This is a genomic window from Paenibacillus sp. LK1, assembly GCF_002750415.1.
Classification (GTDB): domain Bacteria; phylum Bacillota; class Bacilli; order Paenibacillales; family Paenibacillaceae; genus Paenibacillus; species Paenibacillus taichungensis.
In genome coordinates this window covers 57,672-101,651 of the sequence record NZ_PEII01000018.1, presented here as the reverse complement: position 1 = coordinate 101,651, position 43,980 = coordinate 57,672, and the positions used below count along the sequence as shown (strand labels likewise).

Genomic DNA, 43,980 nt, shown 5'->3' with positions numbered 1-43,980 from the left:
TGTTTTGGGAAAAATGGGGTTTTGTAACATCAAAAATCAACGTCTTGAAGTCAATCTAACATCATAAGATATTCCGCACCGATAGTTTTGGAGTGTCTTGTTGAGCTTTATAAAAAGGAGGAGAAAAATAATATGATGGAATTATTCAAAAAAATGATTGGTGATAAAAAAGAGTACAAAATGATGATGGCACGTGTGGAGTCACTGCCAGAGGACTATCAGTTCGTATATAAGAAAATTCAAAACTATATGTGGAATTTCGCGACGGGTAACGGGATGGATATGCTTCACATTCAGTATGAGTTAATCGAGTTGTTCGAAGCCGGTGCCGCGGAAGGCAGACAAGTGCTGGAAATAACCGGGGACGATGTGGCGTCTTTTGCCGACGAACTAGTCGCAAACGCTAAAACCTATGTCGCCAAGTATCGTGAAGATTTGAATCAGAGTATCAAGAACCGTTTGGAAAAAAAATAAATTCAATAGAGTATATTGACTGATTAGCTGGTTACAAATGTAAATTGCTGCCTCGCTATTCANTTCAATAGAGTATATTGACTGATTAGCTGGTTACAAATGTAAATTGCTGCCTCGCTATTCAGTTAAATTTTTATCCGGTACTAAGTCATACATGATATCAGTCAGACTGAATAGCGTAAGAAGTAATGTAGTCAATCTAGCTCTGCAAGGTGCTTGACCATAATTTTTGGTTTTCTCAAGCATCCTTGCTGCGCATTTTATAAGGAGGAAGAAGCATGATTGATGCAGCGATATCTGTAAAAGGGTTAAAAAAATCCTTTAATGACAAGGAAGTATTAAAGGGAGTGGATTTTGAAGTGANAGTTAAATTTTTATCCGGTACTAAGTCATACATGATATCAGTCAGACTGAATAGCGTAAGAAGTAATGTAGTCAATCTAGCTCTGCAAGGTGCTTGACCATAATTTTTGGTTTTCTCAAGCATCCTTGCTGCGCATTTTATAAGGAGGAAGAAGCATGATTGATGCAGCGATATCTGTAAAAGGGTTAAAAAAATCCTTTAATGACAAGGAAGTATTAAAGGGAGTGGATTTTGAAGTGAGGCGTGGCGAAATTTTCGCACTTCTGGGTGCCAATGGTGCCGGCAAGACAACGACAGTCAACATCCTCTCTACACTAATAAAGCCCGATGGCGGGGNAAAATTAATGTAGTCAATCTAGCTCCGTAAGGTGCTTGACCATAATTTCCGGTTTTCTCAAGTATCCTTGCTACGCATTTTATAAGGAGGAAGAAGAATGAGTGATGCAGTGATATCTGTAAAAGGGTTAAAAAAATCATTTAATAACAAGGAAGTATTACAGGGGGTGAATTTTGAGGTGCGGCGTGGCGAAATTTTCGCACTTCTGGGTGCCAATGGAGCCGGCAAGACAACGACGGTGAATATCCTCTCTACCCTAATAAAGCCCGATGGCGGGAAAGTAGGGATTTGCGGCTTTGACGTCCAGCGTCAACCGGATCATGTGAGACAGAACATTAGCTTGACAGGGCAGTTCGCAGCTTTAGATAGCATACTCACCGGACGTGAAAACCTGATGATGATCGCCAAGATACGGGGTGTCTCCAATCCAGCTCAAGTCGTCGACAATCTACTTGCAAGATTCAGCCTGACCGATGCAGCCAACCGTCGGGTAGACAAATATTCCGGCGGGATGAAGCGCCGGCTTGACATTGCCATGAGTCTGATTGGGACACCAGCTGTCATTTTTCTCGATGAACCAACGACAGGGCTTGATCCCGAAGCGCGGATTGAAGTATGGAATACTGTCAAGGAGCTTGCCGGCGGCGGCACGACCATCTTGCTGACAACCCAGTATTTAGAGGAAGCAGAACAACTGGCCGACCGTATCGCTATCCTGCATGGCGGAATAATCATCACTACCGGTACCCTTACTGAACTCAAAGAGATGTTCCCGCCAGCGAAAGTGGAGTACATCAAGAAGCAGCCGACATTGGAGGAAATTTTCCTCGCAATCATCAATAAAAAGGAGGAGATGTAAATGAAAAACATAACAGGGGTGTTACTAGAACGTTTAATGCGAAACATCATGCGTAGTCCGGATACAATTATCACCGTTGCGCTTACGCCGATTATGATGATGCTTCTGTTTGTCTACGTATTTGGGGGCGCCATAGAGACTGGCGCTGACAATTACGTCAATTATTTATTGCCTGGAATCTTGTTGATGGCTATTGCATCCGGCGTCGCTTATACTTCCTTGCGGCTGTTTACGGATGTAAAGAGCGGATTGATGGCACGTTTCATCACCATGCCAATCAAACGCTCGTCGGTATTGTGGGCTCACGTGTTGACCTCGCTTATTTCTAATACACTTACTGTGGTGATAGTTATCCTTGTCGCGCTCTTGATGGGCTTCCGCTCCAGCGCTAGTATCCTGGATTGGCTCGCGGTAACTGGGATACTAGCGCTGTTTACGCTGGCCCTGACTTGGCTGGCGGTCATTCCCGGATTGACAGCAGGGTCTATGGAAGGGGCGACAGCCTATTCATATCCGCTGATTTTCCTGCCGTTTATCAGTTCGGCCTTTGTCCCCACTGAAACCATGCCTAAAATTGTCCGTGCGTTCGCTGAAAACCAACCAGTGACTTCAATCGTGAATGCGATTCGTGCCATCTTGTATGAAGGGTCTGTTGGTAATGATATCTGGATCGCACTTGCCTGGTGTGTCGGTATCATGTTCATCGCTTTCTTCTTCGCTAGTAAAGCATTTAAACGCCAGTTAGGGAAAAGTTGAAGGTTGATACGACCCTGGTCAAGAGCACTTCACAAGTCAGAAGATCCATCAAATCTCATTGACTACTCAAATTTGGGTCATTCTTGATTGAAGGTGAAGCCTCTAATCAGGGTTGTGGGAATAGGTTGTTTTAGGGATCCCAAGAAATCGCTCTTCATAAGACAATTTTGAAACACCATTCAAAGCCGCTAAAATAGCGGCTTTTTGTTTTGTTCAAGAAACCAAGTTCTTGTTCCTAACAAGGGGGAAAACATTCTTATAATCCAATCCTTCACACTGCGCTTTTTCTCGCAAATAATGTAATGACAGATGACGGAAAGATTGACGAACAGCAGCCTTGAAACAGTTGCCATGGAGGACAAGCCTTGTGCAAGCAAGGAGAAAATGACGACAAAGGTGAAGATGTACATTTGTTGAGTTAAATATGTCGTGGTGAAGTACATGGTACCTGCGATACCAACGTCTCGGTTCCGACCTTGGAGAAGCATCCAAAGCGATATGTCAATAGCCTTTATTTTATGAAAAATAGGTTTTAGCACGGGTGAAGATAGATGTTAGTCCATGCCTGTAGCCAACTACCTACGTACACTGAGCTATGAATATAGGGAGGTGTCCTAATTGAGTTGTCCAGATGAGAAAAAAAGGTGTAATAAAAAAATTGCAACTGTACATTCTCCAAAAGGAAAAAGAAAAAATCGTAGAGTAAAAGTAATTAAAAAAATAGTACAGGTAACATGCCCTCCACCTGAAGTGAATGTAACTACGCCTAAAGTTGTTGGCCCAACAGGACCCCAAGGTACACAAGGGATCCAAGGGATCCAAGGGGTCCAAGGAAATCAGGGCGTACAAGGACTGCCCGGACCACAAGGGCCAGCTGGAGGGCCCCCAGGTCCTCAAGGACCGCAAGGGCAACCTGGTCCAGCGGGAGCAGTAGGTCCTCAAGGTGAAGCAGGTCCAGCGGGTCCGATTGGTGCACAAGGTGTTCCAGGGGAACAAGGCGTTGTGGGGCCACAAGGCCCTCAAGGTGTACCTGGTCCAGCCGGAGCCATCGGACCACAAGGATTTGTTGGACCAACTGGAGCAACGGGTACAGCAGGAGCAGCAGGTCCAGCGGGAGCAACTGGAGCAACGGGTACAGCAGGTACGGCTGGAGCAGCAGGCCCAGCAGGCCCAGCGGGAGCAACGGGTACGGCTGGAGCAGCAGGTCCAGCAGGTCCAGCGGGAACTACTGGCGCAACAGGTGCAGCGGGGGCAGCAGGCCCAGCAGGAACTACTGGAGTGACGGGGGCTACAGGCGCAGCCGGAGGTGTTCTGGGATTTGCAGATTTTTTTGCGTTGATGCCACCAGACAATGCTGCAACGGTTGCTCCGGGCACGGACGTAAGTTTTCCGCAAGATGGACCTACAAGCGGAACTACAATTACTCGTACGGGTCCAAGCACATTTAATTTGGCTGCGATCGGGACGTATCTGGTTATGTTTCAGGGAAGTATGAATGAAGCTGGGCAACTTATGATAACACTCAATGGTGCTGACCTATCCAATTCAGTAGTGGGGCGAGCAACAGGCACAAGTCAGATGCCAGGAATGGCTTTAGTACAAACGACTGTCATTAATTCAATACTGACCGTGCGAAATCCAGCCGGTAATTCCACTGCACTAACCATGACTCCTCTCGCCGGAGGAACAAGACCCGTTTCGGCACATCTGGTTATCACACAATTAGCATAGTAAATATCGTTCGCATAGATAATGAAAATTTTGCCACCTTTATTATGGTGGCTTTTCTCATGTGATAATTAAACCATGCCTGGGGTTCACGTCATATCGAACAGACCTATGAGCTCCATCTGAATGAAAAAAAGTAGACTAAACATTTATTTGCAACCCGATATCCTAATGCTAACAACGATGATTTAACAGATGATGATCCAAGAACAGCAGTCAATAAAATGTATTCAAATTTCACAGGACAAGAAAATAGTCCATTGAAGTCGCTATTATAGCGGCTTTTTTATGTTACAGGTACAAGTTCTTGTCCCGATTGCTGAAATGGTTACGAACATAGTCTGATTACCGATTAGATGATTATCTAAATAAAAAGTAAATATAGACAAAACCTCAAAAAACACCATGGTACATGACATAAGGCTGATCACTTGGTTGACTTGCCACTTAAAGATTTCGCAGTCACTTTATTATGCGTAATTATTATAGCATTCGTCCCGTTGTTTGTTGCAGTACTTTATGCTTCGTAGCAAACCGATGCTGAGCTGTCTAATACACTACCAATAAATATGCTTATTTCTTGGTGTAAAGGATCTACCAGATACGCTTCCATATCCGTTATCGATGCAAATTTTGTGATCAGCATGAGATCATAAGAAGATGAATCACGACGTATGTCCACCTTGACCTGCATATCGAGTAAGGTTGCAATATTTCCTTTCATTTTAAGGAGGACTTCTTGTGTCTCCTCGATTTTTGTATCAGAAGAGTCTTTTAGTCTTATAAGTAAATGGTTAATTATCATGAGTATTTACCCCCGTTATAATTAGAATTTATAAATAGTGGCCTTAGAAATTTCCAAGGCCTTTGAGGTTTCTTTAAAAAATGGATAGGCTGACGATCTGATCGTCAACAATAACGAAATGATAATTCAGTAATAGTGGATCGGGTAGACCAGTCTTGTCGTAGGTACCATCCAGCTTGCATGTTAGCACAATTTCTTCACCCATTTTTTTTGCTGTTGTTGGCTCTAACGTTACATTCGCCGCGAAATGGTATTGATCACTCCATTCTCTGATCGCCTGTTTTCCATTTCGCTTTTTTCCTTCATCCAACACAACGGCATTTTCGGAAAAACAATCTACAAATACTGCTGGGTCTGGTTTATTAGATGCAGTAATATATTTGCCAATTACAGACGGTAAATGATTGAGATCCATATTGTTCTCTCCTTTTATTAATGTTAGTTAGACTGTAGGAATAGTTCCCCCATCTATGACATATTCACTACCTGTAATGGATGCTGCTCGGTCTGAGACCAAAAATGCAGCCAGTTCAGCGACTTCTTCTGGAAACCCTGGTCGGCCAATTGGAATACCTCCGAGTGAATCCATAAGTTGTTCGAGTGCACTTTCTCGACTTCCTGTTTCCGTTGCGATCCGATCAATTAATGCGTCAGCTGCTTCTGTCTGAATAAACCCGGGAGACAAAGTATTTATTCGAATTCCCTGAGGAGAAAATTCATTCGATAATCCCTTGCTATAATTAGCCAGAGCGGCTTTTGCCGATGCATAAGCCAGTGTAGTTTCATATAAAGGCAAACGTCTTTGAATGGAAGTGAAATGAAGGATAACGCCTGAATTGTTTTCTAACATAAGTGGAATTAAGCCGCGATCAAGTCGAACTGCTGCGAGTAAATTCCAATTTAATGCATGAAGCCAATCCTCATCACTCAATACAAGTGCGCCTCCTGGTGGTGTGGTTGATCCACCTACGCAATGGACAATAATATCGATACCTCCAAGTTGCTCTTTTACTGCTGTAATTACTTGCTCTATACCTTCAGGTGTGGCAACATCTGCTTGAACAAATTTGACCGGATTCGGCAAGTCAATAGAGCGGGAACGGGCAGTAGTAAGTACTGTAGCTCCTCCGTTTGTAAGTCTTTTTACAACAGCTTGTCCCATTCCCTTTGTTCCTCCGGTTACAAGGACCTTCTTGCCTTCAAATTCTGATGCAGAGAACTCAAATTCTTTATGCATATCTATTCCTCCTAGTAGTAATGGTATTCAATGATTAATTTAAAAGCGCTCTGTTTCTTAGCCTTGATGTGTTATTCGAGAGGAGCTAAAACTAATACTACACTTGCCACTTCTATAACGTCCAATTTATTATAATAATGAAAATGATGAATAATATTAATGTATGGGAGGTAATTTAATGGAACTTACACAATTAGAATACTTTATGACCGTTGCACGGCTTGAACATATGACATTAGCCTCCAAAACACTTGGTATTACTCAGCCAGCGTTAAGTCATGCAATTGCCAAGCTTGAAAACGAAATAGGAGCTCCTTTATTTGAGCGAAATGGACGAAATATAAAGCTGAACCGAAACGGTACCATGTTCTCTAAATGGATTGGTAGAGCCCTACAAAATATTGAAAATGGCCTAAATGAAATCGAAGAGTGGTCTAATCCGGATACTGGTGTGATTACGTTGTCTTATCTAAACATTCTCGGTGTTGAATTGATTCCTAGCCTAATAAGGAGTTATCAATTGGAGTATCCCAAAGTGCGGTTTGAATTGACACAAGGGAACTTAGGGGATATTGATGAACACTTGGAGCAAGGATTTTCGGATATTATGATTACATCGAGGGAATCCACTTTGGATAATCATCACTGGATGACTGTTCAAAATGTTCCTTTATACATTGTTGTTCCCTCTCAACATCGTTATGCAGATTGTAGCGCTCTTAGTTTGGCAGAGCTGTCTGGCGAACCATTTATTGGATTGAAAAACAACTGCGGATTAAAGGCGACGATTATGTCCCGTTTCCAACACACCGGATTTGTTCTTGCTTCTGCTTATGAAGCGGAGGACCTGATCACTGTAGCCGGTTTTATAAAGTCGGGTCTTGGTGTATCCGTATTGCCTAAGACGTTGGGGTTGATGTTAGATGAATTGGTCTGGATCCCAATCATTGATGAAGGTTGGTACTGGGAAATCGGTTTGAAGTGGAGAGAAGATCATCATATTTCCCCAGCAGCAAAAAGATTTATTGAATATGTTGAAACTTTACATCAAGTAGAATGAATGCCGAAATTTTTAGTTTTCTAAATTACGTTCAATTTTGAGATTGAAATCATTAAAAAGAACACTTACCGCATCTATCAAGCTTTTTCCCTTGATCATCGTGAAGATGATTCCTAAAAAACTGAATTTGAGCTTAAATTGTTCTAACTCCAATCATGGCAGTGAAGAGGTTGACATAATCGCAATTTATTAAGTGATAGCCAAGAGACGAGTAAATGAACCCATTAGTGATAGAAATGTCCATAGCCATGAACATGGTCCCGTTAAATTTCGCCATCGATCACAGAAACGGTATTAGTATTGATGAGACTTCAGAGGAACAAATGAAGTCTATCCTAACCTTAATAGGGTAACATTTGTGGTGATACTAAGATCGAGTATTTGAGTTGTGAAATACAAAGGATTACCAGTTAAAAGTCGGGGTTAGTATTTAATTGTGAATCTCTCGTCGTTTTGAGATCTTATATTATCGGGGATAGAACATAGAGTGGGATGGCCAAGAGTAGATGGTGGACAACGGAATTTGTACTGTTGTCCAAAACCAATGTACCAAGAGGAAAATTTAGTTAACATACTTTCCATAATCCGGTACGGCAATTTGGTCAAATTCATTAACAAGTTTTTTCAGGCTTGTTGTTAGCACCTCACCGGACATCGGCAATCCATGGCCCGTTACAGCAAACTCGGGCTTTAAAGCCTCAATTTTAATAACAGATTGCTTTGCAGCTTCCCAATCTGTTGTTAAATAGCGAGGGGGTCCGCTTATTTCCAATTCCTGAGTAAATACTTTATACATATACTCTTGTTTTACAGTAGTAAAAGCATCGCCTGCGATTAACGCTCCGTCCCTTTCTCGAAATAACGAAACATGACCAGGAGAATGTCCTGGGGTATGAATCCATCTAAACCCTGGCATATGGGGGACAGTCCCATCAGAAGGTAACGTTTGTATGCTGCTCCCAAGGTTTATTGGTTCATTTGGAAAGGAGGTGGACATTTTAGCTACCAGACCACCTTCAACCGTAGGATCTGGTTCCGGATATGATTTCTGCCCTGTGAGGAATGGCATTTCCAATGGATGCGCATAAACCGGAACTTCCCAGTGCTTGACCAGTTCTATTAACCCGCCGACATGATCAAAGTGTCCATGGGTCAAAATGATCGCTTTGGGTCGGCTGTTCGGACCAAAACGCTCCTCGATGACCGAGATTATTTCATTTGATGACTTTGGCATTCCAGCATCAATTAAAACGAAGTCGTCAGGGTAACCAACTAAACAGATATTTACAATTTGGATAGTGTGGCAAAATAGATCAGGCAGCATTTCAATCCCTACGCCACTTCCCACTGAAGTTACGGGAATAAATTTATAATCTGTTCCATAATTCAATTCTTGTTTCATTAACCATCCTCCTTGAACTTTTGGCTGCCTTATCCCACGACATATAATTTTTCATCTTTAAAAGAGCTCTGTCACACTGACAGAGCTCTTAGTTTCCAATGATGTGAAGATCTAAAATTAGCGATCAGAGTGATCAGTTACTCTCTTACGCATGCCAGCTAGACCAAGTAATCCAAGCAAGCCAAGCCATCCCCAGTCCATACGGTTATCGTTAGCTGTTGAATTTGCTCTTACAGTGTTTGGGTTATTATTGGTGCTGTTGTAATGGTAAGTGTTGTTGTCTCGTCCATCAACCATAGCTTCATTTACATCGTGAGCTGATGCTGGAACAGCTAAAGCAGCCAATAAGAATATTGAAACCACTGCAGTAGTTAATTGTTTTTTCATAAAAGCTAGCCTCCTCGATATTGTGATGAAATTATTTTCCCCCAAAATAATTTCATTATTCCATTATGAATTTAGGATTATGTTGAATATGTTGTTATTGAATTTGGGACTATATATCCGGTGGAAAATAAATTTAAAGGAGTGTTTGTGATCGGAATATTAAGTGGAAACCCCAAAAATGAACCTATGCATTATGGTGAAATCTTCAGTGTATGGCAATGTTCAACAGTCGCGAAGGGAGCACTTTCCTTCTACCAAGCATTTCTAAATCATGCGGGAGATAAGGATTTAAAGAAAACATTAGAAGCACTGATTGATCAAGCAAAACTTGAGATAAAAGAGTGTGATACTCTGCTAACGGATAACGGAATTGCTCCAACGCCAGCTTTACCAGAAAGACCTCCAGTAAAACTTGAGGATATTCCTGTTGGTGCGAGATTTACGGATCCAGAGATAGCGGCATCAATTGCATCGGATACTTCGATGGGATTGGTTGCTTGTAGTCAAGTTATGGGGCAATCGATCAGAGAGGATATTGGTGCCTTATTTGCAAAATATCATGTTACGAAAACTGCTTTAGGCGTTCGTATTCTTCAAATGAGTAAAGAAAAAGGCTGGCTCATTCCACCGCCTCTTCAAGTGAAAAGACCCGAAGCAGTTGAGGCTTAAAACTACTGCTACTTAAGACCAAGAGGAAGAAGAAGGACAATGGTGTTGCTCTGGTATATAAAGTAGAGTGTTGGATATAAACTTATGGGGCTCCCATTTCCTAAGGCCTACCGTTTCATTGTAGGTAGGCTATCTCCTATATTTGTTTCCTTATTCGAAAGCTTCGTACAATACTATATTTACGTGATGTGGTTCAAATCAGCGTAACAAAAAGGAACCCTTAGCAAGGGTCCTTTTTGTTACGCTTCCTTACTTCTTAGTAACTTAAATCTTAGGTATTAGATCATGCAACCCTGGACTGTGCTCATTAGCAAGCTCCGGCATAAAGGGGAGTGGGAACCCCTGTGGAGGTTCCGTGACTTGTAGCCCGCCACCATGGCGACTAGGTGTTTGGCCACTGAATATTTCAGCAATGCGTGTGTTGTCCATACGGAAGTTAAATTGTGCATTGTGGAAGCCGAGGTCAACATATTTCTGACACTCTGGATATTTGTTGATATCGTAATTGGGAACAGGAAACAGATTGCCCCAGTTTACGCCTAAAGTCTCGAGCGCCTTCGCAAATGCATTTTGGTGAGCATTGTCACGAACGATCAGAAATGCGAGAGTTTCACGGGATGATTTGTATGTACTCATCTCATAGATTCTCGTTTTTTGTAGAACACCTGTTGATTCCAGTACAACATTATCGAGTAGATTACTTACTAGGTTGCCATGATCATACACATAATTCCCGAGCCATGGATTATCGGCTGCATCTACAGGTAGTGAACTTTGAGCACCCATAATGTAATGATGTGGATTGGCATGTTTGATAGCTTCGTCTAGCGGAGCCTCATCAATGCCAGCATTACCTACACCCTCTGCTCCAGCTCCTGTCAGCAATTGATTTATTGTTTGTTGCACCAGTTCAACATGGCTTAATTCCTCCATAAATACACCACGAATTAGGTCCCTATACTGCTTTGCTTTTCCACGGAAATTACTGCTCTGAAAAAATACAACGATCATGTTAATCAAATCTTCGCAGCCACATGTGATTTCAATGAGGTCATCTTTTTAGGACTCAGCTACCTAAAGAACAGCTATATTCCTATTTTCTTATTGTTTTACTTGGGAATATACAGTATTTTTTAATAGGGTATTACCTTAAATGTTTATATTACTACTTCTTTATGGATCGGTTCTAATATGCTGGAGCAGTTATGCGGTAAGGGGAGAATTCGAGTGAAAATAAGAATAAGACATAAGCTAGTGTTGTTTGTATTGATCGGTGTTCTTTTGACAAGTAGTATAAGCCTATTATACGTGCAGAATATGCATAAATTATATGAACAGCTTGTCTATGAACAAACTAGTGAGAAGCTATATTTGTATTCAGAGCGAATTGAGGACAAGCTAGCAGCCATTGATCGTATGACACAATCGATAGCAAGTGACACGGACATTCAACATGGGTTGGAGAAGATAAAGCAGAACAAGAATAGTCACGAAACCTATTTTGCGATTCGTGAAATGGAAGAGAAGCTGTTATCCTATCGTTTCTTTAATTATCCGATTCGCTCTGTAGCGATTATTGATTATTGGGGCAAGGATTACTGGCTGGGCACAACCAAGGATGAGACTGCACCAGCTTACAGTAAGCAATTTATTGCAATGGCCGCTCAGAAAGAAGGAGGAAGTCTGTGGAAGGGTGGGGAAAGAGATTCTAAGATTTTTACTTCCCTAAGGGAAATAAGAGCAGTGAATAGTATGGATTTTCCATCATTAGGGACGTTAATTGTTCGAGTGAATGCGAATGATTTGATTGAATCTATTGGCTCTAATCAGTCATCTTCCAATAATAAATTGCTCATCTATGAAGATCATACCCCAATCTATTGGAATGATGAGGAATGGAAAGATAAGCCTATGCCAAGCTCTTTAATACAGAATGAACGATCAGGTGAACGCTATGAAATGATCACGTTAAATCATCACAAGTACTTGAGTACCTTATCTACAATGAACTTTACAGGTTGGACATTAGTGAATCTTGTACCTTATGAATCATTGTTTCAGAAAGCGATTCAGATGAAGAAAACTCTATTCCTTTTATATACTCTCATTCTTGTATCTCTCGTATGGATAGGCATAATTTTTGCAAGAAGTATTACACGTCCTTTGGAGACACTGGCCTTTAGGATGAGCAAGGTAGAGCAAGGAGATTTTGCTACGTCCCGAGAAGAGCAGGTGAAGAATAAGGATGAAATTGGATGGTTAACAATCAGCTTTGACAAAATGACAGCCTCGTTAGATCGATTAATTAAGGATAACTACGTAAAACAAATTCATATAAAGGAGTCTCAATATGAGGCGCTGAAAGCGAAGCTAAATCCTCATTTTCTCTACAATACGTTAGACTCGATAAATTGGCTAGCACGCAGGCAGGGACAAGAGCGCATCTCCAGTATGGTCAAAGCGTTGGGTGATATGTTGCGAAGTACAACGAGTAAAAAGGAAATGGTTATGCTGCAGGAAGAAATTCAGCATGTCAATAACTATTTACTCATTCAGAAATATCGATTTGAAGAACGACTGCAATGTGAAATCAATATCCCGGATGAATTAAACAAAAGTTATATTCCTGCAATGATCCTTCAGCCAATTGTTGAAAATGCAATTAAGTATGGTATCGATGAATTGACAGGCGAATGTCAAATTACGATTAGCGGGGAATGCTTTGGCGAGGATTTAGATATTTGGATTGCGGATCAAGGTCCAGGGATGGATATACATTATTTAGAGCAAAACACAGAAGGAGGGATTGGACTAAGAAGCATTCATGAGCGCTTGCAATTGTTATATGGAGAGCCATATGGTATTGCAATTTTAGAAGGTATAAATCAAGGGACAATTATTCGAATTCGAATTCCTGCTTTATGGAAAGGTGAAGATAGTCATGTCTAGCTATAGAGTAATAATCGTTGATGATGAACGAATGGCGAGAGAAGGTATTGCAGAGACAATAGAGTGGACTACGCTTGGTATGGTGTTAGCAGGGACAGCTATAAACGGACAGCAAGCATTGGAGAAAATTCAAGAGCTCCAGCCTGATGTGGTGATTACGGATATTAAAATGCCAATCGTTGATGGACTTCAGTTAATCGAACAAGGGTTGAAGATTTCTCCTCGTATTGTATTTATTGTTCTATCAGGGTTTGGAGAGTTTGAGCTAGCTACGCAGGCCATGCGTTTTGGTGTAAGACGGTATCTATTAAAGCCAAGTGATGAGCATGAGATTACAGAAGCACTTCAATGGTCTAAGCAGGAGGTAGATGCTATACGCAGCAATTTTGCGGAAAATACACAGTCCAAAGTTTCAAATGCGCTTGCAAGTCAAGGTATCATTTCTTCCTCTATACCTAGTGATTTGCTCCAGTCGATTGTTGAGGCTGATGAATCCCGATTAATGAAGATATCTAGGCTATGGATCGAGCAATTATTAAGTGAGGGGTTATCATTACATGCCCTTCAAGAAAACAATAATCATGTGCTATCCTACATCGGCAATCAGTTGAAATCAGAATACGGCATTAGTACAACACTTACAGCTGTAGAGAGTCATGATATACAAGCGTTCCAGAAGGAGTTAAGCAAGCTGTATACAAGCTTTCATTATCGTAAGATTGATAAGAAGGGTATGCTGGTTATAAAAATAAAGCAATTAACCATCCAGCATATTCAGAATAGACAGCTTTCTTTGCAATGGCTAGCTCAGCATTATTTATTTCTTAACTCCGAATATTTAGGTAAGCTCTTTCGACAAGACACAGGAGAGAAGTATACCCAGTTCTTGACTTTTGTTCGCATGAAAAAGGCGAAGGAACTATTACTTTCACATCCTACAATGAAAATTTATGAAGTAGCCGAACAGTGTGGGTTTGAGCGAGATCCACAGTATTTTTCCAATGTATTTAAGAAATTTTATGGGTTTACACCTAATGAATATCGTAAACAGTATTTGGAGGACAACTAATTAGTACGGTTTTTTACAATAAAAAACTCGGATTTTTTATATTCAATTTTTAAGGAAACAATATTAATATTAAACAAAGTAAACCAATGAGAATTATTAGAAAGGCAGTTGTTAATGATGACATACTCTGATTCTTCAGATCGTTTTATACGAAATGAGCGGGAAGCGAAAATTGCAGCAAGAGCAGATCAGCTAGCAAGGATTTTTGCAGAGCGAGCTCCTAAGCATGATCTTGAAGGAACATTTCCCTTTGAGAATTTTAATGAGTTAAGAGGTAGCGGATACCTTGCTCTTACCGTACCAAAGCAATATGGAGGAGAGGAAGCATCAATTTATGAACTGGTTCTTTCTCAAGAGCGACTGGCAAGAGGAGACGGCTCCACTGCACTAGCAATCGGGTGGCATATTGGTTTATTGAAGCAGCTTCATCTATCAGGAGCAATTCCAGAAGAACTTTTTAGTGAGCTATGTCTTGAGGTTGTACAGGATGGGCTAGTATTGAATGAACTGGTAAGTGAGCGAGCAATGGGTAGTCCGACTCGTGGTGGAAGGCCTGAGACGAAAGCAGTCAAAGTTGAGGGAGGCTGGCTGATAACGGGTCAGAAATCGTACTGTACGTTAAGTCCGATTCTTAACAAGTTTATTGTTGCAGCTACGATGTCGGATACCGATACTGTAGGATCATTTATCGTAGAAGCTGGCGATGGCGTCAAAGTGCTGGAGACATGGAATACGATGGGAATGCGTTCAACAGGCAGTCATGATGTTGCCATGAATGATGTATTTGTTCCAGATCGATATCACATCCGTGGTAAAGCAAGTGACCAGCTGCGCAAGCTTGTCCCCACAGACGGTAACATGCTTCATATTCCTGCGTGTTATCTTGGAATTGCACATGGTGCCAGGGATTTCGCCCTTTCATTTGCTGCTAAGCACCAGCCTAATTCATTACAAGTTCCAATTGCAGAGCTACCTAATATTAAGCGTCTAATTGGAGAAATTGAACTTGATTTAATTACAGCAAGAACCTTCCTTTATGATACTGCAGATCGTTGGGATAAGGAAACGGCTAATCGCGAAAAACTGAAGATTGAGCTAGGTGTTGCCAAGCATCTTGCTACCAATGCAGCACTACGTGTTGTTGATCACGCGATGAGAATTGTAGGCGGGTTAAGCCTTTCTAAGGATTTCCCGCTTGAACGAATGTATCGTGATGTTCGTGCAGGGCTTCATAATCCGCCAATGGACGATGTTGTCATTACGAATCTAGCTAATCGCGCATTAGGGAAATAAGCTCTTAAAAAGAAGTAGTTAGGAGAGAAAGAGATGAAAAGAAGTGCAAAACTATCTGTTACAGCTATGTTATTAATGTCCATAATTCTTACGGCATGCGGGAAGGAAAACGTAGCAGACAACGGAAATTCAAGCAAGAGCGATGTTGTTAAAATCGAGTTTTTCCAGCAGCAGGGTGAGGAAGCCATTCAAAATGCCTATCACGAAATTATTGCTGATTTTACAAAGGAATACCCGAATATTGAGATTAATATGAATACCGTGCCTGACCCAGTTAAAGTATTAACGTCTCGGTTTGCGACAAATGATATTCCACCCCTATTTACTGATTTTCCTACACAGCTTCAATTTAAGGAAAAAGTAAAAAATGGTTATATCGAAAACTTAAGCGATCAACCCTTCATTAAAGATGTTAACGAAAAATATTTGGATATGACTGTAGCAGATGACGGTGGATACTACTCTTTGCCGTACGCTCGAAATTATATGGCAGTCTATTATAATATCAATCTATTTGAACAAAATAACGTGAAAATCCCAACCACCTATGCTGAATTTATCGAAGCATGCAAATTGTTTCAAAGCAAAGGTATTACACCGCTCTATCTTCCATTAAAGGATGTAGGTCACATCTTCCAAGCTACGAACATTGCTTTTGCACCTGGCGGTGTTGAAGAAATGGTTAAAGTGGCTAAGGGTGAAGGTCAAGTGGAAGGCAATCCAGAATTCTTGGAATTTGCCAAGAAGCTCAGAGAGTTAACGCAATATGCTAATAAGGATGCTTTTGGGGTGAGCGCTCAAATGATGCAAGAAGCATTTGCTAATGGTCAAGCCGCTATGATTATTTCTGGCTCATACGGCCGTGGGAATATTAAGGTGGCTAACCCTAATTTGAAATTCGGTGCGTTTCCACTTCCGAATGATACTGTTGATACCACGACAGCTTTATCAGGTGTCAATGCTTCTCTGTCCATCTCTGCAAAAGCTAAGCCTGAGGAAAAAGAAGCTGCGCTTACCTTCTTAAAATATATAGCTCGACCAGAGGTTGCTCAGAAGTGGTCTGATCTATCTGGCGAACCTTCCATTATTAAGGGAACAACCTATGGCGATCAATATTTACAGCCTATCCTTGATTTTATCGATAATGGTAGAGTTCATGACTGGATGTCTTCAACGCTTGAAAGTGCGATTGTAACGGAACTATATAGTACAACTCAAGGTTATCTCATTAATAACGAGACGCCTGAGCAGTACCTGAAGAACATTGATGAAACAATTAAGCTTAACGCTGTTAAGTAAATATAATAGCTTTGATCTGAGCGACAATTTGAGAATTCAAATTGTCGCTCCCTATTTACTAGCTCTACGTTACATTGAGATGAGGAAGGTGCAGCATGATAGGCAAATTTCTAGAACGCTCAACTTATTTCTTATTCACGGTTCCGGCTATCATTCTGTATACACTATTTTTCGCTTATGCAGTTATTGTAGGTATTCAATATAGCTTTACAGATTGGAATGGGATTAGTTCTAGCTATAATTATGTAGGGTTTAGCAACTATACGGAGCTTTGGAACAACCCGAATTTTAGGCAATCATTAGTAGTTACTGGAAAGTATGCAGTGATGCTTGTAGCAGGAGTAATGAGTCTGTCATTAATTCTAGCTTTGAGCTTAAACTCTCTTAAGAAGCTTCAAACCTTTACAAAGTCGATATATTTCCTACCGGCCATCATTAGTGCTGTAACCATTTCGTTAATTTGGGAACAGGTATTTGTTCGAGTCATTCCTCCGATTGGTCAGGGCTTGAATATTATGGAATTATATCAAAGTCCTTTAGCCCATCCCAAGTATGCTTTAATTGCAGTTGTGCTTGTTAACATTTGGCAGGCTGTAGCCTTGCCGACCCTTATCTTTATTGCAGGCTTACAATCGGTTCCCTCCGAGCTGTATGAAGCGGGCAGAATCGATGGGGCCAGCACTTTTAATCGTTTTCGTTATATCACATTTCCATTTCTAATTCCTACGATTACCGTAAATATGGTGCTTGCGATTAAATCGGGTATCACTTCCTTTGATTATGCCTATACCCTGACAGGTGGAGGTCCAGTGAAATCTACTAATGTTATTGGGATCATGATATACAATGATGCATTTCAGAATCTAAAGTTTGCGATGGCTAATGCGGAATCAGTTATATTGTTTATTATCATTGCAGTGTTATCCTTTATCCAAATTAAATTAACACGTAAAGGTGGTGTCCATTAAGTATGAATTTAGCGATACGAAAAGAAGGGCTTGGTTGGCGTATTCTCCGAAATATCATTTTACTTATTGGAGTCATCATTATCATGGGGCCATTATACCTTGTCATAGTTAATTCCTTTAAGACATTAGAGGAGGCAAGCAAAGGTTTTTTCAGTTTTCCCAAAGCACTTCATTTTTCTAATTACGCAGAGCTACTTTCTAAGGGGAATTACTGGAGAGTTGTATGGAATACGACCTTGATTACAACTGGATCTGTAATCATAGTTCTTATTATTAATCCTACCGTTGCTTATGCTATTGCTCGTAATCGACATAAGAAATATTATAAATTTTTATATCTCTATATCCTGTTAGGATTGTTTGTACCATTTCAAGTGATTATGCTTCCTTTAACAAAAATTATGACCAATATGAATTTATTAAATCCTTTTGGACTCATTTTATTATATGGAGCGCTCAGCTTAACAAGAGGAGTATTCCTACTCGTCAACTATATTGAAGGAATGCCAACTGAAATTGAAGAGGCGGCAAGAATTGATGGCTGCAGCACTTTTAAAATCTATTATCTTATTACTTTACGTTTAATTATGCCGATGCTAGTTACACTTGTCATTATGGATTCATTATGGTTCTGGAATGATTTTATGCTTCCACTACTAATTTTGAATAAAGCGAAGGAATTTTGGACACTGCCCTTATATCAATACAACTTCAAGACTGAATATTCCTTTAACTATACAATGGCTTTCACTTCTTATTTAATGGCGATGTTGCCTATTATTGTGGTCTATGCAGCCGGCCAGAAGTACATAATCGCCGGGCTAACAGAAGGTGCAATTAAAGGATAATGAACAAGATACTCCAAGATTGGGGGGAAGTAAATGAGAGGTTTTGTTATTGAAGAACAGATTGAACAATGGATGGAGAAGCATAAGACAGAGCTATTAGAAGACATTGCTGGATTAGTAAGTATTCCAAGTGTGGCAAGCTACGATCCATCCTCTCCTTATCCTTTTGGGGAGAAATGCGCAGAGGCTATTCAGTATATATTGGATTTAGGTCAACGATATGGTTTGCAGACGTTTAATCGGGAGTATTATTGTGCAGAATTTCGTATGGGAGATGAGACAAAGCGGTCAATAGGAATTTGGGGGCATGTCGATGTTGTTCCTGCAGGGGAGGGGTGGAGCTACCCACCTTTTTTTTGTACACAAAAGGGAGATTTTCTCATAGGCAGAGGAGTACAAGATAATAAAGGTGCAGTCATTGCTGTTCTATATGCACTTAGATTTATTCAGGAACTGGGTATCCCCCTAAACTATCAGCTTCAGCATATTATCGGTAGTGGTGAGGAAATAGGGATGTTGGATGCTACGTATTATCGTAAGCATTATCAAGCCCCTGATTTTAATATTGTGGCGGATAGCGGATTTCCGGTCTGTTATGGAGAGAAGGGAATGCTCTCTGTTACCTTATGCTGTGATATTGCTGATTCGTCAATCCTTCGCATACAGGGGGGAGTAGCTTCTAATAGTGTACCTGGTTATGCTGAGCTTATTATACGCCGTGATAAAGCAGCCGCTGCCAAATTAAGCCTTCTGCCATCTCATATTCAGTATAGTCAGACGGATGAAGAGATTAAATTATTCGCAGTTGGCAAGTCTGGGCATGCCGCGTTTCCTCAAGGCACTAGTAATGCGATAGCGATCCTTCTTGAGCCATTGCTGCGGAGTACATGGTTTGAGGAGACTACACACTACCAGCTTGAGAAAATTTATGACATTTGTAAGCATTATGATGGACGGGCATTAGGGATACATGGTGAGGATAAGCTATCTGGAGCTTTAACATGCGTCGGAACTTTATTACAAGGACGGAATGGAAGACTTGAGATAGAGTTGAATATTCGCTACCCTATTCATCATTCATCCAAGATGCTGCTGCAGCAGTTACAGGAAAGTGGTTTTACCCTGACTAATGTTCATGACAGTGAGCCGAGTTATTATAATCCTGATACGCCAGAGGTTAAGTGTCTCATGCAAGTATATCAGGGCGTAACAGGAGAGCAAGCGGAGCCATTTGTAATGGGTGGAGGTACTTATGCCAGAAAATTGCCTAATGCGGTAGGCTTTGGCCCTGGTTTGCCGACCGATGTGTCATCACTTGACTTGCCTCCTGGTCATGGTCAAATTCATGGCCCAGATGAGGTGCAGTCTATTCCTAATCTGATCACTGCATTAAAGATTTATATTGTAGCACTATTAATGCTAAATGAGCTGTAAATCTGCCTTATCGAGAAAATCCAGACAACAGTTTCTTCGCTTTAGAAGCTTCTTCGGTGTGCTGAGGGATGATCTCCGATATGTTACAAGTTTCCTTATTGCTGTGCTACAATGTACGGGGGAATGAGTGGAGGATGCCTAGATGAAGCTTGTCAAAGTGAGTATTATAACAAAAATTATTGTTAGCTTGATCGTAGCGACAACTGTTCCATTCATTATTTCAAATTATTTGTCGTATCAGATTACAGGCAATTCAATCAAACGTCAGCTAGTTGAGCTGAATCAAAATTCGATGTCAATTACGATGTCAGCATTGCAATCTTATTTCCATGAATTGTCACTACTTGGCTTGACGTACTTTTCTGATCCTGAGCTTGTTAGACTGTTGTCGGAAAAAAAACCTCAAAATCCTGCTGAAAGTGTCTATATTGAGCATAGGCTTGAAAAAATATATGCGAATTATAGCGAAATTGGTGCAGTTTCTTACAAGAGCGCGCTAACAAACAAGCAGTTTAATATTCGAAATCATTATAATGAAATAGTGATTATTCCTGACTTTAAAGATCATGAGATGTCAGATGCACATAGTGAGCTGAAGCAACCCTTTCAAGTTACACTTAATAATAGAGAGCCAAGATTGCGCGTCAATAAGCCGTTCATAGATATTTATACTCGTGAAGTAATCGGTTTGACTACCTTTGATGTTAAACCATTACAAGTCAAAAATTTTCTTACTTCCTTAACAACAAGTGAGCAAGGACCTGTATACTTATTTATCGGAAATAATCTCGAACTACTCTATACAACAGCAGATGAGATGGATTCGACCGAGCTATCACTCTCAAAAGGAGTTAAACAACCCACGCAACAGGAGACTGCACAAAAAACTAGAGAACCATGGCAGATAGAACTTTATCAAAGGCTTCATACACCCCAACTATCTACAGATAAAGGGGAGATTCAAACTACTGAAGGCAGTTATGTCTATTTTAACAAGACAGATGAAAATGGTTTAATCATGACAATAGTTAAGTTTATACCTCGCACACTTATTAATAAGGCACGTAATTCTGCACTTGGTAAAACTTTGTTAATTCAAGCAGTTTCGATTATTTTTATTTCCATATTGGCGACTTTAATCTCTTATTACATGTTGCGTAGGATTAAAATAATGTTTCAGCACATTAAGCAATTGCAAATGGGTAACTTTCAACTAAAGAGTAGGCCTGTACAGAAGACACCGGATGAGTTAGATTTGTTGGACATTAGATTGCATGAAATGGCTGGTGAGCTAGACGAGTTATGGAATAAGCAATATCGTCATCAGCTTGAGTTATCGCAAGCTCGTTTGAAAATGCTGCAAGCTCAAATCAATCCTCATTTCTTATATAACACGTTGCAATCGATTGCAACTTTAGCAATTAAATCTAAAGCTCATGACGTCAGTGATCGACTTGCTGACTTTGCAGCTATGTTTCGCTATTCTATGGATATTGAGAACGAGGAAGTTTCGCTACAAGAAGAAATCGAACATATACAGCATTACATGGTACTTCAGCAAGGTCGCTATAAGCAAAGGCTTCAATTTGAGTTAGAATATTCAGATGAAGCGAGTCGTGTTCTTGTACCCAAAATGACTTTGCAGCCGCTTGTGGAGAATAGTATTATACATGGTTTAGAACGAGGAAATGGTCAAATTCATATTGTGGTAAACATTGCTTTGACTAAGCATTCATTGTTGATAGAGGTAATTGATAACGGAAAAGGCTTTACAGATCAGCAAATTGAACAGGTCAAAGCTGGTTTCATTGAGCAAGTTGTTGTTGTATCGGAGAAGCGTGGAATTGGCTTATCCAATGTATTGAAGCGATTAATGCTTTATTATGGAAACGAATTCACTTGGTCGATTTCTAGTGAGCCCTATAAAAAAACCATAGTAGCATTATCCTTGCCAATTGAATCATCAAGAGAGGGACAAGCAGATGAAGTTATTAATCGTAGATGATGAAGAGCATGTACGTGAAGGTGTTGAGCTATCGATTGATTGGCAACATTATAAAATCAATCAAATATTTATGGCCGAAAATGGATTAGAGGCATTGGAACTTGTACGGAAGCATATTCCCGAGTTAATAATTTGCGATATGAGTATGCACCTTATGGATGGCACAGAGTTTTTAGAGAAGCTTCGGGAGGAAGGCTGGGGCTCCAAAGTTATTGTGCTAAGTGGTTATCAAAAGTTCCATTACACTAGGGCAGCTCTGCTAGCTAACGGTGTGGATTACTTACTAAAACCATTTAAAATTCGTGATCTGGAAAAAGCTATTCAAAAAGCATGCAATCAAATAAAACAAGAGCAGGAAGTAAGGCTAAAGGAACTTAGCACTAATTTTCGTTTAAATGAAGTAAATAATCTTGTTATGGAGCAGCGGTTTTCTCGCTTAATTGAGGAAGAACAGGTGTCTAAAGAAGAGCTTAATGCTTTTCTTACTACCATTGGAATCAACCCTGATTATTTTTATGTTGTTACTTTTTTGCCCAGAAATAAAGATGCAATCGTAAAGAAACATTTTGCTCGAGACGAGCAACTGTTTAATTATTCGATGAAAAATATTGTTAAAGAGCTGGTTGAATCGCTGGGTAGTTGGTATGTGCTTCAACATGAAGAATTTATCATTGTGTTTATAAGTTCAAATTATTTACTTGTAGATATAGAGGCATCAGTGAAAAAAATACAGGATGCATGGAAAAGAACTTTGCGCCTATCTTCATTTTCTGGTTTCTATAAAATGAGCCTGACAGCTAGTAGACTTCAATTCGCTTTGTTTGAGGAAAAATCGATGATTCTTAATTGCAATATTTTTGATCATATTAAGAGTGGCCGAAAGTCATCAGTCATTAACTTTTTTATAGATAAGGAACGAGTTATTTTAGAAGCAATTCTCGCAAAAAATAAGCAATATCTTCATGAATTGGTTGAGTCTTTTAAAATGGAGTTGGCTTCGTATGAGTTTGTAAGCATAAGAGAGCTTCAGCACTATACCGTAGAAATCAACCTTCTGCTCGTGCGAATTTATAGTCAAATTAACAGTGATAACTTTCATGAGACAATGCCGCTTTGGATATCACAACTGGAAGAATGGACTTCAAAACTCAAACAAATTTTTAGTGATATGCTAGAGTCAATCAACTACAGTAGGCTGGAAATAACTCATGTTCAGTCTATCGCTACGGTAAGAAATTACATTAATGATCATATGAAGGAAGAGGTAACATTATCGGGTTTGGCAGAGATATTTCATTTTTCACCGCAATATCTGGCGAAAAAGTTTAAAGAAGAGTATGGCACAACGATTATGAATTATCTTACTCAATTAAGAATAGAAAAAGCATACTCCTTGCTAGATCATACCGAGTTATCTATTCAAGAAGTTGCGAGTGAAAGTGGCTTTGAAAATTTAAATTATTTCAGTAAAGTATTTAAAAAACATACTGGTATCACACCTAGCGCTTATCGAAAGAATTAAATATGTAGCATAGAACACATTCGTTTCCAGAGTACTGCTGTCAAAAATATTGACAGCAGTTGTTGGAAATGAATGTGTTTTATTATTAATACTTTTATTAAGCAATTCAGATTCATAATTTACTCATTTAGGCGAATATTACACCTGTAACCGGTAATTTTTTATAGTTATAATCAAGCTTGTGTTGTGAAATAAATTCCAAATACGTGATAGGGGGAAGAATTAATGAAGAGAAGATGGGGTCTTGTATTACTTACTACTATGCTTTTTATTTTTTTAACAGCATGTAGTAACAATACGGATGAAGGAACAGGTGATGGCGGAAATAATGGTGAGAAGCTTGCCAAAATTTCTTTATTCCAAAGTAAAGTTGAAATTGCTGAGTCACTTGAGAACTTGGCATCTAAGTATAAAAAAGAAACAGGAAATGAAGTTGAGGTCTGGGGTTCCGCAGGTGATTCCTACATTACACAGTTACAAACAAAGTTAGCTGCTAATGAAGGTCCAACCATTTTTTCTGTGCAACAAGGTGTAGAAGCTGAAAAATTTGCATCATATTTCTATGACATGACGAATGAATCTTATGCTAAGTATATCGTTCCAAATATGGAATTGGAAATTGACGGTAAGATTGTAGGTGTTCCAATTGGAATAGAGGGGTTTGGGCTCGTTTACAATAAAAACTTATATGATCCTTCAACTGTTAAAGACACAAAGTCATTAATACAAGCTCTTGAAAAATTCAATGCTGATGGTATCAACGGTTTGGGTCTGTCTCAAACAGCGTATTTCTTGATTGGACATATTATTAACGCGCCATTTGCATTGCAAGAAGATCCTGTAGCTTTCATAAAAAAAGTTAACAAAGGTGAAGTTGATTTGAAAGAAATACCAGAATTCCAGGAGTTCTCCGAATTGATGGCAGCTATTCGTGCTTATACGGTTAATCCACTTGAAGTAACTTATGATAGACAAATGGGTGATCTGGCAACAGGTAAAACTGCAATTGTGCACCAAGGTAACTGGAGTTACAGTATGCTTGCTGACTATGATGATATTAATATTAGTATGGCTCCTGTTCCGATCGTTGGAAACGATAAATTGGAAGTGGGCATCCCAGCTGGTTGGGTTATCAATAATAAAGCATCTCAAGAGCAAATTACAGCAGCTAATGCTTTCTTAGAGTGGTTGTATACTAGCGAGACAGGTAAAAATACAATTCTTAATGATTTTGGGTTTGTTCCAGCGGTTACAACGATTGAACCAACTGGTTTAGATCCGTTATCACAGCAAGTTTATGAAGCAGCACAATCTGGGAATACAATTCCTCGGGCTTTGAATTACTTCCCACAAGGAATTATCATTAATGATCTTGCACCGCTAGCATCTGAATTTTTCCTTAATCCTTCAATGACCCCAGAACAATTCCTTGATAAACTTCGTGAAGTATGGTTGAAAGCAGCTAATTAAGACAATGACATACATTGTTGAAAGCCTAAACCCTTATAAAAGGTGTTAGATGTTCCTACTTTCTTCTAAGTCAAACTTGATAAAAGGGAGTTTCGTATGCCAAATAAAAAACTATGGTATTTCATATTCACTATGCCGCTGTTTTTGGTTTTTTTAATTGTTGTTCTTGTTCCGTTTTTGATTGGAATTTACTATTCCTTCATTGAATGGGGGGGGATTGAAGGTACCCCTAAAGTATTTGTTGGTTTTGATAATTACACTGCCTTGTTGCAGGATGAGCGTTTTCTTGCATCTTCGTGGAATACAATAAAATTCACTATATTCGCATTGGTTAGCGTCAATTTATTGGGTTTAGTTTTTGCTTTGCTGGTTACTTCTGGATTCAACACAAGTAATCTTGTTCGCACGCTATTGTTTATGCCGAATCTTATTGGTGGCTTGATTCTTGGATACATCTGGCGCTTCATTTTTACGGATGGAGGTAACCAAATAGGGTTATTAACTGGATTGGATAATATATTCTTTAATTGGCTTATAGATCCAAATTATGCTCTGATTGCATTGGTAGTTGTCTTCACTTGGCAGATGGCAGGCTATACGATGGTTATCTATATTGCTGGTATTCAAGGGATTTCTGATGAAGTAATGGAGGCAGCTAAAGTTGACGGAGCAAATATATGGCATCGCATGACCAAAATCGTATTTCCGTTATTAATGCCATCGTTCACTATTTGCTTATTTTTAACTTTGTCGGGCGCGTTCAAAATCTATGATGTTAACTTGTCATTAACTAATGGCGGCCCAATTCACCATACCGAGTTGTTTGCTATGAATGTATTTAATGAGATATTTGGATATGGTAATTATGGGCTTGGTCAAGCAAAAGCAATTCTGTTCTTTATCATTATTGCGGTTGTAACGATTACTCAAGTCATCATTACCAAGCGAAGAGAGGTGCAGATGTAATGAGTAAAACTAAAAATGGAATACTCTCTTTGTTAATCGTCATTATCTCACTGGTGTTTTTATCACCAATTTACATTGTGATTGTTAATTCATTTAAAACACGGGCTGAATTATATGAAAATGTACTCTCTTTACCAAGCACGTTCAGCTTCGAATATTATATAACAGCAATTAAGAAGATGAACTTCCTAGTTGCACTTGGAAATTCACTATATGTGACGATTGTAACTGTTATTTTTGTCATTGTGCTTGCTTCAATGACGGCATGGATGCTTGTACGTCGCGACAATGTCATGAGTAAGATCATTTTTTTCTTGTTCGTAGCGACGATGCTTATTCCATTTCAAACTTTAATGATGCCACTTATGCAAGTCATGGATTGGATACGTACTCATTTACATTTGCCTGTTCTTAATACGCATGGCGGACTGATCTTTATGAATATTGGCTTCCACGCTGGCATGGCTGTATTTCTATATCACGGTTTTATTAAATCAATCCCTGTAGCTTTGGAGGAGGCGGCTGTTCTAGATGGTTGCAGTACATTAGGCGTATTCTGGAAAATTGTATTTCCTTTACTAAAAAGCATATCTGTCACAGTAGCGATTCTCGATGTTATTGCTTCATGGAATGATTACTTGCTTCCGTCACTTGTGCTATCTGAAAAAGGTTTGCGAACTATTCAGTTATCAACGTTCTATTTCTTCGGCGAGTTTACAATTGTTTGGAATCAAGCGATGGCAGGCTTAACATTAACCATTATCCCTATAGTTATTTTTTATGCTATAGCACAAAAATATATCATTAAAGGGATTGCAGCAGGGGCAGTAAAGTGAAATTTATCATTTGTACAAGCCAGATGAATTGCAAAGGGGAGAGCATAAATGAACAAAACATGGTGGAAAGAAGCGGTTGTCTATCAGGTGTATTGGCGCAGCTTTTATGACAGCAACGGCGATGGATATGGGGATCTTGAGGGAGTATACAGCAAGCTGGATTATATTCAAAGCCTTGGTGTGGACGTCATCTGGCTGAATCCATGCTACGAATCGCCTGACGTAGACAACGGCTACGATATTGCGGATTACCGTTCGGTTATGCCAAAGGCGGGCACGATGGCCACGTTCGAGAAGTTACTGGCTGCCGTCCATAATCGCGGAATGAAGCTTATTATGGATTTAGTTGTGAATCACACCTCTAATCAGCATGCTTGGTTTCAGGAGTCGCGATCCAGCATCGAATCTCCAAAGCGTGATTATTACATTTGGCGCAAGCAACCGAATAATTGGCGTTCCTACTTCGCCCCCTCCGCTTGGACATACGATGAAACAACGGGCGAGTATTACTTCCATTCCTTCTCTGACGAGCAGCCGGATTTGAATTGGGAGAACGAGAAGGTACGGGAGGAAGTCTATGATTTTATGCGTTTTTGGCTGGATAAAGGGATCGACGGCTTCCGGATGGATGTCATCAATTTGCTTGCCAAAATTCCGGGTTTCCCGGACGCCGAGCGACCCGAAGATATTTCGTATTTGGGCAATAACCCGGGAATTCACGAGTATCTACAGGAAATGCACGACAAAGTGTTAAAGCATTATGATGTGTTTACGGTCGGCGAAATTCCATTCGTGAACCCCGAGGACGGCGTGCTCTACGTCGGCGAGGAACGTGGGGAATTAAACACGCTTTTCCACTTTGAAGTGTGCGATTATATGGCCCATTGGGATTTGCAGCGCTTCAAGAAAATCCAGGATCGCTGGTACGAGTGCTTGTGGGGGAAGGGGTGGAACTCCCAATTTTTGAATAATCATGACCATACGCGTGTTGTATCGCGTTTCGGTAACGATACCGTATATCGAGAACAATCGGCCAAATGCTTCGCCACCCTCATCCACACCCTGCCGGGCATGCCTTATATTTATCAAGGCGAAGAAATCGGGATGACGGGTATCCGGTTCGATTCTATCGACGAATATAACGATATTGCGATGAAGAATAAGTATAAGGAAGAGGTCGGAAAAGGCCGCGATTCGGAGGCAGTACTGAAGGAGCTTCAGCATTTGTCGCGCGATAATTCCCGCACTCCTATGCAGTGGAATGCCGGATCACAAGCCGGCTTCACGGAAGGACAATCGTGGATCAACGTCAATCCTAATTACAAGGAGATCAATGTCGAACAAGCACTGGCGGACGAGAATTCGGTTTTCTATTACTACAAGCAGCTCATCGCTTTAAGAAAGAGTAACGAGGTCATGGTTTACGGCGAGTTCGAGACATATCTGGATCAGCATGATCAGATTTACGCTTATACAAGAACACTCGGAGAGGAGTCGTGGTTGGTGCTGCTGAACATCTCAGAGCAACCAGCGACTTGCAGCATCTCTGACCTCGGCGTAGGGAAGCTGGGCGACATCGTCATCGGCAATAACCCTGAACGAACCAATCAGGATGCGGTGATCGATTTCCTACCTTATGAGGCGGTTGTATATCGTGTGTAAGAAAAGCATGTTTTAAGAATGACAAAAAATCATGATATGGAGGATGGAAAATGAAACCATTGCAATTGGAAAAACGAGGAATATCCACAAGTCGTATGGTGATGGGATGTATGGGATTGGGCGGTGGTTGGAATCAAAATCCAATCACAGAAGAAGATATAAAGCAGGCCCATCAGGCAGTTGATGCAGCACTCTCAATTGGTATTAATTTTTTTGATCATGCGGATATCTATACCTTTGGAAAGGCAGAAATAGTATTTGGGCAAGTCTTAAAGGAACGTAAAGATCTGAGAGAAAAAATATTAATTCAATCTAAATGTGGTATTCGATTCGAAGACGGTCCGGGAAGGCCCGGAAGATACGACTTTTCTTCTGACTATATTCGCAACAGTGTCGACGGAATCCTAAAAAGACTTGGAGTTGAATATATTGATTTTTTACTACTACATCGTCCAGATCCACTGATGGAACCGGAAGAAGTCGCTGAAGTAATTCATGAATTAAAAGAATCCGGTAAAGTTAGAAACTTTGGTGTCTCAAATATGAGTGCAGCACAAATCAAACTGCTACAATCCTATTCTAATGAACCATTAATTATCAACCAACTGGAGATGAGTCTGGCTAAACTTGATTGGTTGGAAATGGGAGTACTTGTAAACCATAATGAACGTATAAATGCTCATTTCCCTGAAGAAACTTTAGAATACTGTCGTCTGGAAAATATACAAATTCAAGCCTGGGGATCTTTAGCACAAGGGCTGTTTTCGGGAAGAAATCTAGATGGTCAATCCGAATCTATAAAAGAAACAGCATTACTCGTTAAAGATATGGCTGATCAAAAACAAACATCACCCGAGGCAATTCTATTAGCATGGCTAATGAGACATCCTGCAGGGATTCAACCTATTTTAGGTACTACTAGACCAGACCGTATTCAGAAATGCGGGGAGGCAATGAACCTAACGATGACGAGAGAAGAGTGGTATTCTCTATTTGTAAGTTCAAGAGGCAGACGACTACCATAGGAGAAATGTGTTGTTGTCCGTATACAATATACGATGAAATTAAATCAACAATACTCACAATAGAGTTGCTGGAGGTAGTTATGAATCAGGTGAATTTTATAAATGAAGATATTGGAAGCGTTGATATAAAAGGTTCTGTTGAAAAAGTTGATACAGGATACGATGTAATTGCAGGCGGGCAAGACATTTGGGGGACGTCAGATCAATTCCATTTTAACTATGTAACGATTCATGATGATTTCGATATGGCAGTAAGGTTAGAATCACTTAGTATGGCCGATCTCTACACGAAAGCGGGCCTTATGGCTCGTAAATCTTTACTTGCTGATAGTGAGCATGTATTCTTTATGGTTTTTCCTGATAATAGCTCACGCAATAAAAATAATGGTGGTTATGAATTTCAATATCGGGAAAAGTCTGGCGGTGATTCTTTAGCAATATATCCTAAGGATTATAGCACAGAACCAGCAGAGTTCCCAATTAATTATCCAAATACTTGGTTAAGGCTAAAGAGGTCTGGTAATATTTTTTATGGATTCTATAGCACAGACGGTGAGACATGGATATTATATGCGATTCATGAAATGAAAATTGACCGAACTGTCTATTTAGGGTTAGCTGTCACTTCGCATAATGAGAACAATACGGTGAAAGCATCATTTAGGGATATAAAGATCATAAATAACTCCATATGAGTGGGAAGTTTTTGGAACTTAATTTTAGTCTTATATGAAATATGAGAATGCATTAAGGACTAAAACTTTGCCTACTAACAGATTCAACATTAAAGTATTTACTATTTTAATCAACCATGGGCCCCGAAAATATCTGGGTTGGAAGCCGCTCACGAATACTATGCTTATTATATTTATAATTACAGCAAGCAACCACCTAACAGGGATCAAGTGATTACTTTTGAAGCCGTTAAAGCAATTATTTTCTCCGTCAATCCAGGAGGTTACTCAATTTGGCTCCTACCGGATGCAAAAGGGAGACAGAGCGCCTAAGGTTACAGGACAGGAACAGCTTCAGCAGGTAGTTCAGGCACTGAAAGAATGGATGAAATCAGTACAAAAATAAAAAAAGGACCGTATGTGTTCATCTTCCATTGATGAATGCTTTCGGTCCTTTTTGTTTATCCTGTACCTTTATGTCGTGGCAGCATCTTTATAAAAATATCTATTGAACGACGGGATCGGTTTCCGCCTCTCTTTGTTAACGTCTTCGGAAGGCTCCGCCGCGTGCCAGAGCGAAGAAGATGAGCAGAGCAATAATCGAGCCAACGATGGCTGGAATAATATGAAATCCGCCAATCACCGGTCCTCTTGGTCCCAGCAATTCCGTTCCTAACCAGGAACCGATAAAACCCGCAATAATGTTCCCAAGTACACCGCCCGGTACGTCCCGCCCAATCAAGTTACCGCTTAACCAGCCAATAAGTCCACCAACAATGAGTACCCAGAGCAGATCCATGGATTGTTCTCCTTTCTTCGGGTTTATTACAAGTTATGTTGAGTTCAGTGGAATATAACTCATCTTCCAGTTGGTGAAGGAATCTAAAGTGTCTATGCTAAGATGAGGGTAAATGATGATTCACGTGTCGAGGGACAAGAACATAGTCCGATTACCGATTAGATGTACAATTAAATATGCATCACCGGTCACGTAAAACCTTATTAAATACCGTCATATATGTAAATTCAGAGAGTGAGCCAGTCTTCTTGCCCAGTTCCTTGGCAATCGCTCGTGAGCTTTTGCCTTGCTGATGTCAGACCGATTTAGTATCACAGACAATGAAGTATGATGGTTAAACAACAATTTCGAGACATTTCTAAAAAATGTCCCTTTAGAACTACCTCGTTTGTTATACATATATAAACTTCATCGCGAATACCTGGGAGGTGCCTTAAAGAAACATGGATGAGGAAACCGAATACAGAATTAAAAGAGTTCAAGCGGGCGAAATCCAGGACTACGTTTATATCGTTCAAAAATACCAAAAACAGATATTTATGTATTGCTGGAGACTTATTTCAAACAAACAGGAAGCCGAGGATGCTGTTCAGGACGTTCTGGTTAAGGCCTATGAGAAAATAAATCTCTATAAGCCTGAGGTGAATTTTTCCTCCTGGCTCTACAAAATGGCCTATCATCACTGCATAAACATAATCCGTCGAAAAAAAGTGCAACAGAAATGGAAATTCAGACTAATAGCTCAAGATCAATCTGCCATTAGTCCAGCAGAGATGCTGGATCGCCAACTGTTTAACGAACCATTAAGCCGGGCCCTTGGGAAACTGAATGTGGTTGAACGGAACCTACTGGTTCTACGCGTTTTTGAAGAAAAATCGTTTGCGGAAATAGGTGAAATTTTGAATAAAAGTCCCGATGCCGTCAAGAAAAAGTTTGCCAGAACCAAAATCAAACTCAAAAAATGGATGAGCCCAAAGGAGGAAGAACTATGCCAAAATTACAACGTACTTCTCAAAACGAAAATCTGAAAGAAATGGATCTTTTGAACGAAGAGGAGTTTCGGAATTTTGATGTCACTGACAAAGTCATGACTCGGGTGCGTAAGCTGGCAGCTCACAAGCGAGGGTTGGATGCCAGAGCACGAATTCGTCACAGAGTCGTGGTTCCCGGGCTAACCGCTATGTTCGTTCTTGGAGTATCAGTGACAGGGGATGCGGCCTCACAATATATTGAATTCCTTAACAATAAAGGAGAGGTGGTACTAAATACTGCCGTCGTCAAAGAGCCGACTGACTTTGTTACAAATTACACGAACAGACTGGGCTTTTACACAAATCAGATTAAAGAACAGTTGCAACCTGGAGATTATGTAGCCTATTATCTCAAAGATGAGTTAATTAACAACGCGGATAAATTAAATCCCGTAAAATTTGAATATAAATGGATCGAATATTCTAATTTTAGCAGTTTACAAGCTGAAATTACGCGGACGCAGGCTCCAGTTTTAAAATCAATAACGCATCTTCCTCAAGGGTACCAGTTTGATTACGGATACGTGTATCCTGCCGATCTGTATACAAACCATCTCGCAGATGCTGCTTACCTGAAGTTAACAGACGAACTAAAAAGACAAGCTGAATCTTCTTCGGATGGGCAACGGGTGTATATTCAAAAACTGAATTGGAACAAGGCCGACTTCTCTTTAGCACGCTATGTAAAGGGGAAGAACGTTGTAACTGTAACGGCTACAAGAATATTCCCCGACTCCAAAGTGACCATTTTCCAGGACGATCAGGCTAAAGCCGAGAAGCTGAACATTCAAGGTAATGAGGTCTATTATATTCAATCTGATAACAGGGATAGGGAAACTAATTCCGTTACTTACCATCGGATTGGATGGAGGGACGATCACAATCAATTGTTGTATGAAATATCCAATAATGCGGATAGCAATCTAGGTAAAGAGGATCTGGTCAAAATAGCTGAAGAGATGCTTACGTCTCGTTAGTGTTCTAAACCACAAAGGGACAAGCTAGCTTTAGATATGAATTCTGCATTACTGAAGGGTACTAATGGTATTATCCCCTTATAGTAGACAAGAGAAACAAGACATCTGTTAATATGGAGTCAAACTTGCCTCGAGGGGATTTTTTCATGGCTAAAAAACTACAAACTTCCGACACCGCTACAGCATTCTGTCGAAAGGACAGGCATTCCTTCGGGGTGCTTTTTCCTTTGCCTTCATATGAAGAAATGTGAGCGAGTTAAGTCCGGCTCAACGGTTTAAAAGATGAATTTCAAGAGACAAGAACATGATCCCATTTAAAATGGATCAAAACTTTCTCATCACTAAGAACTTTAGCAAAGAGATGAAGAGAATGGTGATTATGCTGTTGTATCGAGGGGTAAAGCATTACCTAGATCGCACTTTTGCTGATCCTGTCTTTGTTGAGAATAAGATTCAAACCTATTACCGATTAATTCAGCAACTTATACACCAAGAAGAGAGGATTTGAGATATAGTGAGTAAGATATTATCGGGGCTATTGCTGGTCTTCGCCATTTTTTTTAGTTTGCCCGGGCAGGCATCAATGGAGCAGACTTTGGAAATAAGCTTTCAGGATGATCGGTTGGATCAAGCAATCAAGGACATCTTACAAAAGGATGATAATGAAGCTGTCACGCAGAGAGATATGAAATCATTATCGGTTGTTAATCTTAAAGGAAAAGGGATTACACGTTTAGCGGGCTTGGAATATGCTTCAAATATTACGGAACTTGATTTGTCCCAAAATGAAATTAAGGATATTGGACCACTCAGAGAGCTGACCAAGTTAACGAAATTGAACCTTTCGGAAAACCAGATCAAAGATCTTAATCCTTTGAAAAAGATGACAAAGCTGAGCGAATTAGACCTTAAGTCAAATTTGGTTTATGATCTAGCTCCTTTAAAATCTCTTGAATTTCTTAATGTCTTATACTTAGATAACAACCGGGTATGGAATTTAGAACCTATTCGCAATCTTACGTTCAATCATTATTATGATACCGGAGGATTTGTGACCTTCTTGCAATTAAGCAACAACTATTTGGATCTGAGAGATCCCCCGCCTTCCAAAACGCTTAAAATTCTCAATGAGCTAGATGGGGAAGCGTCTCGCCAGAGCCAACTAAAATTTCAGAGATTGGTAATAGGCAGTACTACCGCTTATGTCTGGGAAAGTCCCTTTAAACTTACCCATGCTCCGTTTATTGCTTCGGGCCGTACGTATGTGCCCATTCGGTTTGTGTCTAAGTGGTTAGGTTCGGAAGTGAGTTGGGATCAAAGCAAAAAAGAGGTAACGATCCGCAAAGGCAGCAGGACGATTCATTGGACTGTCAATGAGAAGAAAGCAAATGTAAATGGAGAAACGGTATCCGTTGATGCACCGTTGTTGTTGAAGAATAACAGTACATTTGTACCGGTACGCTTTGTATCCGATGTTTTGGAATCTTCCGTAGAATACATGGCAAATCCTAAAACGGTACTCATATTCGAGAAGAAATAGACGGCTATTGTAAGGAAAATACGGTGAGTCAAAGTTGGTTAAACAAAATCCCATTATTTATTAATATAAGGCAAGCTAGAGTATTAGCCGCGTTCTATAGAAGCAGAGATTTTAACGCTCCTGATTGGAGCGAATGGGATGAGCAAGCCCGACGCTTCTACTATGAAAATTTGTTAAATAACACTCCCTATATTGATATGGACTTTTTGTGTTAACGGATACGATATTTTAACAAAGCCGAAGGGCCATCCCACAAAGGGATGGCCTTTAACCTTGCCGATACAGACAGCACAGAGAAACCGTAATAAGTGTGATTCTAATTAACAGCATAGAACCTAAGAGTTATAAATTCTCAGCAAGAAGAATGTCACTTATTAACTTTAAATGAACTGGTATGCAGATTTTTTGATTAAGCAGGCTAGATTTGATTATTGAAGTTATCTAACCCGATCTGACCTAGCATTTCCATAGTACCGTGACTAAGTAACTGGTTCGTTATTCATCTTTTCGTCCTTAGCCAAATTACCTGTTCGCCTGAATTGGACATAATATAATGCAGCTACGGCAACGATAAGAATGGGAAGTATAAGGAAAATATTGCTATATACAAAAGTTGCACTGTTTTGTGGTATCGGATTTAAGCGAATGGTCGATGTGCCCAGGTCTAGTATCTTGCCGATAACAGCTGTTGATGTGGCCGTAGCGATAAAAGTGACCATCGAGAATAAGCCCATCCCTACGCCGATATTCTCTTTTGAGAGTGTACGTGAAACCGTGTTTGACATTGCAATTTGCATGAACGATTGACCAAGAACACCAAAAATAAGAAAGATCGCTATAAATACTGGCGACATACCAACGACTGAAGACAAAGAGAGAAAACCGATAATAAGAAGTGCAGCTGCAGTAAACACAAGGAAACGATTTCCCTTATCATCTGCTAATTTACCGCCTTGTCGACCCAAAAGCGCTGCCATTAAAGACGACGGCAGCATAACTATTCCGATGAAAACCGGTGACAAGTGGTTTACAGAAGAAAGTAGCTGAGGTGTAATGAATGGAAAGGCAAAGCCAATCCCGATCATGACGAAAGTAATAATTAGACCGAATGAAAACGGTTTGTTTCGAAATATGGCCGGGTTTATGAATGGGTTTGGTGTATAGCGTATACGTAGTACGAAAAAAATGAAAATAAGAATCCCGCCTAAGGCAAGCCAAACACTTCCGTTTGTTAAAGCCAGTAACAAAATGGCTATGGTACCGGCCAAAAGAATTCCGCCAATATAATCCATTTTTCTGGAAACTCCCTTTTCATCATCTAAATATTTCCGATACATCGGCAAAGTAAGTAATGATAAAAGCGAGATTACAAATAGTACCCGCCAGTTCCATGTACTGCTTACCACGCCGGCAATGATCGGACCAAAGGCCAAACCCAATGAAAATCCGATTGCAACGGTACCTAATGCACGACCGCGCCTTTCAGGTGTAAAGTAACGAACGGGTACAATCATAGAAATCGCCGGAATGACTGATGCACCAGCTGCCTGTACAACTCGCCCCACAATGACTATCCAATATTCACTAGCCACTAAGCCAGTGACAGATCCAATTGCAAAAAGTAGTAGGCCAAACGTCAATAAATTCTTCAAGCTGTATCTGTCTGTCAATTTACCGTAAGTTACCGAGCCAATTGCATACACAATCATATAGCCTGTGATGATCCAACTCGCTTGCGATGAAGAAATTTGAAATTGTTTACTGATATTAGGGAGTACAATATTAAACATGGTTGCATTCATGACGGATATGATGAGTGTAAAGACAAGTAAACCAAGTAATAATTCTCCTTTATTTTTTTGAACGCTATGATTAGTTTGCATTGGAATGCCTCATTTCTATAGGATAAAACTGTATTGATGAAATAACGAGCCTGTATTCCTTTGATGATAAAAGTTTCATCTGGTTAAGCCTACAATGTAATGTTTTAAATACTTCGCTGACAGAGATGGTCAACGCTAATTTACTGAAAAGTCCTCAATGATGAGGACTTTTCAGTTTTTCTGGATATATTTTAAATTTCACTTTGTTTTTAATCTTGCTCCCGCAGCCGCAAATGACGGTATGTTTCAAAATTATAATTGGCTGCTGGCAATTGGGGCATACATGATGATGTGGCTGATCGTTCAGTTTCACCACTTCCTCCGTACTTGACTCCGCATTGTATAGAGTACTTTGTTTTTCAAACCTTGTTGTGTGCAAAAAAAATCGTAAACACACATAAGATACTCGGAATTTTTCATATCATTCTTTCCTATGCTTCAACATCTTGGTTTACTTGATTTCCCCTGTTGCCATGAGAACTGCTCTCCCCAGCGTATGACTCAGCATGGTGAATCCAAGGAGAGCTGGCGTGGAATTAGGGGCGACACTAATATTTTCGACGTCCAGCGCATGAACGACAAAATAATATCGATGAGGACCGTGTCCCGCTGGAGGCGCTGCACCGATAAAGCGTTCAAGTCTCAAATCATTCGGTAGTTGCAAGGAGCCTTGCGGCAAACCGCTGGAATACTCGTCACCTGCGCCTGTAGGTAGCTCGGTTACGCTGGCAGGGATGTTGATAACGGCCCAGTGCCACAACCCCGATCCAGTTGGGGCGTCCGGATCATATGCAGTTACGACAAAACTCTTTGTCCCGTCGGGTGCACCCGACCACTTCAAATGGGGCGAGAGATCTTTACTTCCCTCTAGTGTTGACATCTCCGAATAATGCTGGGTCGGTAGAGGATGTCCCTCCATAATGTCATTACTCTCCAACTGAAAGACTGCTACTTCTGGCAATTTGGAAAATGGATTGTTGTTCATTGTAAATTACCTCCTTTTATTTTCATTTTCGATAATATATTAAATAATCGATTCTGTAAACAATAATCGTTTTTATAATTCACTATCGAATTTAATGTTTGTTTTTTATTGATAACGGTGTAAACTATCTACATACAATTACGTAGAATTATAATGTGTAAGAAGGAAGGTGCTGTTTCATGGCCAAACGGAATGGTTCGTCCACCTTAAGCGAGAATGTCAGGAAGAAACTACAATCCGATATTTTGACTGGACAATATGAACCGGGCTCTCCATTAAAAGTTGCGGAATTAGCTAAAGCTTTCGAAGTCTCAGTTGCTGTTGTTCGCGAAGCGTTGACGCGATTGGCGACTCAGGGTCTGGTACAGCAAAATCCTAACCACGGATTTTCAGTAAAGACGGCGTCGGAGGAAGAGCTGAACAACATCATACAAGCGAGATTAATCAATGAATCTGAAGCTTTACGCCTATCCATCGCCTATGGTGATCTCACATGGGAATCCAATGTAATTGCCGTGCATCACAAGCTATCGCAAACGGCTGAGTACAAGGAAGGGAATGAAAAGCTTGTTGTCCGCGAAGAATGGTCTGAGATTCATCGTCAATTTCATTACGAGCTTATTGCCGCATGTCCGAATCCAGTTCTCTTGGATATCTGCAGCAACCTTTGGGATTTGAGCGAATTTTATCGACATTGTTCCCCCCCGCAACAGCAAGTACGGGATGGAATCGCTGAACATAAGGCATTAGCAGATGCTGTTCTTAGCCGCGATGGTGAACGTGCTACACAGATCTTTAGAGCACACATCCAACTAACCGCAGAGGTCTTATTCGACAACCATTGTTTATAAGATTCAAAAGTTTAAATCAAAACTTAACGGTTACCTGGAGAATTGGTTAAATACGGAGATACTTAATATTCGCATTAGCGATTTCTTGGTTAATCTAACTATTTTCTATGGAGGTGAGGCTATTGAAAACAATCGGGGTAGGTTTCTTATATGCATGGCTCTATGCAAAGCCAGTAAAGGATATGGCAATGCTTTGCATAGAGCTTAGGGGAAATCACATTGCCAACGACAAATCGTAATATTCTACTAACTGGCTTTGCACCTTATTGATTTATTAAATAAGGAGTGAGGCTTATGAAATATTCAAATGCCGAGTTCGTTTTTCCCGAAGAACTGCTACGTATCATTCAGAAATACGTTCAAGGCGAATTGATTTATATCCCCAAACCCAAAGAGGCACACCTAAAATGGGGCGAGACAACACAAAGCAAAAGTAGGGTCTCTGCTCGAAACGCTGAGATCAAATCCTTGTTTCGCAATGGAGTCAGCATAGAGGATTTGGCGGCTCAGTATTTCTTGTCCTACGAAAGCATAAAGAAAATTGTTTATAGTAAGAACTAATGAAACCCGCTAAATGGTCGTATCGACGGTTTAGCGGGTTTTGTGCAAAGATGGATTTAATCAACTTATACATAGAAACCGCACCTCTACATCGATAAACTCAAGTTAAGGTTGTTGGGATGAAGAACGGCCTGCTTGCATGAAGGGGTGTAAAGAATGAACAAAATCATGAAGAAGAAGCTGCTGGGCAAAAATGAACTGTTGATTAACATGGTTATCGAACGCGCAAAAAGAGATTTTCTAGACGATATCGCCATTATTGGGCTTACGGGTTCATTTAGCACCGGGGACTTTCACGAGAAGAGCGATCTTGATTTGATTATTATCAACAATACAGAGAGGGGATGGGGAATATCCGATTGCTTCATCTTGGATGACGTTGGATATGACATCTATTGCACGCCATGGGATTCAAGAATACAAGAGCAATCGACATTAGAGAGTCCCAACGTATCGAGCCTAACCGAGCTCAAAATACTCTACTATGCTAAACCTGAGGATTTGGAGAAATTGAATGACTTCAGGCAAAAAGCTCTTGATGCACTTGCGAGTCCGATAGGAGAAGAGTGTCTTAATCGAGCAAAAAAATGGATCGATCTGGCTAAGCAAGCATACAGCGATACGATGCTAGGTGAAGATATCGGTTCAGTGCGACATGCATCTGCCGACGTTCTGTACAATCTAGTTAATGCCTTGGTCAGTATGAATAACACGTGTATCAAACGTGGAATCAAGCGATATTTGGAAGAGATACGCTCGTTTCGCTATGTTCCGGATGATCTCGAATCCTTATACATGTCAATCATCGAAGCTCATACCATTGAAGATATCCGAATAGCATCATTTAAAATGTTGAATGGCGTTACAAGGTTACATAGTACGATGTGTGATAACTTCATTGTTAAACCTACTCCTAACTTTGATAATCTGAGGGGAACATACGAAGAATTGTGGTGCAACTACTACAATAAAATCTTGAACAGTGTTACAACAAATGATGCTTCCTACGTCTTTCTTTCAGCCTTTGGAGCACAAGGGTATCTTGATGAAATGGCTGTGGAGAAGGGGACCAAGAAATTTGATCTTATGCAGTACTTTGATGCAAGTAATTTACCAGTAATGAAAGAGAAGTTCCTTGAAGTGATGGATGAATATCTAGACGAGTATGATAAGGTTGGCAGAGAAGTTAAACGCTTTACAACCTTCGAGCAACTATATGACTATTATATGAATCATTGACCTACCTTATAAAGAAAGGGCCGTGAAGAATTAGTTTCTTTACGGTCTTTTTCATTTTGAGTTTATCTAGATGGATAACGAATCTGAAGTTGAAGGTTTGTAATAAAATTCATAAAAAGTATAATAAGAGTATTACATATAAGGAGCGTGAATAGTATGCAAAAAAATACTATGACTATACAAAAGGAGAATAATATGAAAATAAAAAGGATGATAACGATTGAGAAATATAAATATAGGGATTCTTGCGCATGTAGACGCAGGAAAGACGAGTTTAACTGAAAGATTACTTTTTGAAACGGGTATCATATCTGAAATCGGCAGTGTAGATAAAGGAAATACGCAAACAGATTCTATGGAAATGGAACGACAACGAGGAATTACCATCCAATCTGCTGTCGTTTCTTTTACGGTTAATGATGTGAAAGTGAATTTGATTGATACACCAGGTCACCCCGAATTCATCTCTGAAGTTGAGAGGGCTTTACGAGTATTAGATGGAGTCATCCTTGTCATTTCATCTGTCGAAGGTATTCAAACTCAGACACGAGTTTTGATGAAGACACTTGCTAAATTGAGAATCCCTACAATCTTTTTTATCAATAAAATTGATCGTGTGGGTGCTAGGTACGAATCGTTACTAACTGAAATCCATGATAAATTGACACCCCATGCTTTAGCAATGGGCTTTGTTTATAATATCGGCACATCAGCTGCGCATATGGAATTGTTCACGGAAAATAATCAGAAATTTATGGAAGACCTAGCAAATCGTTTAGCTGATAATAATGAACGCTTTCTCGAACGATATCTTTACAGCTCTGAAGAATTAGCCCCTGATGACTTTGAATCGGAGTTTCTAGAACAGTTCAAGCAAGCACAGCTTTATCCGGTGCTATTTGGTTCAGCAATTACTGGTAGGGGCATTCCCCATTTGATTACAGCCATACAGAATTGCCATTCTTCCGTTCATTATGAAAATACTCCTTTTACAAGAGGGAGAGTTTTTAAAATTGAACGTGGAAAAAACGACGAAAAGATCGCTTACGTACGAGTTTTCTCTGGTGAAATCAAAATACGTGAGAGTCTTACCTATTATCGGATGAATCAAACAGGAGAAATTATCAAATTTACCAACAAGGTCACGGGGTTGAAGCACTTCTTTTCTGGAAAAACAACAGATGGAACAATTGCTGCAAGTGGAGATATCGTAAAAATTATGGGTCTAACAGACTGCCAGGTTGGCGATGATATCGGTGTTCCTTCCAATGAAACGACCGAAACCCTGTTCTCGCCGCCTAGTTTAGTAACAACGATCAAAGCCTCTGACGAAAACGAGACCATTCATTTATTCAGAGCATTGAAAAAATTAGCCGAACAGGATCCATTTATTCATATCAAACAGAATTCTCTTCAAAGGGAGCTATCTATTCATCTTTATGGTGAAATTCAAAAAGAAGTGATTCGGGATCAACTGAAAAAAGACGCTCAAATCGATATCGAATTTCTTGAGACACAGCCTATTTATATTGAAAAGCCTATCTTTACAGGGGAGGCAGTTGAGAGAATGGGAGACAAGGGAAACCCATTTTATAGTACTATAGGCTTTCGTATTGACCCGAATCTTCGTTCAACCGGTATTGAATATCATTTAGAAGTAGAGCTCGGCTCCCTACCTTTATCGTTTCATAAGGCAATTGAAGAAACCGTCTATGAGACGCTTAAGCAAGGACTATATGGTTGGGAAGTTCGCGATCTAATTGTGACACTTACGGATACCGCCTATGCAAGTGCAGTTAGTACAGCTAGTGATTTTCGAAAATTAACGCCTCTTGTGTTAATGAGAGCACTAGCTGAAGCAACTACTCAAATTTATGAACCCATTCATCGGTTCGAATTAGAGGTTCCTGCTAATTATCTAAGTAGGATTTTATTTAAACTAACTCAAGCCTCTTCAACCTATCAGGATCCGATTCAGAATGACCAGGTATTTATGATATATGGCATGATCCCGATTAAGAATATTCAGTCATTCAAGAACCAACTTCCGGGTTGGACCCAAGGTGAAGGTGTATTGCTATCCGAATTTTATGGCTATGAGCCCTTCGATGGTGAAGTGCCATCATGTACAAGATACGATCATAATCCATTAAATCGGAAGGAATATCTCTTACATGTTTTGAATTCGGTGTAAGCTGATAAAGCGAGTAAAAAGCAGCGTACAAGTGGTGTACACTGCTTTTTCTTTGACTCATTTATAAAAGAACTAGACAGTAGAGTGCCTTCTACAGACGTTTAACACTGTTATTAGTAGAGGCGTTATTTGTTATGATAGAAATCTGGGGGCGAATGAGATGCTGGAATTAGAGTTTACTACTATAGATGAGTGGGATGAAGCATTGTGGGCGCGGATGGAGCGAATCTATCATGAGGCTTTTCAAAGCGGCGCTAAGACAAAAGCGATTCTGCGCAGTATGCTTGACCGGGGGATTGGTTATTTACACACGGGCGTGCATCATGGAGAAGTGGTTGCGATGGCTGTTACTGGACTGGAGGGGAAGGCTGCGGACCGCATTCTGATCATCGATTACCTCGCGGTTGAACAGAAGCTGCGCGGGTTGGGCATAGGGACCTGGATGCTGGAGCAGCTTAGAGCCTGGGCGTTAAGGGAACACGGGATCAAAGGTATGATTATCGAGGCGGAGTCCGGGACAACGGAGGCTCATCAGGAACGCATTCAGTTCTGGCAACGTAACGGGTTCATCCTGACCTCCTATGTCCATCAATATAAAATGGTGCCAGAGCCGTATCAGGCAATGATGTTTCCGCTGGATAAAAGCACGCATGTGCCTGATGATGGTGAAGCATTGTTTCGTTATATCAATGCTTTTCACAAGGTTGCTTACCGGAAGAGTTAGACTGCATTCAAGGGACCTGCAGGAAATTTCCGTAGAGATTAGCTGACGTAAAATGATCAGTTATTGACTACATGGTCAATAACTGATATATTAATCCCATGAGCAGACCAAGAGAATTTGATGTCGATCGTGTATTACACCAGTCTATGGAAGTGTTCTGGAATCAAGGCTTCAAAGCAACTTCTTATGAGGACCTTACGCGTACTACAGGAGTCAAAAAGCAAAGTTTGTACTGTGTTTTTAAAGACAAGCGATCATTGTTCCTGAAGGCGCTGGCACTTTACCGTGAACAGGTTATAGCGAAACTGAAGGAGATTGAAGCCTTGGATTCGTCTCCCGGTGATAAACTGGATGCCTTACGAGAGTCCCTTTTAGACGATGAAATTGGCTGCCAAGGGTGTCTAATTGTGAATGCATCCCTTGAATTCGGAACAGAGGACGAGCAAGTCACACGCGAAGCTGAGCTCATGGCAGAAGAGATTCAACTGGTATTAGAGAAGATCATAAGTAGCGGTCAGAAACAACAGTTAATTTCCAACCGGTATACGAGTATAGAGCTTGCATCTTATCTAAATAACACCATCCTGGGTGTGAGAGTTATGGAGAAATCAGGTTCATCCCGTGAACAGATCGAGACGGTTCTGCGTACTTCATTTGGCATGATCATGTCTTGATCTTTTTTTTGTTAAATTCTTGACTACGAAGTCAAAAATAAATTTAAGGCGGATTAATACACCACGAAACCTTGAAGGAGGTGGGGCTTTTCAATAAAAATCGTGTATTGATTCATTTGGAAGTAACGTCTAGCTGTTAACCAGGCTGGTAGCTGTTTAACATCTCCTAGTTCAACTTATATAAAACTAAATATTTGGAGGTTATTATGAATTATTCTCAATCCATAGAAGCATTGTTCCAGCCTATAGAGTTAGGTCAATTGAAATTATCCAATCGGATCGTGATGGCGCCGATGACGCGTCAATTTTCTCCGGAAGGTATCCCGGGTTCGAATGTTGCGGGCTATTACCGCCGCAGAGCAGAGAACGCAGTGGGGCTTATTGTGACGGAAGGGACGATAATTAATCACCCGGATGCATCCAA

The 43,980-nt window shown here is 40.3% G+C and carries 40 protein-coding genes and 1 pseudogene (1 of these 41 cut by a window edge); 32 read left to right on the top strand and 9 right to left on the bottom strand.

Translation table 11 applies throughout. The features are described from left to right. Nucleotides 1-132: 132 nt before the first annotated feature. The 5 genes from CS562_RS29560 (at nt 133) to CS562_RS29530 (ending at nt 4,521) form a co-directional block, all read left to right on the top strand. Nucleotides 133-474, top strand: coding sequence for a DUF1048 domain-containing protein (locus CS562_RS29560; protein ID WP_099859128.1), 342 nt, complete (start codon nt 133-135; stop codon nt 472-474). Nucleotides 475-993: 519 nt separating this feature from the next. After that, nucleotides 994-1,188 (top strand): ATP-binding cassette domain-containing protein, encoded by a 195-nt coding sequence (locus CS562_RS29550; RefSeq protein WP_373561772.1) that lies wholly within the window; start codon nt 994-996, stop codon nt 1,186-1,188. A gap of 84 nt (nt 1,189-1,272) precedes the next feature. Further along, nucleotides 1,273-2,034 (top strand): ABC transporter ATP-binding protein, encoded by a 762-nt coding sequence (locus tag CS562_RS29545; protein WP_099859127.1) that lies wholly within the window; start codon nt 1,273-1,275, stop codon nt 2,032-2,034. Continuing rightward, nucleotides 2,035-2,790 carry an ABC transporter permease gene (locus CS562_RS29540; RefSeq protein WP_099859125.1) on the top strand — a complete coding sequence of 252 codons (756 nt, stop codon included), beginning with the start codon at nt 2,035-2,037 and terminating at the stop codon, nt 2,788-2,790. It abuts the gene before it with no gap. Between the two features lie 618 nt (nt 2,791-3,408). Next, nucleotides 3,409-4,521, top strand: a complete 1,113-nt coding sequence (locus CS562_RS29530) for a collagen-like protein (RefSeq protein WP_099859123.1) — start codon at nt 3,409-3,411, stop codon at nt 4,519-4,521. Between the two features lie 514 nt (nt 4,522-5,035). Here the strand turns inward: CS562_RS29530 and CS562_RS29525 are convergent. The 3 genes from CS562_RS29525 to CS562_RS29515 all read right to left on the bottom strand — a co-directional run bounded on the left by CS562_RS29525 (nt 5,036) and on the right by CS562_RS29515 (nt 6,560). Then, nucleotides 5,036-5,323, bottom strand: a complete 288-nt coding sequence (locus CS562_RS29525; protein ID WP_076288827.1) for a Dabb family protein — start codon at nt 5,321-5,323, stop codon at nt 5,036-5,038. 73 nt (nt 5,324-5,396) lie between these two features. Further along, on the bottom strand, nt 5,397-5,738 hold the full coding sequence (locus tag CS562_RS29520) for a nuclear transport factor 2 family protein (RefSeq protein WP_076288826.1): 342 nt from the start codon (nt 5,736-5,738) through the stop codon (nt 5,397-5,399). 27 nt (nt 5,739-5,765) lie between these two features. Then, nucleotides 5,766-6,560 (bottom strand): SDR family oxidoreductase, encoded by a 795-nt coding sequence (locus tag CS562_RS29515; protein WP_076288825.1) that lies wholly within the window; start codon nt 6,558-6,560, stop codon nt 5,766-5,768. A gap of 178 nt (nt 6,561-6,738) precedes the next feature. Here CS562_RS29515 and CS562_RS29510 point away from each other — a divergent pair, with 178 nt between their 5' ends. Beyond that, nucleotides 6,739-7,620, top strand: coding sequence for a LysR family transcriptional regulator (locus CS562_RS29510; RefSeq protein ID WP_076288824.1), 882 nt, complete (start codon nt 6,739-6,741; stop codon nt 7,618-7,620). Between the two features lie 562 nt (nt 7,621-8,182). On the opposite strand, the gene CS562_RS29505 is transcribed toward CS562_RS29510, so the two are convergent. Continuing rightward, entirely contained in the window at nt 8,183-9,022 is an 840-nt protein-coding gene (locus tag CS562_RS29505; RefSeq protein WP_099859122.1) for an MBL fold metallo-hydrolase, read from the bottom strand. A gap of 117 nt (nt 9,023-9,139) precedes the next feature. Continuing rightward, a complete protein-coding gene (locus CS562_RS29500) occupies nt 9,140-9,409 on the bottom strand; it encodes a WGxxGxxG family protein (protein WP_076288822.1) in 270 nt (89 codons plus the stop codon). 150 nt (nt 9,410-9,559) lie between these two features. Here CS562_RS29500 and CS562_RS29495 point away from each other — a divergent pair, with 150 nt between their 5' ends. After that, nucleotides 9,560-10,078 (top strand): DUF3231 family protein, encoded by a 519-nt coding sequence (locus CS562_RS29495; protein WP_076288911.1) that lies wholly within the window; start codon nt 9,560-9,562, stop codon nt 10,076-10,078. Nucleotides 10,079-10,342: 264 nt separating this feature from the next. Here CS562_RS29495 and CS562_RS29490 read toward each other — a convergent pair. Next, nucleotides 10,343-11,083, bottom strand: a pseudogene (locus CS562_RS29490) (manganese catalase family protein); the annotation flags it as partial. A gap of 222 nt (nt 11,084-11,305) precedes the next feature. Between CS562_RS29490 and CS562_RS29485 the strand changes: the two are divergent. From CS562_RS29485 to CS562_RS29415, 15 genes are all read left to right on the top strand, one after another. After that, nucleotides 11,306-13,027: a cache domain-containing sensor histidine kinase gene (locus CS562_RS29485; protein ID WP_175382569.1), complete on the top strand. Its 1,722-nt coding sequence runs from the start codon at nt 11,306-11,308 to the stop codon at nt 13,025-13,027. Continuing rightward, nucleotides 13,020-14,096 carry a response regulator transcription factor gene (locus tag CS562_RS29480; RefSeq protein WP_099859118.1) on the top strand — a complete coding sequence of 359 codons (1,077 nt, stop codon included), beginning with the start codon at nt 13,020-13,022 and terminating at the stop codon, nt 14,094-14,096. Before CS562_RS29485 ends, CS562_RS29480 begins: the two co-directional genes overlap by 8 nt. A gap of 117 nt (nt 14,097-14,213) precedes the next feature. Continuing rightward, complete coding sequence (locus tag CS562_RS29475; protein WP_099859133.1) at nt 14,214-15,389, top strand: acyl-CoA dehydrogenase family protein; 1,176 nt, start codon at nt 14,214-14,216, stop codon at nt 15,387-15,389. Nucleotides 15,390-15,422: 33 nt separating this feature from the next. Next, nucleotides 15,423-16,688: an ABC transporter substrate-binding protein gene (locus CS562_RS29470; RefSeq protein WP_099859117.1), complete on the top strand. Its 1,266-nt coding sequence runs from the start codon at nt 15,423-15,425 to the stop codon at nt 16,686-16,688. Nucleotides 16,689-16,783: 95 nt separating this feature from the next. Next, nucleotides 16,784-17,656 carry a carbohydrate ABC transporter permease gene (locus CS562_RS29465; protein ID WP_099859116.1) on the top strand — a complete coding sequence of 291 codons (873 nt, stop codon included), beginning with the start codon at nt 16,784-16,786 and terminating at the stop codon, nt 17,654-17,656. A 2-nt stretch (nt 17,657-17,658) separates the two neighbouring features. Continuing rightward, the gene (locus tag CS562_RS29460; protein ID WP_099859115.1) at nt 17,659-18,504 is read left to right on the top strand and encodes a carbohydrate ABC transporter permease; all 846 of its coding nucleotides are present in this window, start codon (nt 17,659-17,661) and stop codon (nt 18,502-18,504) included. A 33-nt stretch (nt 18,505-18,537) separates the two neighbouring features. Further along, nucleotides 18,538-19,938, top strand: coding sequence for a Sapep family Mn(2+)-dependent dipeptidase (locus CS562_RS29455; protein ID WP_099859114.1), 1,401 nt, complete (start codon nt 18,538-18,540; stop codon nt 19,936-19,938). 142 nt (nt 19,939-20,080) lie between these two features. Beyond that, on the top strand, nt 20,081-21,943 hold the full coding sequence (locus CS562_RS29450; protein ID WP_099859113.1) for a sensor histidine kinase: 1,863 nt from the start codon (nt 20,081-20,083) through the stop codon (nt 21,941-21,943). Further along, a complete protein-coding gene (locus tag CS562_RS29445) occupies nt 21,921-23,465 on the top strand; it encodes a helix-turn-helix domain-containing protein (protein WP_099859112.1) in 1,545 nt (514 codons plus the stop codon). Before CS562_RS29450 ends, CS562_RS29445 begins: the two co-directional genes overlap by 23 nt. A gap of 225 nt (nt 23,466-23,690) precedes the next feature. Then, the gene (locus tag CS562_RS29440) at nt 23,691-24,935 is read left to right on the top strand and encodes a sugar ABC transporter substrate-binding protein (RefSeq protein ID WP_076288813.1); all 1,245 of its coding nucleotides are present in this window, start codon (nt 23,691-23,693) and stop codon (nt 24,933-24,935) included. Nucleotides 24,936-25,031: 96 nt separating this feature from the next. Beyond that, nucleotides 25,032-25,901 (top strand): carbohydrate ABC transporter permease, encoded by an 870-nt coding sequence (locus CS562_RS29435; RefSeq protein WP_099859111.1) that lies wholly within the window; start codon nt 25,032-25,034, stop codon nt 25,899-25,901. Then, nucleotides 25,901-26,737, top strand: coding sequence for a carbohydrate ABC transporter permease (locus CS562_RS29430; RefSeq protein ID WP_076288811.1), 837 nt, complete (start codon nt 25,901-25,903; stop codon nt 26,735-26,737). The genes CS562_RS29435 and CS562_RS29430 overlap by 1 nt, the downstream gene beginning before the upstream one ends. 48 nt (nt 26,738-26,785) lie before the next feature. Beyond that, the gene (locus CS562_RS29425; protein ID WP_099859110.1) at nt 26,786-28,399 is read left to right on the top strand and encodes a glycoside hydrolase family 13 protein; all 1,614 of its coding nucleotides are present in this window, start codon (nt 26,786-26,788) and stop codon (nt 28,397-28,399) included. A gap of 50 nt (nt 28,400-28,449) precedes the next feature. After that, a complete protein-coding gene (locus CS562_RS29420) occupies nt 28,450-29,424 on the top strand; it encodes an aldo/keto reductase (RefSeq protein WP_099859109.1) in 975 nt (324 codons plus the stop codon). A gap of 80 nt (nt 29,425-29,504) precedes the next feature. Continuing rightward, a complete protein-coding gene (locus CS562_RS29415; RefSeq protein ID WP_175382560.1) occupies nt 29,505-30,119 on the top strand; it encodes a DUF1349 domain-containing protein in 615 nt (204 codons plus the stop codon). A 520-nt stretch (nt 30,120-30,639) separates the two neighbouring features. Here CS562_RS29415 and CS562_RS29410 read toward each other — a convergent pair. Next, a complete protein-coding gene (locus CS562_RS29410; RefSeq protein ID WP_024630063.1) occupies nt 30,640-30,897 on the bottom strand; it encodes a GlsB/YeaQ/YmgE family stress response membrane protein in 258 nt (85 codons plus the stop codon). Nucleotides 30,898-31,340: 443 nt separating this feature from the next. On the opposite strand from CS562_RS29410, the gene CS562_RS29405 reads away from it, so the two are divergent. The 3 genes from CS562_RS29405 (at nt 31,341) to CS562_RS29390 (ending at nt 34,445) form a co-directional block, all read left to right on the top strand. Then, nucleotides 31,341-31,925 (top strand): RNA polymerase sigma factor, encoded by a 585-nt coding sequence (locus tag CS562_RS29405; RefSeq protein WP_099859107.1) that lies wholly within the window; start codon nt 31,341-31,343, stop codon nt 31,923-31,925. Next, entirely contained in the window at nt 31,886-32,905 is a 1,020-nt protein-coding gene (locus CS562_RS29400) for a DUF4367 domain-containing protein (RefSeq protein ID WP_180287246.1), read from the top strand. Before CS562_RS29405 ends, CS562_RS29400 begins: the two co-directional genes overlap by 40 nt. A 514-nt stretch (nt 32,906-33,419) precedes the next feature. After that, nucleotides 33,420-34,445 carry a stalk domain-containing protein gene (locus CS562_RS29390; RefSeq protein WP_099859104.1) on the top strand — a complete coding sequence of 342 codons (1,026 nt, stop codon included), beginning with the start codon at nt 33,420-33,422 and terminating at the stop codon, nt 34,443-34,445. A gap of 479 nt (nt 34,446-34,924) precedes the next feature. On the opposite strand, the gene CS562_RS29385 is transcribed toward CS562_RS29390, so the two are convergent. Beyond that, the gene (locus CS562_RS29385) at nt 34,925-36,328 is read right to left on the bottom strand and encodes an MFS transporter (RefSeq protein WP_076288792.1); all 1,404 of its coding nucleotides are present in this window, start codon (nt 36,326-36,328) and stop codon (nt 34,925-34,927) included. 451 nt (nt 36,329-36,779) lie between these two features. Further along, on the bottom strand, nt 36,780-37,313 hold the full coding sequence (locus tag CS562_RS29380; protein ID WP_076288791.1) for a YbhB/YbcL family Raf kinase inhibitor-like protein: 534 nt from the start codon (nt 37,311-37,313) through the stop codon (nt 36,780-36,782). A gap of 179 nt (nt 37,314-37,492) precedes the next feature. On the opposite strand from CS562_RS29380, the gene CS562_RS29375 reads away from it, so the two are divergent. From CS562_RS29375 to CS562_RS29345, 7 genes are all read left to right on the top strand, one after another. Beyond that, the gene (locus CS562_RS29375) at nt 37,493-38,164 is read left to right on the top strand and encodes a GntR family transcriptional regulator (protein ID WP_076288790.1); all 672 of its coding nucleotides are present in this window, start codon (nt 37,493-37,495) and stop codon (nt 38,162-38,164) included. Nucleotides 38,165-38,458: 294 nt separating this feature from the next. Next, a complete protein-coding gene (locus CS562_RS29370; RefSeq protein ID WP_076288789.1) occupies nt 38,459-38,725 on the top strand; it encodes a CD3324 family protein in 267 nt (88 codons plus the stop codon). Between the two features lie 156 nt (nt 38,726-38,881). Then, nucleotides 38,882-39,964, top strand: coding sequence for a nucleotidyltransferase domain-containing protein (locus CS562_RS29365; protein ID WP_076288788.1), 1,083 nt, complete (start codon nt 38,882-38,884; stop codon nt 39,962-39,964). A gap of 220 nt (nt 39,965-40,184) precedes the next feature. Then, nucleotides 40,185-42,158, top strand: coding sequence for an elongation factor G (locus CS562_RS29360; RefSeq protein WP_076288787.1), 1,974 nt, complete (start codon nt 40,185-40,187; stop codon nt 42,156-42,158). Nucleotides 42,159-42,318: 160 nt separating this feature from the next. After that, nucleotides 42,319-42,882: a GNAT family N-acetyltransferase gene (locus CS562_RS29355; protein WP_099859103.1), complete on the top strand. Its 564-nt coding sequence runs from the start codon at nt 42,319-42,321 to the stop codon at nt 42,880-42,882. 98 nt (nt 42,883-42,980) lie between these two features. Next, on the top strand, nt 42,981-43,556 hold the full coding sequence (locus CS562_RS29350) for a TetR/AcrR family transcriptional regulator (protein WP_076288785.1): 576 nt from the start codon (nt 42,981-42,983) through the stop codon (nt 43,554-43,556). Between the two features lie 206 nt (nt 43,557-43,762). Beyond that, nucleotides 43,763-43,980, top strand: partial view of an NADH:flavin oxidoreductase gene (locus CS562_RS29345; protein ID WP_179087153.1) — the 5' portion only. The gene runs 823 nt beyond the window's last position; 218 of the gene's 1,041 nt are visible here — the first part of the coding sequence; its start codon is at nt 43,763-43,765; its stop codon lies beyond the right edge, outside the window.

Excerpts from the sequence above, each read along its gene's own strand:
- CS562_RS29560 (WP_099859128.1), top strand. The coding sequence starts at position 133 with ATGATGGAATTATTCAAAAAAATGATTGGTGATAAAAAAGAGTACAAA.
- CS562_RS29545 (WP_099859127.1), top strand. The coding sequence starts at position 1,273 with ATGAGTGATGCAGTGATATCTGTAAAAGGGTTAAAAAAATCATTTAAT.
- CS562_RS29540 (WP_099859125.1), top strand. The coding sequence starts at position 2,035 with ATGAAAAACATAACAGGGGTGTTACTAGAACGTTTAATGCGAAACATC.
- CS562_RS29525 (WP_076288827.1), bottom strand. The coding sequence starts at position 5,323 with ATGATAATTAACCATTTACTTATAAGACTAAAAGACTCTTCTGATACA.
- CS562_RS29520 (WP_076288826.1), bottom strand. The coding sequence starts at position 5,738 with ATGGATCTCAATCATTTACCGTCTGTAATTGGCAAATATATTACTGCA.
- CS562_RS29515 (WP_076288825.1), bottom strand. The coding sequence starts at position 6,560 with ATGCATAAAGAATTTGAGTTCTCTGCATCAGAATTTGAAGGCAAGAAG.
- CS562_RS29510 (WP_076288824.1), top strand. The coding sequence starts at position 6,739 with ATGGAACTTACACAATTAGAATACTTTATGACCGTTGCACGGCTTGAA.
- CS562_RS29505 (WP_099859122.1), bottom strand. The coding sequence starts at position 9,022 with ATGAAACAAGAATTGAATTATGGAACAGATTATAAATTTATTCCCGTA.
- CS562_RS29500 (WP_076288822.1), bottom strand. The coding sequence starts at position 9,409 with ATGAAAAAACAATTAACTACTGCAGTGGTTTCAATATTCTTATTGGCT.
- CS562_RS29480 (WP_099859118.1), top strand. The coding sequence starts at position 13,020 with ATGTCTAGCTATAGAGTAATAATCGTTGATGATGAACGAATGGCGAGA.
- CS562_RS29475 (WP_099859133.1), top strand. The coding sequence starts at position 14,214 with ATGACATACTCTGATTCTTCAGATCGTTTTATACGAAATGAGCGGGAA.
- CS562_RS29470 (WP_099859117.1), top strand. The coding sequence starts at position 15,423 with ATGAAAAGAAGTGCAAAACTATCTGTTACAGCTATGTTATTAATGTCC.
- CS562_RS29465 (WP_099859116.1), top strand. The coding sequence starts at position 16,784 with ATGATAGGCAAATTTCTAGAACGCTCAACTTATTTCTTATTCACGGTT.
- CS562_RS29460 (WP_099859115.1), top strand. The coding sequence starts at position 17,659 with ATGAATTTAGCGATACGAAAAGAAGGGCTTGGTTGGCGTATTCTCCGA.
- CS562_RS29455 (WP_099859114.1), top strand. The coding sequence starts at position 18,538 with ATGAGAGGTTTTGTTATTGAAGAACAGATTGAACAATGGATGGAGAAG.
- CS562_RS29450 (WP_099859113.1), top strand. The coding sequence starts at position 20,081 with ATGAAGCTTGTCAAAGTGAGTATTATAACAAAAATTATTGTTAGCTTG.
- CS562_RS29445 (WP_099859112.1), top strand. The coding sequence starts at position 21,921 with ATGAAGTTATTAATCGTAGATGATGAAGAGCATGTACGTGAAGGTGTT.
- CS562_RS29440 (WP_076288813.1), top strand. The coding sequence starts at position 23,691 with ATGAAGAGAAGATGGGGTCTTGTATTACTTACTACTATGCTTTTTATT.
- CS562_RS29435 (WP_099859111.1), top strand. The coding sequence starts at position 25,032 with ATGCCAAATAAAAAACTATGGTATTTCATATTCACTATGCCGCTGTTT.
- CS562_RS29430 (WP_076288811.1), top strand. The coding sequence starts at position 25,901 with ATGAGTAAAACTAAAAATGGAATACTCTCTTTGTTAATCGTCATTATC.
- CS562_RS29425 (WP_099859110.1), top strand. The coding sequence starts at position 26,786 with ATGAACAAAACATGGTGGAAAGAAGCGGTTGTCTATCAGGTGTATTGG.
- CS562_RS29420 (WP_099859109.1), top strand. The coding sequence starts at position 28,450 with ATGAAACCATTGCAATTGGAAAAACGAGGAATATCCACAAGTCGTATG.
- CS562_RS29415 (WP_175382560.1), top strand. The coding sequence starts at position 29,505 with ATGAATCAGGTGAATTTTATAAATGAAGATATTGGAAGCGTTGATATA.
- CS562_RS29410 (WP_024630063.1), bottom strand. The coding sequence starts at position 30,897 with ATGGATCTGCTCTGGGTACTCATTGTTGGTGGACTTATTGGCTGGTTA.
- CS562_RS29405 (WP_099859107.1), top strand. The coding sequence starts at position 31,341 with ATGGATGAGGAAACCGAATACAGAATTAAAAGAGTTCAAGCGGGCGAA.
- CS562_RS29400 (WP_180287246.1), top strand. The coding sequence starts at position 31,886 with ATGCCAAAATTACAACGTACTTCTCAAAACGAAAATCTGAAAGAAATG.
- CS562_RS29385 (WP_076288792.1), bottom strand. The coding sequence starts at position 36,328 with ATGCAAACTAATCATAGCGTTCAAAAAAATAAAGGAGAATTATTACTT.
- CS562_RS29380 (WP_076288791.1), bottom strand. The coding sequence starts at position 37,313 with ATGAACAACAATCCATTTTCCAAATTGCCAGAAGTAGCAGTCTTTCAG.
- CS562_RS29375 (WP_076288790.1), top strand. The coding sequence starts at position 37,493 with ATGGCCAAACGGAATGGTTCGTCCACCTTAAGCGAGAATGTCAGGAAG.
- CS562_RS29370 (WP_076288789.1), top strand. The coding sequence starts at position 38,459 with ATGAAATATTCAAATGCCGAGTTCGTTTTTCCCGAAGAACTGCTACGT.
- CS562_RS29365 (WP_076288788.1), top strand. The coding sequence starts at position 38,882 with ATGAACAAAATCATGAAGAAGAAGCTGCTGGGCAAAAATGAACTGTTG.
- CS562_RS29355 (WP_099859103.1), top strand. The coding sequence starts at position 42,319 with ATGCTGGAATTAGAGTTTACTACTATAGATGAGTGGGATGAAGCATTG.
- CS562_RS29350 (WP_076288785.1), top strand. The coding sequence starts at position 42,981 with ATGAGCAGACCAAGAGAATTTGATGTCGATCGTGTATTACACCAGTCT.